Genomic DNA, 56591 nt, shown 5'->3' on the forward strand with positions numbered 1-56591 from the left:
GGCGACAATCGCCGCCCTGTAACTGTGGCCAAGCCGAGGCCGAAGAACAAAGTTACACCATTCTCAGGGACACTATCGCTTTCAGTGAAACGACGACGCGGTCGCAAGCGGGCCCAAGGCACGGCTACGCAGGCTACAATCGCCTGACGCGTGAAGAACGGGCTGGAGGCTCCTTGGCGCTCGCCTACTGATGGGCGCAACGATATTTCCTAAGGCACATCTGCGATATCAAAGATCGGTCCAACACCTTTCAACCGCTTCGGAATTACAATGGCGCAAATCCAGCACCCCATTATTTACGACTTTCTGGTGACTACTTTCACTATCATCGTATCCATACTTCGCCGAAGCCATTGGTCATTTGCGAAGGGAAAACTGACTACACGTATCTAAAGGAGGCTATACTCTGGCACAAAAGCAACGCACGGGTGGCCGCGAACCTTGTAGATATCTCAAGATCTCCAACAAAAGGGAAAAAGACAAAGAGAGATCACTGGGGCGTTGATTTCGTAAAGCACACAAAATCTGCGGACCGCTTCCTTGACGTAAGCGGGGGGGAGGAAACCTGGTTAAGTTTTGCAAACTTCACATTGAGAGAACAAAAAAATTTCACGCCGTTGCGGGGCACCAGCCTGTGATTGTTATCGTTGACAATGACAAACAAAGCGAAGGAATGTGGACTTTTATAAAACGTGAGACCAACTCTTCAGCCAAGATTGATGGCTCAAAGCCCTACTACAAAGTTTCAAGTAGTCTTTACGTTGTTCCTATCCCGAAGCCCACAGGTTCGGCGGGAGATGTTTACATTGAGATGCTTTTTCCTGACGCATGGTTAAAGTATGAGCTTGATGGAAGGAAACCGAAGCTGAGACAAAAAAAGGCGAAAAGCTGCAGCCAGGTGAGTATGGAAAAGGAGAATTTGTGAGCAAAGTAATCCGAGCCAACAGAGGTAGTGTTGATTGCAGTGCATTCGCTCCGCTGCTTCAGAGATTTTGTGATATTGTCGAAGGCACTGCGACTTAGTTTTATAGTATTACGTCCGTGACCTGCCCCCCCACTGGTCCCTCATTCATAACGAGAGTTTACAGGTTTGTTTTTGATAGTTGGGGGTTCCGGATTGGGCAAGCGCGGTGGGCGCGGAGCCCTCAATTTGCTCAAGCGCCTGCCGCGCTTGCTTTGGCGTTTGGTTTCCGAGCGATGAGTGTGGCCTGATGGTGTTGTAGTCATAGCGCCAGAGGGCCAGCTTCCGTCGTGCATCGTCCAGAGTGTCGAAGATCTCCTCGTTCAGCAGCTCATCGCGCAGGCTGCTGTTGAACGTGAGGAGGGATCAGGAAAGGCCCCAGTGGGGCGTTTCCCCGACGTAAAATGAAGCGTTCTGCTGTGGCCTGCCGGGATCGATGTAATGCCATGGAACGGCGTTCTGGTCGGCCCATCGCAGTATGGCCCGACTGGTGAACTCCGTCCCCCTCTCGGCAGTTTTGCTCCGCAAATCGCCTGTCGGGCAAGGGTTGTCGCTGACAATACAAGCGGGCTTCCCGTAAATCCGCACCAGCGCGTCCAGTTCCCGAGCGACACGCGCGCCGGAGATGCTGGTGACTGCAATCAGGCCCAAGTTTTCGCGGCTGCAGTCGTCGATCACCGCCAGAATACGGAACTTCCGTGAAGCCCCGAAGCTGTCGGAGAGAAAGTCCAGCGACCACCGTCCATTGGCGCGCACCGCCTGCGGCATAGGCGTGCGTGTGCCTTGGGCCCGCTTGCGACCGCGCCGTCGTTTCACTGAAAGCCCTTCCTCCCGGTAGAGCCGATACAGTGCTTCGTCAGGAAAACGATCCCCCAGATCATTTCCTACTCTGGCTTCGCTGTGGGTCATGATCATACCTTTGCGGTCGAGCAGAACGCCGATCCGGCGGTAGCCGAACCGACGCCGCTTGCCGGCATTTCCTTCATCTCCTTATGTATCTCTGCGCAGTCCCCCTCTCATCGAAACTGGGTTTCGACTGCCGTTGCAGGCGGGACGGGCGTTCGCGCCGGACTGTCTTTGGGTCGACACCCCCTCTCATGGTTTGCGGACAAACCACTGCCGGGCAGTGGACAAGCCGGCAGGCCCGACGCTGCGAGATTTCATAGTCCCGCATCGCCTTGAGCGCTGCCTCTCGCCGCTTTCTCAATGTCGTCAGGGTCGGCCTTGCCCTCGAACCGGTGGCGGGCTGACGGCCTCCATTCCCAGAAGATCTTTCAGCACGACATTGTCGAGCATCGTATCGGCCAGCAGCCGCTTGAGCTTGGCGTTGAGCAAACTCTATATTAAAGTGAGGGATCTCGCGGGGGGCAGGTCATCCGCTTTTGGGAAGCTGCGTTGCGGCGATGCTGAACTTCATGGAGGTCAGCTCTGAGCCGGAAGCGGCAGGTTTCAGATGCCAATGAGAGGGATGCACAGGGCTAAATTGATTAAGTATCCATCGGCAGTGGTCCAGTTTGCTACCGTCACATTGGCTGCTCTCGGTCTTGGTTACTGAGGGAAATGTGTGCCTTGCGGATCCGTCAAGATCATGAGGAAATGTGAGCTCTTGTTTTAATCGGTCGAAAGCAATGCTTGCCTGCTCTTGAGCGGCACGGTTGATGTCCCCAGCGGGCAGTTGCGCGAGGAGGGCGAGCGAGCGCTGAAGCCAGATACCGACTTTAACTGACCCAACACCGTCCTTCCCGATCGCACCATAGGCATCTTCAAGGAGATTGCCGGGATCCAACGCTGGCACGAACACTCTCTCGAGCTCGAGCTCGAGCTGTGGTTTCTGAGCATCGTCTGATTCCTGTTTCAGACTCCAATCCCGGATGATCCGAGATATCCGAACTATGATATCGATCGCCGTTCCTGGATCGTTGATGCCCGGCGAGAGGGCGCGCGAACCGATCTCGGACATGACAATCAATCCGAAGCGAGGGTCGCTTGATAAGTTCGGCGTTCAGCCAGCACAAAGGCGTTTAGAGGCTCGCTTAGGTCCAACACTTTTTTTCAGTTCTCGAAGCAATCGTTGCGAGCGAACGTTGTGGATGAATAAACGCTCCTGGCAGGCTTTTGACATAGACCACCACGTCATTTCCCTTTGCCCATTCTTCGAGCCGCCCCGTATCGATGTGCTGGATAAACCCCAGTTCATCTGAGTAAAGATCCACCCCATTCTCTGGGTAGTTGATGACCGGCCGGCCTCCGAGCGGGGCTGTGCGATGAAAATGACGAAAGGCTTCGCGGGTTGCAAAGCGTTCTATCTCGATTGCTTACAACTGCACCGTCCGTCATGGGTCAGGTCATTTTCACCCTGGTTCTATTCTTTTTTCTGACCGCCTCAGGTGACATGTTTCATGAGATGCTGGTTCAGACAGCGTCAACATTCAAAGATAAGAAGCGAGCGATACAGATTTCCCACGATATTGAACGCAAGCTGTCCCGCTACTTCCTTACTATTACAGCGATCAATGCGGGGCTTGGCGTGGCTGTCGGTCTTGCGCGTTGGGGGCTGGGAATGCCGAGCCCTCTACTTTTCGGCGTCTTGGCATTTGCTTTTAACTACATCCCGTTCCTTGGAGCGATTGCAGGTGTCCTGCTCGCTTTCATTATAGCTGTCATCAGCTTCGACACCGTGTCATCAGCTTTGGTTGTGACAGGCGTTTATCTTGGGCTGACAACGATAGAAGGACAGCTCGTCACGCCATATGCCGTCGGGCGTAGTTTGAAGCTGAACCCGGTTCTGGTATTCTTTGCGGTGGCGTTCTGGGGCTGGGCTTGGTCTGTCATCGGCATGTTTATCGCCGTCCCGGCTTTGATTGTTCTGCGTGTCTTCTCTGAAAAGATACCTGCACTTGAAGGACTGGGAATCTTTCTATTTGGCAATGAAGCTGCGCCTGAACAGCGGGCGCCAAAGGAAGAGCGTGCCGCCGAACAAGCAGAAACATAGGCGGGCTGGTCTTCCGTCACCACGCAGCTTCAGAAGGCCGTCATTGCTGCGAAGCCAACAAACGGACTATGTCCGATCTGCCGACCTTCATCCTCCGAAAATGCTGCGCTATGGACGAATGGCCGGTTCGGGGAAGCTGCGGCGCGGCATCAGCGTGCTAAATGGAAGACCGTTTTGGGCCGAGAGCTCCCACGCGCAACATCTATATTGGCGCTACGCGCCAATATACGGGTTAAGGTTTGCCTGAGATAGCTGTCATAGCCGGGGTCAGATGCAACGCTTACAGAACCATAAGACTTTGGATGCTTTAAACAGAAACATCGCGATCGGTATTGGAATAGAAGCTGCCTCCGTGATCTGCTTTGCTTCTGGCGTCATCATGCTTTCTATATTAATGATATAGCAGGCTCGTTGGGCTAGTAGCCGCACGAATCTCGGCCAGGCTCAGTTACACTTCTGATAGCCGGACTTAATGCAATGACGAGCATGACGCTGCGCTTCGGAAATGTCAGCAGCGGGCATCTTACCCTCGATCAAACGCAAGCGTTGCATCTGCCCCCCTGATTGCGCTCTAAGACTGACCGCTTCTCTTCGGTTAATCTGCATCCGCAAGATAATCGGAGGCGACTATGGCAGAACGTGAAGTTTGGGGTTTCAAGATCGGAACATCCCCTTCCGGTAAAAGAATCTGGCAGAACGCACTCAAGCGAGAAGCAACGAGAAGGCTTCGAGAAAACGGCGTGTCGCCAGGGGAGGTGGCGGCCGAATTGGGAGCGCATGAATGCCTCGTGAGGAAATGGTGGGTTGGTGATCGGCGCGAACGCGGAGAGAAGATCTCTGTCGAGGGCTCAGCGTTCACGCAGGTATCAGTCGATCAGAGGGCCGTTCCGGTGACCTGCCACTGAACTTTCATCCAGCCGCGACTAGAGCCCGGTTGGTGTTTACGCCGATCGGCGCGGTTAAGCAATCGCACGACGCGCGAAGCTTTCATCTGGCACAGCGGGGCGGGCGATTACGGCGGTCAGGGCCCGCGCGTAGTCAGCCGGGGTTTAGTATTCCAAAGCTGAATGTGGACGCCTGGTGTTGTAGTCGACTGCCCAAGCAGCGATCACAACGCGCGCATGAGCCAGGTTGCGGAACATGGTCTCGTTGAGCAGCTCATCGCGCATGCGGCCGTTGAAACTCTCCACGAAGCCATTCTGCATCGGCTTGCCCGGCGCGATGTAGTGCCATTCGATGCGGTGCTCGGAACACCACCGCAGGATAGCGTTAGAGGTTAGTTCCGTTCCATTGTCACTGACGATCATTCCGGGCTTCCCGCGGCGCTCGATCAGGGTCGTCAGTTCCCGCGCCACACGGCGCCCCGAGATTTAGGGTGAGCCATTGAGCCGCCATCGGTTCGAGGCCAATGGCGAACGGATCGCAGCGAGGCACTCTCGGATGACGTCGTCGACCACGTTGAGCACCCGGAAACGCAGTCCACTGGCGAACTGGGCGTGGACGAAATCCAGAGATCCCGTTGACCGGCAGTCGTTTGCACAGCAAACGACGAGAGGGGGCGCGCATTGGGCCGGGCCTCGACCAGGATCGGGGCTCGCGTTCCGACAGTCTTACGCCGAGTCTTCCGCTTGCGCACCGTCAGGCCTTCCTCGCGGTAGAGCCTGTAGATCCGGTTGATGCCGGACGGCTCGCCCTCGCGGCGCAGCAACACGAACAGACGGCGGTATCCGAACCGCCGCCGCTCGTTGGCCAGTTCCCGCAACCGCTCCCGCAGTTCCGTATCCGGCGCGCGCTGCGCTTGGTAGCGGATCATCTTGCGATCCGCCCCGGTAACCCGGCACGCCCGCCGTTCCGAGAGCCCGAACCGGGCCTTCAGGTGCGCGACCGCCTCGCGCTTCACGGCAGGCTTCACCACTTTTTTGAAACCAGATCCTTCATCACGGCCAGGTCCAGCATCTGCTCGGTCAGAAGCTTCTTCAGCTTCGCATTCTCATCTTCCAGTGCCTTCAGCCGCTTCGCATCCGACACCGTCATGCCGCCGAATTTGGCCTTCCAGTTGTAGAAAGTGCCTTCCGACATGCCATGGGCACAGGTCCGCGCACTTCGCCCCGGCCTCGTGCTCGGTCAGGATGCCCCCTCTCGGCAGATTGCTTCGCAATCGCCTGCCGGGCAGCGGATGATCTGTTCGTCTGTAAATCCCGTTCGCTTCATTGTCCGTCCTCAGATTGGGCCGGACTCTAATCAACAGTGGAGGAAAAATCCCGTGGCAGGTCAATTGACAGCTGGATAAGGTATTCCCTGATACCTATGACCGTTAAGCGTGGTGTGTATTGTCCCAAGAATGTTCTAATCGACTGTTGACCACCGGGAGGAAACCTCATGAAACTTATTGCTACGTTCGCCACAACCACAGTATTGAGTATAGCGGCTATCGGATCTGTGCAGGCGGATCCGACCAGGTGCGATCCGGGCGAAGAAGTGATCAAATTTAGCCATATTGTGAATACGGACCGCCACCCGAAGGGCATTGCAGCCGAGTTATTGCGCGAGCGAGTCAACGCGGAGATGGATGGGATTGCCTGCATGGAAGTATACGGCAGCTCAACGCTCTACAACGATGATCAGGTTCTTGAGGCTATGCTACAAGGTGATGTCCAGCTAGCCGCGCCTAGCTTGTCTAAGTTTGAGGCTTTCACCAAGCAGTTCCGGATCTTCGATCTGCCGTTTCTATTCGCCAATATGGAGGCGGTTGACGAATTCCAAAGCAGCGACGTAGCTCAAGCTATGAAGAGCGGCATGGAGCATCGCGGCCTGGTTGGGCTTGAATTTTGGCACAACGGTATGAAGCAGATTACGGCAAACGCGCCTGTCCTGGTCCCTGAAGACATGGCGGGCTTGAAGATGCGGGTTCAATCGGCAGATGTTATCATCGCCCAGATGGATGCGCTTGGGGCCTCATCACAGCCAATGGCTTTTCCTGAGGTCTACGGCGCGCTGCAGACCGGCGTGGTTGACGGCCAGCAAAACACTTACTCGAATATCTACGGGCAAAAGTTCTTCGAAGTGCAAGACGGAGTGACTGAAACCAACCACCTTCTACTCGACTACATGGTTGTCACATCCGTGGATTGGTGGGACTCCATGACACCGGAATTTCGCGAGCAGTTCTCGACCATATTGGCAGAGGTGACTGAGGCCCGGAACGGTGAAGCTGAACGGGTCAATCAGGAGGCCAAGCAGGCCATCCTCGATGCCGGCGGCATCGTCCGAGAACTGACCGCAGAGCAACGCCAGATGTGGGTCGACGCGATGCAGCCGGTCTGGAAACAGTTTGAAGCCGAGATTGGCGCCGAGAACATTCAGGCGGCGCAAGAAATCAATACCCGCGTCACATCCGGGAACTAATGATCTGGCGGCCGGAGGCTTTCGCGTCCGGCCAACGCATCAAAAAAGGAGCGCCAATTGTGTCAATGAATTTGCCCGATAATCGAGGGCTGGTGCTTGGTGTCGACCAATTTGAGCGAATTGCGATTGCAGTTCTTCTCGGTCTGATGACGCTAACGACATTCGCGAATGTTGTGCTGCGGTATATCTTCAATTCAACCCTGATTTGGGGGCTCGAAGTCACTTTGATCCTGTTCGCGTGGCTGGTCTTGTTCGGCATGAGTTACTGCGTCAAGGTAACAGCTCATCTGGGGGTTGACGCATTGCTGAATGTCCTCCCAAGTCGCGCGAGATTTACTCTTACTGCTATCGCGGGGTTGGCATGTCTAATTTATGCCGCGTTACTTTTAAAGGGTGCGTGGGATTACTGGGCCCCTTATGCTGCTCTCAACCGTACGAGCGGGCGTTGGCTCCCCACGGGTTTCGCCGAAACCAGAAGCCAAGCTTGGTACTTAACAGACCAAGTGCCAATGCCGGCTGTGCTTTCTTGGCTAGAGCCCCTAATAAATATGGGCGAACGCTATGACCGACTGCCCCGAGTTGTTGGCTATACGATGTTGCCCGTTGGGGTCGCTCTGTTGCTGTTCCGGCTGCTGCAAGCCTTCTACGAGTTGCTGCAGGGCGTTCGCAGCAGCTTTATCGTCAGCCACGAAGTTGAGGCCGAAGTAGCGGAAGCTCAGGCCAGATTAAAGTCGCAGGAGACGTAAAACATGGGTGTCGTGCTTCTCTTCTGCCTCGTGATCGGACTCTTGCTGATCGGCGTTCCCATCGCGATAAGCCTCGGACTATCGTCGATCATATTCCTTCTGGCTTTCTCTGACAGTTCGCTTGGATCGATTGCTCAGACGTTCTTTCAGGCTATGGCAGGCCATTATACGCTATTAGCCATCCCGTTCTTCATCCTTGCGTCCAGCTTTATGTCGACCGGCGGTGTAGCACAGCGCATCATACGCTTCTCGATTGCATTAGTGGGGCATCTTCCAGGGGGGCTTGCTATCGCTGGGGTCTTTTCCTGCATGATGTTTGCAGCCCTCTCGGGCTCTTCGCCGGCCACCGTCGTTGCCATCGGTACGATCGTGATCGCAGGTATGCGCCAAGTTGGATATACCAAGGAGTTTGCCGCCGGCGTCATCTGCAACGCTGGCACACTTGGCATCTTGATCCCGCCCTCGATTGTCATGGTAGTTTACGCCTCGGCCACGGATGTGTCGGTCGGTCGGATGTTCCTAGCTGGTGTCATTCCCGGATTGCTTGCAGGAACATTGTTGATGGTGACCATCTATTTCATTGCGCGCGTCCGCGATATGCCCAAGGGCAGGTGGCAAGGTTGGGGAGAAATCTGGGCCTCGGGTCGTGACGCGGTCTGGGGGTTGTTTCTAATCGTCATCATCCTCGGCGGGATCTACGGCGGCATCTTCACGCCAACCGAGGCCGCAGCCGTTGCCGCAGTCTATGCATTCGTGATTGCCTGTTTTGTCTATCGCGATATGGGGCCTTTGGCTGCCCAGGCAGGAGACGGGCAGGATGCAATGTTGCGCATAGCCGGAGGCCGCTCACTGTCCGCTGCTGCCACCCCCCACGCCAACAAGTCAACGCTCCTTCAGAAGCCTTGGGCTTTGCTTACTGCTTTCGTGCATCGGGATACTGTCAACACCCTTTTCGAGGCCGGAAAGCTCACCGTGACGCTGATGTTCATCATCGCGAACGCGCTGATCCTCAAGCAGGTCTTGACTGACGAACAGGTGCCACAACAAATCGCCACCGCGATGCTGTCAGTCGGATTTGGCCCAATCATGTTCCTCGTGATCGTAAATGTAATGCTGCTGATTGGCGGTCAGTTCATGGAGCCGTCGGGGCTGATCGTCATAGTCGCACCGCTGGTCTTCCCGATTGCGATGGAATTGGGCATCGATCCGATCCATCTGGGCATCATCATGGTGGTCAATATGGAAATTGGGATGATCACACCGCCCGTGGGCCTCAATCTCTTCGTGACTTCGGGGGTGGCAAACATGTCGGTCATGGGGGTCGTGAAAGCCGCATTACCGTTTCTCATGGTGTTATTCTGCTTCCTTATACTAGTCACCTATGTCCCATGGATATCGACGTTCTTGCCGACATATTTCATGGGTCCAGAAATTATTCCCCAATAAATGGGCGGCAATGGCGTGTAGGCAGAGCGTGCACGTAACAGAACAGTCCTATTTGGTATCGGGCGAAACCCTTGCACGCATCGACAGGGACTATGCCAATTTTGCAAACTTATGCCAACGTAGATCCGTATACGGGAGTATTAACCTTGAGCAAGATCGAACTTATCGAGACCATTATTCTCGATATTCCGACAATTCGCGGCCACGTCCTGTCGATGGCTACGATGCGGATACAGACAGCGGTGCTTGTCCAAATCAAGTTCTCTGACGGGTCTGTAGGGATCGGCGAAGGGACGACAATCGGGGGTCTAAGCTACGGACCGGAAAGCCCGGAAGGTATCCGATCCGCAATAGATACCTACATCGCTCCGGTTCTCCACGGACGCTGCGGCAACGATGTGAATGGCGCAATCCAATGCATCGACAAATCCGTCAAGGGGAACCGGATCGCGAAATCCGCGGTAGAGTGTGCCCTGTGGGACGCGCTCGGGAAGCGATTGGCTGTGCCCGTGGCGCAGCTTTTCGGCGGATCGGTCACTAGCGAGATGCCGGTTGCCTGGACGCTTGCCTCCGGGAATTCAGACACCGACATTGCCGAAGCCCAAAAGATGATCGCGATGCGGCGCCATAACATCTTCAAGCTAAAGATCGGCAAGCGGTCTGTGCGCGAGGACGTGGCCCACGTCGGGCGAATTAAGAAAGCCATTGGGGACGAGGGAAGCATTCGGGTCGATATTAACCAAGCCTGGAGCCTCGCGGATGCGCGGTGGGGCTTGAAGGGGTTACAGGATGTCGGATGTGAACTGGTCGAACAACCGGTCCAAGCCCGTGACCGAATGGCGATGGCAGAGCTGACGAGTAGCTACGAAATCGCAGTAATGGCCGACGAGGCGCTTAACGGCCCGGAAGACGCTCTGGCCGTTGCAACTGATAAGGCTGCTGATGTGTTAGCGGTTAAGGTTGCACAATCCGGGGGACTGAAACGAGCGTCTGAGGTCCTTGCGATCGGGCAGGCAGCCGGATTTGGCCTCTACGGTGGCACCATGTTGGAGACAGGTTTGGGGACTGCCGCGGCATTGCAGCTTTTCTCGACCATCGAGACTTTTCGCTGGGGAACCGAGCTCTTTGGACCACTGCTACTGACGGCCGACATCTTGGCCGAACCGATCGTCTATCAGGACTTTTGCGTTAAACTTCCAGTGGGCCCCGGCATCGCAGCAGGCCTAGACCCTGATAAGGTTGCGTTCTACCGCCGCGACCGCGAGCGGACCTCTATCGTTATCTGAAACCCGCGAGTGTTGCGGATAACCGCACGTAAGGACCTAGATGCCTAGATGCTATCTAGCCGACGTTGCGCGCCACTGATTGGGCTACGCGCACAAAGTTGTTGACGTGAACGCCTTGTTCATCAAGGCGATAGCTGATGGACAAGGCGGTTGCGCCGATTGCAGGGTGAATTGACATATAGCGTAGGCCGTTGCGCGTGGCCGATCCGACAGAACTCGGCACAACGCAGATGCCCTCGCCGATTGCGACAAGGCTCAAAGCCGTCTGCAGATCCATCGTCCAGATGCGATTGCCCGTATCAATGTTCAAGTTCTCGCACGACGACAGCACGACATCGGCAAAACTGGGCCGCGGGGTCTCCGGATAGAGGACGAAGTTGGGGTCCTTGAGTGATCGAAGATCAATCAGGCCACCGGTCCCTTCATCGTATGCATCAGGAACCGCAACGATGAGGGGTTCGTCCAACAGGTGACGGGTGACGAACTCACTGTCTTTCAAAGCCGGACGCGCGAACGCGACATCAATCTCTCGAGAAATGAGGGATCGATGGAGCTGTGCATTGTTCATCGGAAAAAGGCTCAGATTGATATCGGCATAAGCTGTGCGAAAGGACTTGATGATGTTCGGAAGAATGCCAAAGGTGGCTGACCCGACGAAGCCGATACGCAAGCGCCCCTCCGCACCCTCTCCCAAGCGCTGCACTTCCAACTTGGTATCCTCCAGTTGCGCAACGATTGACTTGCCGCGTTCTAAGAGGCGTTCACCTGCCTGGGTCAGACTGATCGCGCTCCGCCCCCGATTGAACAGCACGGCCCCCAGAGATTCCTCTAGGCTCCTGATCTGCCGACTCAGGGGAGGCTGGGCCATCTCAAGACGATCCGCCGCCCGCCCGAAATGCAACTCTTCGGCGACGGCGATGAAATAGGTCAACTGCTTAAAGTTCATTCGAGACCCTTCCGGTCGAAAGCATCGGCAGAGATGTCCTGCACAAAAAGGCGAGGCGCGGCAACCTTTCTAGCTGAACCCTGAAATCGCACCGTGGCGCGCGCCGAAGTGCTCGGGCCACGGTATCACGTCATACCGTAGGCAGCATAGCAAGTCAGGGTGCGACCGTGGCAGGAAGGCCCGGAAGCGACGGGGAGACCTCTGAATGATTGAAAAGCTAAGAATTATGCAGGGGGGTCTCGCTGCCGCGCCTCACCTATTGCGCTTGGGGCGCCTGTTTTCCGAAACAGTGCTGCTCGAAGTCGATGGTGAAGAGTTCTATCTGACCTTCGAGAAGGGCCATCTGCGTCACGTAGTTCCCGGACCCAGCCGCAAAACGCCATATCGCTTCGCCTTTAGAACCGACGCAGAGGCCATGATGAAATTCTGGAAACCCTGTCCGGAACCGGGCTTCCACGACATTTTCGGTCTGGTGAAGATCGGGCGTGGCCGGATCGACGGCGATATACTTAGCTTGGTCAAGAACCTTCGGTTCTTTAAGGAAGTTTTGTCGCTTCCGAGACATCAACCGGAGGACGCGGCATGAGCATCGAACAGATCATCGGGCGCTACGTTAGAGTTGAGATCGCCGGGGTGCCGCAGCGAATATATTATGAAGAGGCCGGCGAGGGGAGGCCGGTCCTCTGCCTTCACACTGCGGGAGCAGACAGCCGGCAATGGCGTCATCTGATGAACGACAGCGACATCACTGCCGTCAACCGTATGATCGCTTTTGACATGCCTTGGCACGGCAAATCTCTGCCGCCTGAAGGCTTCGAGACGCAGGAATACCTGCTGACAACTGAAGCCTATATTGAGACAGTTCTTGCCGTAGTCCAAGCGCTGGATCTTGATCGCCCGGTGCTTGCCGGCTGCTCAATGGGCGGTAGGATTGCCTTGCAACTAGCGGCGCTCCACCCAGAGCGATTTTCAGGGTTCATCGCAATCGAAGCCTCCGATTTCCAGCCAGCGTGGTATGATATCGACTGGTTCCACCGCCCCGATGCCCATGGTGGCGAAATGGGGGCTGCCCTGGTATCAGCGAATATTTCACCTTTCGCACCCAATGCTGAACGCTGGAACACACTTTGGATGTTCATGCAGAGCGGCCCTGGCGTGTTTCGCGGAGATTTGAGCTTCTATACGCGCGATGAGAGCCTGATTCCTAGGATGTGTCAGATCGATACCCAAGCGACGCCCGTTCATATTATCGTCGGCGCCTATGACCTGACCTGCACGCCTGAGGACGCTGCGCGCACCGCGGCGGCCATTCCGGGCGCGACGCTCTCGGTTATGGATGAGCTTGGGCATTTCCCAATGAGCGAGCACCCCGTGGGTTTTAGACCATTCTTCCTCGAGGGGCTGGCAAAAATGCCCGCTTGGACAGCGAATTAATTGCTACGAAAGAGGGGACTTAATGCCTGACACGCTACCCACGCCCTGCATGATTTGTGTTGCTATCACAGGTTCTCTGCCGACAAAAGCGAACAACCCGGCGGTGCCGATCACTGTGACGGAACAAATCGAGAGTACGCAAGGGGCCTTTGAGGCTGGAGCCTCAATTGTGCACGCCCATGTGCGCAATGATGACGAAACACCTTCGTCGGATCCGGAGAGATTTGCTCGCCTCAAGGAGGGGTTGGAGAAGCATTGTCCCGGCATGATAATCCAGTTTTCAACCGGAGGACGCTCAGGCGCGGGACGGATGAGGGGCGGAATGCTGCCTCTTGCCCCTGATATGGCATCTCTTTCAGTTGGTTCGAACAATTTTCCGACCCGGGTCTACGAGAACCCGCCCGATCTCGTGGATTGGCTCGCCTCGGAAATGAGATCTTACAACGTCAGGCCGGAAATCGAAGCTTTCGACTTGTCGCACATACTGCAGGCCGCGAAAATGCATGCCGACGGCCGCCTTGCGACCACCCCCTATGTGCAATTTGTGATGGGGGTGAAGAATGCGATGCCCGCCGATCGCGACGTGTTCGACTTCTACATCAAAACGGTCAAACGTCTGTTTGGGGATGAGACCCCTTGGTGTGCGGCAGGCATCGGTGCGCACCAGTTGACGGTAAACGAATGGGCCGTTGCGGTGGGCGGCCACGCCCGCACGGGGCTGGAGGACAATGTTCGACTTGATCGAGATAACTTGGCCCCGTCAAATGCCGCGCTCGTTCGCCGTGTGACAGATTTATGCGACAAGTATGAACGACCTGTGGCGACTTGGAAGCAGGCGAGGCGTATTTTGGGTTTGCAGCACGTTGATCCCTAGGTGTTTGATCACACGGCTTACGGTTTAATGGTGCAATCCTTTCTCAAAGTTGGAAGGAAGCATTTTGAGACAAGTTCGTCACGGGAGCGCCACGACCACGCACGCGGTCAGTGCGGCAATACACCGATCGCGGGCTTCGCTCGCGCAGTTGAGCAAAGAGTTGGGCATCAATCCCAAATAGACCGGCAGCAGCCCTGCCGCACATTCTCGCTTTGTTCTCGCTTTGTCTGCGGTATTCTTGTGCGGCAGAGGAACCTCCGATAGGGCTGATTTCCGCTGCGCGACAATGGTTTGATTGCTTTCTAGGCTTCGGATTTGCAATCCGCTGCGTCACCACTCCGCCAACTCGCGTGCCGTGGTGATATGGGACCGTTTAGCGGCGTTGGCGCGCGGGTTCAATAGGGGTTTTGCTGCTGGGTCCGCGCGGGGCCACACACTGGGCGCGTGACCCGCAATCGACGTTGCTCAACCTTTTGGGCTGTGTCATGTAGAAGGACAAGCTTTTGAACGAGAGAGTTGAGCCTTGGCCGATTACCAAACCCGCAGAACGCTCATGGTCGACACGCAGGTGCGGCCCTCAGATGTGACGAAATTTCCGATCATCGACGCGCTGCTGACCGTCCCGCGTGAGGATTACGTCCCGACCGGTCTGCGCGATGCCGCCTATATCGGCGAAAACCTCGACATCGGCGGTGGACGGGTCCTGCTTGAGCCGCGCACGCTGGCGAAAATGCTGGATGCGGCAGATGTGGAACCGACGGACGTGGTGCTCGATCTGGGCTGCGGGCTGGGCTATTCCACCGCGGTTCTGGCGCATATGGCCGAGTTCGTGGTCGCCGTGGAAGAGGATGCGGAGCTGGCCGAAGAGGCGCAGCAGAACCTTTCCACAAGCGGGATCGACAATGCCGCCGTGTTCGCGGGGGAGCTGGCCGAAGGGGCTGCCAAGAACGGGCCTTATGATCTGATCATGCTGCAGGGCGCGGTCGAAGTCGTGCCCCAGACACTGGTTGATCAGGTCAAAGACGGTGGCCGGATCGTGGCCATTTTCGCCGAAGGGGCGCTGGGCGTCGTGCGCGTCGGTCACAAGATCGACGGCGTGATGAACTGGCGCATGGTTTTCAACGCGGCCGCTCCGGTCCTGAACGGGTTCCGGAAAGAGGTCGCGTTCACATTTTAACAGTGCCTTGGGGCAGGTCGTTTTGGCGGGTTGCGTCAGGGAAGTAAGTCGAGGACGCAGGAACCGAGTATGACATTTCTCCGCACGATCATGGCCGCCTGTTGCGTGGCCGCGCTGGCGGCGGCGACGCCGCTCCGGGCTGAAAACCTTGCCGATGCACTGCGCGATGCCTATCACAACTCCGGTCTTCTCGATCAGAACCGCGCGCTTTTGCGGGCCGCGGATGAGGATGTCGCCCAATCGCTGGCGGCCCTGCGCCCGATCATCTCATGGCAGGCGCAGGCGAGCTATGCCGCCACAAGCGCGCGCCCGGTGGAGAGCTTGACGGACAATGTCAGCGGCACCATCAGCCTAAGCGCGAACCTTCTGCTGGCGGACGGCGGGGCCAGCGCGCTGGCGACCGAAGCGCAAAAGGAACTGGTGCTGCAAACCCGCGAGTCGCTGGTGCAGGTCGAGCAACAGGTGCTGTTCCGCGCGGTCGACGCCTATATGGCCGTGCGTCGGGCGTCGGAGTTTCTGGCGCTGCGGCAAAGCAACGTGCGGGTCATCACGCAAGAGCTGCGCGCCGCCGAGGATCGGTTCGAAGTGGGGGAGGTGACGCGCACCGACGTCTCGCTCGCGCAGGCCCGTCTTGCGGCCGCGCGCAGCCAGCTCGCCGCCGCGCAGGGCAATCTCGCGCAAGCGAATGAAGAATTTCGCGCGGCTGTCGGACGGGCCCCGGGCCAGTTGGCCGTGGTCAGCCCGGCCGAGGTACAACATGATGTCGCCGCCGCGCGCACCTTTGCCGTGCGCCGCAATCCGGAAGTCCTCGCCGCGCAACACGCCGTGGCCGCCGCCGAGTTGAACATCAAGCGGGCGGAAGCCGCGCTCAACCCCTCGCTGCGTCTGAACGGCTCTATCGGGATGAATGACGAAGGGGACACGACGCAGAACTTTGGTATGACCTACGGCGGCACGATCTATCAGGGCGGACAGCTCGCCTCGGTCATCCGACAGGCGCAGGCTCGCCGAGACAGCGCCCGCGCGACCCTTCTGGTGACCTCGCAAGGGGTGAGCCAGAACGTGGGCAACGCCTATGCGATCCTTGCCGTGGCCCGCGCCGGACGTGAGGCCGCCGACCTGCAGATCCGCGCCGCCCGCACCGCGTTTCGCGGCGTCCGCGAAGAGGCGACCTTGGGCGCCCGCACGACGCTGGATGTGCTCAACGCCGAGCAGGAGCTGCTCGACGCGCAGGCCAACATGATCTCGGCTCAGGCGGACGAAGTCGTCGCGACCTACCGGGTTCTCGCCACGCTGGGGCTGTTGACCGCCCAGCACCTGCGTCTTGGCGTGCAAAGCTATGACCCTGCGGCCTACTATAGCTTGGTGAATGAGGCTCCGGCCTATTATTCCCAGCAGGGGCAGGCGCTGGACCGGGTTCTTGAGGCGATTGGCGACTGACCGAGCTTTAGTCCTTCAAATCCCGACTATCTGTTGTTTGGATGGCCGCGTCAGGTTAGACTAGGGGCCTGAGGCGAAAGCAGGATAAACAATGTCCGATCCCGTGACGACCGTAGAAATTGAGGATGTGCTGTCCTCTATCCGCCGTCTTGTCAGCGATGGCGACAAGGCCCGCGTGCGCGACGGCGCCCCGCAAGAGGCTGCGCAGGCGACCCCGTCAGAGGCGGCGCATCCGGCCCGGACCCCGCGCCCCGAGGCGGCCCCATCCGCTGAGCAACCGTCCGAATCGCAGACCCCGCCGCGCCGCGAAAAGCTGGTGTTGACGCCGGCCTATCTGGTCTCGGACAGCGCCGAGGCGACGGCTTCGCCGCTGGCCGAGGATAGGTCCCCTGTTGAAGACGCTGAGGCGACCGCGGCTCCCGCCGAGGAGCTGTCCAGCCCCGACGCGCAGGACGCTCGGGCAGAGGATAGCGCGACCGACGCGGACGACGGAGCGGATGAAGAATGGCAGGAAGAGCCTTGGCAGGAAGCTGCACCCGCGAGCGCGGATATCCCTGCCGACAGCACCGAAGCTCACGCCGCGCCGGACGACGCGCAGACCGACGCACAGACCGACGCGCCGTTGACGCTGACGGGCATGGTCTGGGGCGGTGACAATGAGCCGACGCCCGACCCCGCGCCGCAATCCAGCAGTTTCTCGCAGGACCGCGCCGAGCTCGTCGCCACCATCGCCGAGCTTGAGGCCGCGATCCGGCCGGACGTGAACGATTATGAGCCGGACGGCAATGAGCCCATGTCGGACAGCGTGGCCTGGCCCGGCACATCGGCGCGCCGGTTCTCGCTGGACGCGGACGTCGAGGAGGCGCAACCAAGCGCGGGTGAGGAGCCCGCTGACGCCGCAGATCCGGCCACGACACAGGCTGCCGCAACCGCCGACGCTGAAGCCCAGCCCCACCCAGGGGCGCATGCCGTGCCTGAGGACGACGACACAGCCTACGATGCCAAGCCCGCTGGTGTCGGGGACCATCCGACGAGCGATGCCGACGAATACGGGGATGAGGACCTTGACGGGTTGCTCGAAGCCGACGGTGCCCTGCTGGATGAGGAGACCTTGCGCGCTTTGGTCGCCGAAGTGGTGCGGGAAGAGCTGACCGGCCCATTGGGCGAGCGGATCACCCGCAACGTGCGCAAGCTCGTCCGCCGTGAAATTTATCGTGTGCTGTCCAGTCAGGACTTCGATTAGGGCGACCGCTCAGGCGCGGGCTGGCATCTCACGGGCGAGCGACAACAGCAAGTCCACGTCGAGATGCGCCTCGAGATGCGCCGCAAGCGCATCGAGCGTGGCTTCGACACCGGCGTCATAGGCCATTTCTTGCAGTGGCGCACCGATCGCAGCCATATAGGCCGCGCGGAACCGGTCCGCGGCGAACAGCCCGTGGATGTAGCAGCCCCGGACGCGCCCGTCCGCGCTGGCCGCGCCTTCCGCGCGCCCATCCAGCGTCAACCAGCTGCGCGCGCAATCCGGCCCCGTCGTATCACCCAGATGGATCTCGTAGCCGCTCACCGGATCGCCGGTGCTGTCGAAGCGGGCATTGCTCAGCGCCAGCCGCTTGCGCGGAGTCATCGTGGTGGTCACATCCAGAAGCCCCAACCCTTGTGCCCGCGTGACTGGCCCTTCGATCCCGTCAGGGTCGGCAATCTCGCGCCCCAGCATCTGGAACCCGCCGCAAATCCCCAGCACATGCCCGCCGCGGCGGACATGGGCCTGCAAATCAATGTCCCACCCTTGGGCGCGGAAGTGGGCCAGATCGGCAATCGTCGACTTTGAGCCCGGCAGGATGACCAGATCGGCATCGGCGGGCAGGGGGCGGCCGGCCTCGATGATCTCGACCGTGACGTCAGGCTGGGCGGCCAGCGGGTCAAGGTCGTCGAAATTGGCGATGCGGTTCAAACGGGGCACGACGACCTTGATGGCCCCGCCCTTGCGGGTCGCCACGTCCAGCACATCCTCGGCGGGCAGGCGCCAAGCCTCGTCAAACCACGGCAGAATGCCCAGCGGCGTCCAACCCGTGTGTGCGGCGATCGTGGCCATGCCCTCGGCGAACAGAGACGGATCGCCACGAAACTTGTTGATGGCAAAGCCGGTGATCCGCGCGCGATCCTCGGGCGGGAGGATCACGTCCGTCCCCACAAGCTGGGCAATGACGCCGCCGCGGTCGATGTCACCCAGTAGCACCACGGGACAGTCCGCGGCTTCGGCAAAGCCCATGTTGGCAATGTCCCCCGCGCGCAGGTTCACTTCCGCCGGAGAGCCTGCACCCTCGATCACGATCAGGTCATGCGCGGCGGCCAGCCGGTGGTAGCTGTCGAGCACGCAGGGCATCAGCTCGGTCTTGCGCGACCCGTATTCGCGGGCCTTCATGGTGGCGAACCGCTGGCCCTGCACGATCACCTGCGCGCCGACGTCGGTTTCGGGTTTGAGCAGGACGGGGTTCATGTCCGTATGGGGCGCGAGGTCTGCCGCGCGGGCTTGCAGCGCCTGCGCGCGGCCGATCTCGCCCCCGTCCGCGGTGACGGCTGCGTTGTTGGACATGTTCTGCGGTTTGAACGGTGCCACCGATAGCCCGCGCCGCCGCGCGGCACGGCACAGACCGGCCACCACCATGGATTTGCCCACGTTGGACCCGGCGCCCTGGATCATGATTGCTCTTGTCATCGCTCCCCCTCAGGGCGACTGTCTAACAGGCGCGAGCGGCAAGGGAAGAGCGATGAACACACCGGCGCATCTGATCATCGGGTTGGCGGCATTCGGCAAGCCCGAAGCGCGGGCGGTGACGGGGGCCGCGTTGATCGGCGCCTTGCTGCCGGATCTGTCGCTTTACCTTCTGGCCAGCTTTCATCTGGTGATCCTGCAGACCGATCCGCAGGTGGTTTTCGGAGAGCTCTATTTCTCCGACGCGTGGCAAAGCGTCTTTCGCGTCGACAATTCCCTGATCCTTTGGGGGGTCGGGCTGGCGCTGGCTTTGGCGCTCCGCTCGCGCTGGGGCATTGCGCTGTGCGGGGCGGCGCTGCTGCATCTGGCGTTTGATCTGTTGCTGCATCACGACGACGGGCGCGCGCATTTCTGGCCGCTGACGAACTGGATCTTTCAAAGTCCGGTCAGCTATTGGGACAGCCGCCATTACGGCGATATTTTCGGCCCGCTCGAGATTGGCCTGTCGCTGGCGCTTTGCGTCGTGCTCTGGCGGCGCTTCAGGGGCATGTGGATGCGGGGGCTGATCGTCGTGCTGGGGCTCGCCGAAGCCGCGCCTTCCCTGCTTTTCGCGGTGCTCTTCGCAGGCGGCTAGGCGCACATCGCAAAGAAAAACGCGACCCCGAGCAGAGGGTCGCGTTTTTGCGGCAGACTGTTATGGAAGCGGAGCAAACCCGCCAGACATCAGGCGGCGCGGGATTCCTGTTCGGCCGCTTCGGCAACCGCACGGCGTTCGCTTTCTTCGCGCGACAGGGCGACCGAGGTGCGCACACCCTTGCCGACGAAATCCATCAGACCTTCGACAACGCGTTCGTTGGGGTCGATGCCCGCGCAGGACAGCACTTCACGCCCGTCGCGCGACCGTGCCCAGCGGGCGATTTGCTCAGGTCCGTTGCCATATTTCTTGTCGTCTGCGATGGCGTCATCCAGGGCTGCCAACACCACCGCAGCAAAGAGCTTGCGGGCGCGGTTGCCCTGTTCATTATTAAACGCTGTGCCGTCGACGAAATCTCGCATGTTCGGTCCTATCTTGTTTTTGGTCGGGATCTTGTTTTTAGTCTTGTATCGAGCCTAGTGGGCAATATGCCCGCTTTGCCCCGATTCGGGGAGGTTTATTTGGCATGGCAGCCATGCGTCCGGCGCATGGCATGGGCCCTTGCAAACACGATCTGGTTGGCTTGCACGGTCCTGCATCCCCAGATATAGGGCTGCTTAATTATCCTTCAACCTTTTGACACCTTTTGAACACAATCGGCAGGGGCGCAGACGCATGGCGAAAATCAACGGCAACGAAATCAAGATCGGCAACGTGCTTGAGCACAACGGCGGCTTGTGGGCGGCGGTGAAGGTCGATCATGTGAAACCCGGCAAGGGCGGCGCTTTTGCACAGGTGGAACTGCGCAACCTGCGCAACGGCTCGAAGTTGAATGAGCGGTTCCGGTCCGCCGACAAGGTCGAGAAGGTCCGGCTTGAGCAGAAAGACCAGCAGTTCCTTTATGAAAGCGACGGGATGCTGACCTTCATGGACACGGAAACCTATGAGCAGATCGAGCTGCCCGCCGAGCTTCTGGGCGAGCGTCGCCCGTTCCTGCAGGATGGTATGATCGCGGTGATCGAATATCACGAGGATGAGGCGCTGAACGCGACCCTGCCGCAGAAGGTCACCTGCAAGATTGTCGAGACCGAGCCGGTGGTGAAGGGGCAGACGGCGGCGAATTCGTTCAAGCCGGCGATCCTCGACAACGGCGTGCGGGTGATGGTGCCGCCTTTCGTGGGTCAGGATGAAGAGATCATCGTCAGCACCGAAACCATGGAATACGTCGAACGGGCCTGACCTTAAGGTCTGTGACCGTGAAGAAAGGCCGCCGCGATGGGGCGGCCTTTGTCGTTGTGGCGCGCGGTCTGGGGTTAAGAGCCGCAGGCGGGATCGCGAGTGGCAGAGGTGCGCCTCCGGCGGGGATATTTGCAAAGCAAAGATGAATTAGGGGCGGCGCAGGGTGGCGCTGTCGGCCTGCATTTCGCCCTCGGCCCGGTTGAACCGCAAATGGGCGAGGGCGCGGTTGCCGTTTTGGGTGTAGAGCGTGCCGGCGGGCTTGCCGTTCGCCGTGATCTCGGTGCCCACGGGGGCCGCGCCGTCGATCTCGACCTGCACGAGGCCTTTCTTTAACTCGGTCTTGTGCTTCATCCGCGCGGCGATTTCCTGACCCACGTAGCAGCCCTTGCGGAAATCGATGCCGTTGAGCCGTTCGAACCCGGCTTCGAGGATGTAGGTTTCGGGCGTCAATTCAATGCCGGTTTCCGGGATGACATGTTCCACGCGCAGGGCGTCCCAGTCGGTCCCATCCGCCGGGGCGTCACCGCCGTAAAGCCGCCAGCCCAAGGCCGGGTGGCGCGGATCGGGCAAGGCGCCCTCGGGCGCGGGGCCGGTGCCGCGCGACACGGTCTGGGCGCGTTCGCTGATTTCAAGATCGGCGCGCAACTTATACATGGACAGCCGTTGTGCCAGTGTCGGCGCATGGGACGCGGCCACATCGAGCACGAGCGCATCGCCATCGGCCAGCACGAAGAAATCGGCGATGAACTTGCCCTGCGGCGTCAGCAGGGCGGAATAGACAAGGCCGCCCGCGGTGCGGTCCACGTCGTTGGTGATCAGGTTCTGCAGGAAACTGCGGGCATCGGGGCCGGTGAGCTGGATCAGGGTGCGTTGGGTCATGCCCTTCATCTAGTCCTGCGGGCCGCGATTGAAAAGCCGTGCCAGCCAGCCCAGCGGTTGTGGTGGTTTGCTGCGTATCTTGGCCTTCTTGCGGGGCCGGTTGGAGCCGTCGACGACCTGCATGCCATCGCGGAACTGCAGCCGGTAGAGGTCGGCGTATAGTCCGCCACGGGCGAGCAGCTCGGCATGGGTGCCCTGATCCACCACGCGGCCCTTGTCCATCACCACGATCTTGTGCGCGGTCTGGATCGTTGACAGGCGGTGGGCGATCACAAGGGTCGTGCGCCCCTTGGCCAACCGGTCCAGCGCGCCCTGCACGATGGATTCCGACTTGGTGTCCAAGGCGCTGGTCGCCTCGTCCAGCAGCAGGATCGGCGTGTCGCGCAGCAGCGCGCGGGCGATGGCGACGCGTTGGCGCTGCCCGCCCGAGAGGTTCGATCCGCGCGGCCCTGCGGGGCTGTCGAGCCCGTCGGACAGCTTGTCGAGAAAATCGGTGACATGGGCGTCCGCAAGGGTCGCGTTAAGCACATCGTCGGAGATGTCCGTGCGGCCCAGCAGGATGTTGTCGCGCAGGGTTTCATCGAACAGTGCGGCATCCTGCGACACGGTCGAGACCAGCGCCCGCAGATCGGTGAGCGACAGCGCATTGATCGGCGTGCCGTCCAGTGTGACCGCGCCGCCCTGCGGCTCTACCAGCCGGGTGAGCACGTTGAACAGGGTGCTTTTTCCCGCGCCCGACGCGCCGACGAGTGCGGTGGTCTTCCCAGCCTCGGCCACGAAACTCGCGCCATGCAGGACGGGCAGGTCACCATAGCTGAGCGACACATCGTCGAAGGTGATGCGCGGGGCGGCGGTGGGGGGCGCACTGGGAGAGGCGGGGGATAGCAGCGAGGGTTTCGCCTCGAACAGGTCAAGCAGCCGGTCGATCGAGGCCGCCGCCGCCTGCCACAGGCCCGAGAGGTTGCCCAGTCGTCGCAGCGGATCGAAGGCGATGGCCATGGCGGTGAAGAAGGCCATGAACTCCCCCACTGTTTTCTGGCCGTCGATGATCTGGCCACCGCCATAGATCAACACCGCGAAAAAGCCCAAGCCCGCCATGATATCGACAAGGCCGGGGATCAGTGCCTGCCCGAAGGCGGCCTGGGTCTCCGTCCGGACCCGCTTACCGGTGAGCCGTTCGTAGCGCCGCGCCTGATAGTCTTCGAGGCTGTTGAGCTTGATCGGGTTGATGCCGTGAAACACCTCGTCAAGGCGGGTCGACATGTCGGCCGCGACAATCCGCGCCGCGCGGGCCTTGCGCCGCACATAGCCTTGGATCGCATAGGACGGCAGCACCAGGATCGGGATGCCCACAAGGGCGATGAGGGTCCAGCTCCAGTCGATCCAGAGCGCCACCGAGAACAGCGAGATCACCGCCACCACGTCGCGCCCCAGCCCGGTGATCAACCCGGCCCAGACGCGGTTCAACGCCTGCACATCGCCCTGCACCCGCTCAATCAGTGTGCCAGGCGGGTGGATCTGGTGGAAGGCGGTGTCGAGCTGCATCAGATGGCGCAGCAGGTCGGTGCGCATGTGCGCCGCGCTCTTCTCGGACACACGTTTGAGGATCACCCGTTGCAGAAGGGCGCTGACCGCGCGGGTGAAGAACAGGGCCAGAATGCCAATCCCCACGATCCAGATCATGCTTTCGCGCCCGCCGATGAAAATCGCATCGAACATCGGCTTCATCATGTAACTGAGCACGCCGAAGGTGGAGCCTTCGATAACCATGAGCACGACGGCCACGGACAACAGGCCCATGTGCCGACGCAGGTAATTGCGCCAGAGCCATTGGAACATGGCTTTGCTGCTGCGGTTGGGGGCGGGCTTTGTCTTGCTCATGGGGCATCCGTGCGGTTTGTCCGTCCGGTTTACGCGCAAACGGGCAGGGGGGAAAGCGCAGTCCGGCCCGGCCGGCGTTCGGCGGGCATTGACGGGCAGGTGACGCGCGCTAGGGTGCGCGGACGCGCCGATGCGCGCCCATCAGATGCGCCCCCTGAAAGGACCCGCCCATGTTTGCCAACGGTTTGTCATACCTTGCTATTCCCGGCCCGTCGGTGATGCCGGATCGGGTGTTGCGGGCGATGCACCGTCCTGCGCCCAACATCTACACCGGCACGTTGCACGACGTGACCCGCAGCCTGATCCCCGACCTCAAGGCGCTGGTGCGAACCCGCCACGATGTCGCGATCTACATCGCCAACGGCCACGGCGTCTGGGAAGCCGCGCTCTCCAACGTGCTGAACGACGGCGACACGGTGCTGGTGCTGGCCACGGGGCGGTTCTGCGTCGGCTGGGGCGAAATGGCCGAAGCCCTGGGCGCGCAGGTCGAAACGCTGGACTTCGGCGACACGGAAGCGGTCGATCCGGACCGGGTCGAGGCGGCCTTGCGGGCGGACACGGGCGGACGGATCAAGGCGGTCCTGACCGTGCTGGTCGATACCTCGACCGGGGTGCGCAATGACATCAAGGCGATCCGCGCCGCGATGGATGCGGCGGGGCATGAGGCGCTGTTGATGTGCGACGGGATCGCCTCGATCGGCTGCGATGCCTATGACATGGACGATTGCGGCGCCGATGTCACGGTTTGCGCCAGCCAGAAGGGGCTGATGACGCCTCCGGGGATCGGTTTCGTCTGGATGAACGACAAGGCCGATGCGGTGCGGGGGCGCAAGGCGCGCGTGTCGCGCTATTGGGACTGGCGGCCACGGGTGGCCGGCGACGAGTTCTGGAAGCTATTCGGGGGCACCGCGCCAACGCATCATATCTACGGCCTGCGTGAGGCGCTGGACATGATTTTCGAAGAAGGACTCGAGGCGGTCTGGGCCCGGCACGAGGGGCTGGCGCGGGCGATCTGGGCTGCGGTGGACGTTTGGGCGGACGGCGGCCCGCTGCGGGTCAATGTGAAGGATGAGGATGCGCGGTCGCGGGCGATCACGTCTTTGCAACTGGGCGAGGGGCAGGGCGATGCCCTGCGCAACTGGTGCGAGGAGACGATGGGCCTCACCCTTGGTATCGGTCTCGGGCGCACCCCGGCGAGCGCCTATTTTCGTCTGGGCCACATGGGGCATGTGAACGGCCATATGGTGCTGGGCCTGTTGGGCACGCTCGACGCCGGGCTGAAAGCGCTGGAGATCCCCCACGGACATGGCGCGGTCGAGGCGGCGAGCGCGGTGCTGGCCGATCTGTCGCACGCGCCCGGCGCCGCAGGCTGATACGACGGGTCAAGAGGGTGTTTCGCCCACCTGTTCCCGCGCGGCGGCGAGGGCTTTGGGCAGGGCGCGGGCGAGCAGCTTCATCTCACGCGGCGGGGCGCAGGTGACGCGGATGCAGCGGTCGAGCGGTGCGACCATGGGCATCCGCACAAACACCCCCTCGTCCCGCAGCGCGTCCAGCACCGCTTTGGCAAAGACCCCGTCCGCGCCGCAATCGATGGTGACGAAATTGGTGGCCGAGGGGATCGCCAGCAGCCCGTTGTCCTCGGCGATTTCGTAAAGATCCTCGCGCGCCTGTTCGACCTGCGCACGCACTTTGGCCAGCCAGTCGGTGTCCTCCAGCGCCGCCAAAGCGCCGATCTGGGCGATGCGGCTCATCCCGAAGTGGTTGCGCACGCGGTCAAAGGCCGAGATCAGCGCGGCGTGGCCGATGGCATAGCCAACCCGCGCCCCGGCCATGCCATAGGCCTTGGAAAAGGTCCGCAGGCGGATCACCCGCTTGTCATGGGTGTTGATCGGTGGAGCGAACCCGTCCCCGGCAAGGTCGATATAGGCCTCATCCAGCACCAGAAGGCAGCCCTCGGGCACGGTCTGGATCATGTGCTGGATCGTCGCTGCCGTGTGGCAGGTGCCCATGGGGTTGTCGGGGTTGGCGATGAAGATCAAACGCGCGCCGACCTCACGTGCCTTGGCGATCAGGTGGTCGGGGTCCTCATGATCGGCGGTGTAGTTCACCGTGTGCAGCGTGCCGCCGTAGCCGGTGACGTGATAATTGAACGTCGGATAGGCCCCGGCGCTGGTGACGACCGGCGTGCCTTCGGTGACGGTAAGCCGCACAAGGGTTTCAAGCAGCCCGTCGATGCCCGGACCGACCACGATCTCCTCCATTCCGATGTCGAATTTCGCGGCGAGGGCAGCGCGCAGGTCGTGGCTTTCCGGATCGCCATACATCCAGCAGTCTTTGGCCGCGTTGCGCATGGCCCGGATCGCATCCGGTGAAGGGCCGAAGCCGCTTTCGTTGGCCCCCAGCCGCGCTTTGAACGGCGTGCCGGTTTGTCGTTCCTGTGTCTCGGGTCCGACGAAGGGCACCGTGGCGGGCAAACGGGCGGCAAGGGGGGTCAGGCGGGTGTCGGGGGCGGGCGCGTGGTCTTTGGACATAAGCAGACTGTGCGGGCAACTTCGCGTTTTGCAAAGCAAAAACCCGCGCGACGGCAGTCTGCGGAGCGGTTTTTTCGCAAGATCAGGGTATCAAAGGGGCGTGCTGCACCCGCAAAGGGTGAAAGCGGCGCGGCCCCGCAGGGCCGCGCCACCGCGTCAGATTTCGTTGAGTTGGGCGAGGGCCGCGTTGAGCTGGGCGATTTCCTCTTCCCGCAGGGCGAGATTGGCGCGGGCTTCTTCCACCACCTCGCGGCTCGCATTCTCGGCGAACTTGGGGTTGTTCAGCCGCCCGCGCAGGCCGCCCGCCTCTTTCTCGACCTTGCCCAGCGACTTGGCGATCCGCGCCTTCTCGGCCTCGACGTCGATGATATCCGCCAGCGGCAGCGCAAAGGTCGCGCCCTTGGTGCCGACCATCATCGACCCTTTCGGCGCGGCCCCCTCGGTGAGCGTATCGACACGGGCAAGGCGTTTGATCAGCGCTTCGTTGTTGGCCCAAGCGGTCTTGGCGGCTGCATCGGCCTCGGTCTGGATCAGCGGCACATAGAGCCCCGCCGGCACGTTCATCTGCGCGCGGGTCGAGCGGATGTTCTCGATGATCTGGATCACCCACGACATTTCAGCCGCAGCGGTGGCATCGACAAGGTCACTGCCATACTCGGGCCAGTCCTGATGGGCCAGAAGCGTGGCATGGCCGTCAATCTCCCACAGCTCTTCGGTGATGAAGGGCATGATCGGGTGCAGCAGGATCAGACATTGCGACAGAACCCAGTTCATCACCTGCTGGGTCTCGCGTTTTTCGGCGTCCGAGCCGTCCATCAGCAGGGGTTTGGAGAACTCGACATACCAGTCGCAGACCTTGCCCCAGACGAACTTGTAGAGCGCGTCGGCTGCGTCGTTGAACCGGTAGGTCTCAAGCGCGGCGTTCACCTCGGCCAGCGTCTGCGCCGTCTCGCCGATGATCCAGCGGTTGACGGTCTGCACGGGCTTGAGCGCCGCCGGATCGGTCACGGCCTCGACCGCACGCGCCTGACCGAAGGCGCCGTTCATCTCGGCAAAGCGGCAGGCGTTCCAGATCTTCGTGCCGAAGTTGCGGTAGCCCGCGATGCGGCTGGTGTCGAGCTTCAGCGCCCCGCCAAGGGACGCCATCGCCGCATTGGTGAACCGCAAGGCATCGGCGCCGTATTCCTCGATAATGTCGAGCGGGTCGATCACGTTGCCCGTGGACTTCGACATCTTCTTGCCCTTGGCGTCGCGCACCAGCCCGTGGAGATAGACGGTCTTGAACGGCACCTCATCGACGACGGCCAGTTGCATCATCATCATGCGGGCGACCCAGAAAAACAGGATGTCCTGCCCGGTCACAAGGTCCGAGGTCGGGAAGTATTTCGCAAGCTCGGGCGTTTCTTCGGGCCAGCCGAGTGTGCCGATGGGCCAGAGGCCGGAGGAGAACCACGTGTCCAGCACATCGGGATCGCGGAACATGGGCAGTTGCATCGGGCCGTCGAAGCTGCGGATCGTGCCTTCGTCGCGCACGTCGAGCAGGCCTAGCTGTTCCTGTAGGACTGCGACGGCTTCCTGTTCGTCGGCGACGATGCGGAACTCGGTTCCGTCCACGTTCTGCGCGGTGGCCTTGGCGATGGCCTCTTCCTCGGTCGCGGCGCAAACGGCGAACCAGTCGTTCTGGCCGGGATAATACCAGACGGGGATCTGGTGGCCCCACCAAAGCTGGCGCGAGATGCACCAGGGTTCGATGTTCTCGAGCCAGTGGTAATAGGTCTTCTCACCGCTTTCGGGGAGGATTTTGACATCCCCGTTGCGCACGGCGTCCAGCGCGGGGCCGACGATCTTGTCGGTGTCCACGAACCATTGGTCCGTGAGCATCGGTTCGATCACCACCTTGGAGCGGTCGCCGAAGGGCTGCATGATCTTCTTGGGCTCGACGAAGGGCACCTCCTGCTCTTCGCGGGCCTCGCCGCCCTCTTCCGGTGCCACGGGCTTGGTCGCGGCCTTGCCAAGGCGCGGGTCGTGGCTGGGCACCATCACGGCGAGGCCTTCGGCGGTGATGTCGGCCACCACGGCCTTGCGGGCCTCGAACCGGTCCATGCCGCGATAGGCCTCGGGGACGAGGTTCATGGCCGCGATCATCGTCTCGTCGAAGTCCTGCTCACCGGCGGCGATCTTCTGGGCGGTGGCGGCCTCCTCGGCGTAGGGTTTGCCATCGGCCCGCATGGCCCCGCGGGTGTCCATCAGGTTATACATCGGGATGCCCGCGCGCTTGGCCACCTGATAGTCATTGAAGTCGTGCGCGCCGGTGATCTTCACCGCGCCCGATCCGAAGTCCTTGTCCGGGTACTCATCGGTGATGATCGGGATCAGGCGGCGCTGCTCTTTCGGCCCCACGGGGATTTCGCAAAGTTTTCCAACGATTGAGGCGTAGCGTTCATCCGAGGGATGCACCGCGACCGCGCCGTCGCCCAGCATGGTTTCGGGCCGTGTGGTGGCAATCGAGATATAGTTGCGCGTTTCGCTAAGTGTTACATTGCCGTCTTCATCGCGCTCCACATACTCATAGGTCTCCCCCCCGGCGAGCGGGTATTTGAAGTGCCACATGTGGCCGTCGACTTCGATGTTCTCGACCTCAAGGTCCGAGATCGCGGTCTCGAAATGCGGGTCCCAATTGACCAGCCGCTTGCCGCGGTAGATCAGGCCCTTGTCATACATCTCGACGAAGACCTTGATGACGGCGTCGTGGAAATTGCCATCGCTGCCCGCAGGGGCACCGGGGGCGCCGGACATGGTGAACGCCTCACGCGACCAGTCACAAGACGCGCCGAGACGTTTGAGCTGGTTGATGATCTGCCCGCCGGATTCACCTTTCCATTCCCAGACCTTTTCCAGAAACTTCTCGCGTCCCAGTTCGGCGCGGCCCGGTTGCTGCTCTTCGGCCAGCTTGCGCTCAACCACCATCTGCGTGGCGATGCCCGCGTGGTCCGTGCCCGGCTGCCACAGCGTGTCGAACCCGCGCATGCGGTGCCAGCGCACCAGAATGTCCTGCAGCGTGTTGTTGAAGGCATGGCCCATGTGCAGCACGCCGGTGACGTTGGGGGGCGGGATCATCACCGAATAGGTCTCGGACCGCGTGGCGTTGGCCCCGGCCTTGAAGGCCTCGGCGGAAAGCCAGCGGTCGGTGATGCGGGCCTCGGCCTCGCGCGCGTTGAATGTCTTGTCCATCGGTGTGTTCGGGGCCATGGGTCTCGCGTCCTTATGCTTCGGATCGGGTTTATCCAATCGCGCCCCGCGCCGAAAGGGGCGATTGCGCAGCAGGCGGGGCGATCACTGGCCCGTCAACGGACGATTGCAGCCCTTGTGCCGCGCGGGCGGGCGATTAAGCTGGCACCATGGTGCGGGCTTACGAGATCGAAACAATTTTAAGGGATACTTCAGCCCGGATCATGGGGAAAGGGGATGCCGATGTCGCTGCGTAGCTGGCTGAGCAGGCTGTTCGGGCGCCCCCCGTACGGCACCCACGACCGCGGGCGCAGGCGCGGCCCTGCGATGCATGTGGTGGTGCTTGATGGCACCATGTCCTCGCTCGAGCCGGGGTATGAAACGAACGCCGGTCTGCTTTACAAGTTGCTGCGTGAGGCCGGGCACAGCGCGAACCTGACCCTCTATTACGAACCGGGCATCCAGTGGGCGGAATGGCGCACCACGCTGGACGTGTTGCAGGGGCGCGGCATCACCAAACAGATCCAGCGGGCCTACGGTGTGCTGGCGTCGCGCTACCGGCCCGGGGACAGCATCGTGCTCGCGGGGTATTCGCGCGGGGCCTATGCAGTGCGGTCGCTGGCGGGGGTGATCGACCTTGTTGGATTGCTGCGCCCCGAGCATGCGACCGAACGGATGGTAAAACAGGCGTTCCGGCATTACCGCCTTGGCGGGCGCGGTCCGGCGGCCGAAGCGTTTCGCGGCTATTGCCATGACGAAGTGCGGATCGAGGCTGTGGCCGCTTGGGACACGGTAAAGGCGCTGGGCCTGCGCTGGCCGATCCTGTGGCGTTGGTCGGACGAGGAGTACGAGTTCCACAACCACGCGCTGGGTGCGTCCATCCGCAACGGCTTCCATGCCTTGGCCCTTGACGAAACGCGCGAGGCTTATGCCCCCGTCCTGTGGTCCAGCCCGCCCGGTTGGTCCGGCCACGTGGAACAGGTCTGGTTTCCCGGTAATCACGCCGACGTGGGCGGCCAGATCGACGGGCTTGAGGCCGTGCGCCCGCTGTCGAACCTGTCGCTGGTCTGGATGCTCGGCCGGCTGGAAAGCTGCGGCGTGCCCTTGCCCGAGGACTGGCGCAGACGGTTCCCGACAGACCCCGAGGCCCCGTCGGTGGGGCCGTGGCGCAAATGGTCGAAGCTGTTTCTGGGCCGCAAGCGCCGGGCCGTCGGGCTGAACGACACCGAGCGGTTGCATCCGTCGGTGGCGGATCGCGGGCTCAATGTGCCGCCGCTGGCGCTGGAGGAGCCTTCGGCCCCGACGGGCTAGGCCACGTTCTCCAGCTTGCTGCGGGGGGCGAGGCCCACAGCGCGGCAGATGTCGTAGGTCAGCTCTGGCTTGTTGAGCGTGTAGAAATGCAGATGCTCAACCCCTTCGCACAACAGCTCGTCGCACAGCTCGGTGGCCAGCGCCGTGGCAAACAGATCGCTGGTGCCGTCCTTTTCCGAATGGGCAAAGCCGTTCGCCACCAGCGCCGGAATCTGCGTCCCGCAGGAGGCCGCAAATTTCTGCACGCCCTTCCAGTTCTCGACCGGCAGGACCCCGGGCAGGATCGGCGCGGTGATCCCCGCATCGGCGCAGGCATCGCGGAACCGCAGGAAGGTCTCGCCCTCGAAGAAGAATTGCGTGATCGCCCGGGTGGCTCCGGCGTCGATCTTGGCTTTCAGATGGTCGATGCAGGCGCGCGGATCGGTCGCGTCGGGGTGGGTTTCCGGATAGGCGCCCACGGTCACCTCGAACCCGCGATCGGCCAGCGCGCGGGTCAACTCGATCGACCCTGCAAAGCCGTTGGGGTCGGGCTGGAACGCATCGGTGCCCTTTGGCGGATCGCCCCGCAGCGCGACGATGTGCGACACGCCGGCCTTCTTGTAGCTGTCGGCAATGGCGAGCGTTTCTTCGCGCGAGGCATCGACACAGGTCAGGTGCGCCGCAACCGCGAGGTCGGTCTCATTGGTCAGCGCGTCGACCGCCTCATGGGTAAGCTTGCGCGTCGTGCCCCCGGCGCCATAGGTGACCGAGACGAACTCAGGCCCCAGCGGGGCCAGCGTCTGCACGCAGTCCCACAGCCGAAACGAGGCCTGAAGCGATTTTGGCGGGAAGAATTCGAATGAAACGGTCGGGGTCGGCATTGGGGTCTCCTGCGGTTGCCCTCTTATCGCCCGGTGGTGTATGTGAGGCAAATTCATAACGCTCACTAAGATCATGAGTTCCGCATGCATATCGAGTTCCGCCACCTTCGCACGATCAAGGCCATCCACGAAACCGGGGGGCTGGCACGGGCTGCCGATACGCTGGGGATCACCCAGTCGGCGCTGAGCCACCAGATCAAGGGGATCGAGGATCAGGCCGGGGTGGAGCTTTTCGTGCGCCGTTCCAAGCCCTTGAAACTCTCGGCGGCGGGCCAGCGGATGCTGGCGGCGGCTGAGCGGATCCTGCCCGAGGTGGCCGCGCTCGAGGCCGAGTTCACCGGATTGGTGCGCGGCAGCGCCGGACGGATGCATCTGGCAATCGAGTGTCACGCCTGTTTTGAATGGCTGTTTCCGGTGTTGGAGGGGTTCCGCAAGGCCTGGCCGGATGTAGATGTGGACATCCGCCCCGGTCTCGCCTTCGACGCGTTGCCCGCCCTGCGCAAGGAAGAGGTGGATCTCGTGGTCTCGTCCGACCCCGAAGATCTGCCGGGGATCACCTTCCTGCCGCTTTTCGATTACGAGCCGGTGTTTGTCGCGGCGACAAAGCACCCTTTGGCTCAGAAACCCTTCGTCGAGGCTGAGGATTTCCGCAACGAGACCCTGATCACCTACCCGGTAGAGCGGTCGCGACTCGATGTCTTTTCGCAACTTCTCACCCCTGCGAAGGTCACCCCGAAGGAGGTGCGGCAGGTGGAATTGACGGCGGTGATCCTGCTGCTTGTGGCGTCCAACCGCGGCGTGGCAGTGCTGCCCGACTGGGTGGTGCGCCAGACGGCCTATGGGTCGGACTATGTGACACGGCCCCTGACGGAGAGCGGTTTGACCCGCCGGCTTTACGCCGCCGTGCGCGAAGAAGACGCGGACCTGCCCTACGTCGCCCATCTGGTGCGCTCCGCACGGCAACAGGCCGTGCGCCTGCAACGGGCGGTGCCCGCCGCCTAGCCGTGGGTCGTGCGCGGCTGGGGCTGTTGGTCGGCGCCGAGCAGGTCCGCCGCGGTGGCCAGCGGCACCGCTTCGCTGAACAGATAGCCCTGCGCCGTCAGGCAGCCCATGTTGATCAGGTCCCGCCGCTGCGCTTCGGTCTCGACCCCTTCGGCCACAACGCTGACCCCAAGGCCCGAAGCGATGTCGAGGAATCCCTGCACCAGAACCTCGGACGTGGGGTCGCGCCCCAGACCATCGACAAAGCTGGTGTCGATCTTCAGCTCATCAAAATCCAGTTGCCGCAGGTGGTGGAACGAGGCGAATCCGGTCCCGAAATCATCCAGCGAAATGCGCACGCCCAAAGCGCGAAATGCTTTGATGGAGGTCTGGATCGCCTCGGCTGCGCGGGCAATGAAGACGTCTTCGGTGATCTCGAAGGTCAGATGCGGCGCAACCTGCGGATGGGTCTGCACCAGCTGTTGCAGGTCGCCGCGGCCCGAATGGGTCGCCAGCGTCACCTCGGTGATGTTGAGAGAGACCTGTCCGGGGTCGTGGCCCTCGTCCAGCAAGGTGGCGATATCCTCAATCACCTGCGTCGCCATCGAGGTCATGAAGTCCCCCTGTAGGCCCAGCTCCTCGATCTGTTCGATGAAATTCGATGGAATGCAGGTTTTGCCGTCGGGATGTTCCCAGCGGGCCAAAGCCTCAAACCCGACGATCCGGCCGGTGCCCAGATGCACCTTCGGCTGGTAATAGGGTTTCACCCGCCGGTTCGAGATCGCCTCAACCAGAAAACGCTTGTCCTCAGCGGTCATGCGCGCGGCGAACAGGTGGGCGCGGTAAAGGCAGGGGCCGCCCTGTGGGGCGTTCTTGGCGGCGAACATGGCGCGGTCGGCGGCGGTGCACAGGGCGGTCACCGTGGCGGCGGGGTGATCGGCGCCCGGGCCAGTCATGGCCACGCCGATGCTGGCCCCGACCTTGAGCCTGCGCGCGTTCCAGACCACCGCGCCCGACAGCTCCGCCTCAAGCGCGGTGGCGTAGTCGATGACATCGCTGTCCCCGTCAAGGCCGGTGACCGCGCAGACGAATTCGTCCCCGCCCAGACGGCCCACGATCCCGTCGTCCCGCACGTGCCGCCGCAGGCGCTGGGCGGTTTGCAGCAAAACCTCATCCCCCGCCGCGTGGCTGTAGGTGTCGTTGATCGGTTTGAAACTGTTGAGATCGACAAGAAACACCGCGACGTCCCCGCCCACGTCCGCGCGGTCGTCCAGCATGACCTGCAACGCCAGATCGAAGGCATTGCGGTTGAGCAATCCGGTGAGCGGGTCAAGGCGCTGCGCTTCCTCCAGACAGGCAAGACGAGCCGCGGCATCCCCCTGCGCGGCGGCGATCTGCGCATCCGCCGCCCCCTGCAGGCGCAAAAGGTCGAGCGCGGTGACCAGAAACAAAAGCAAAAAGACAGCGGCGACCGCCCATTCATCCCCCCCCGAGGGGGCCGGATCCGATTGCGCCAGAAACACGAAGGCAAGGACGGTCGTCCCCATGGCCGGCAGCATCTTTGCCGCCAGAAAGGCCGGAACCTTGTTCAAGGTGCTGACCAGATAGACCTGCGTGCCCATGACCCACGTCATCCCGGTCATCTTGATTGCAAGCGACGGGTCCGAAGTGAAGGTCAGCGCGGGCAGCAGGTACAGCACCGTGGTCACCGCACAGAGCGCCAGCACGGCGCAAGTGCGCCCTGTGCCGGCCTCGCCGTCTGTCCGGGGCAGGGCGCTGGTACTGCGGCTCAGCAGGTATTCCATGCCAGTCACAGAAACGGCGACGAACAGCGCCAGATAGGGATGCCCGATATAGCCGCAAAACAGACAGATGAGGTAGGCAGACCCCAGTTGCAAAGGAATATCCCGCCCGGGATGCTGCGCAAATGTCCCGAGTTGTCGGCGCGCCTGCGCGATGAAACGGTCAATCACCGATGAAGTCGCCTTCCGTTGAGCCCTCGTCAGCTTCGTTCTAACAGGTTTCCCTGAGCAAAAGGTTAACGGCCCTCTTCCCCTCCGACCAAGTGCGCCCTTGTTCGCAATTCCCGTGTCGCCTATACGCCGCGTTTAACGCATGGGGCGCGACCGCAGGGGTGGCGCGCCGATCTAGGAGACGGACATGGTTCACAGCGCAAACCTCAATGTGATGATGAAGACCGCCCGCCGCGCCGGGCGCGCGCTGCTCAAGGACTTCGGAGAGGTCGAGAATCTGCAGGTGTCCACCAAGGGGCCCGGCGATTTCGTCAGCCGCGCGGACCGCAACGCCGAAACCCTGATCCGCGAGGCGCTGATGGAAGCCCGCCCGACCTATGGGTTTCTGGGTGAGGAAGGCAGCGAGATCGAGGGGCAGGACCCCACCCGCCGCTGGATCGTCGACCCGCTGGACGGCACCACGAACTACCTGCACGGCATGCCGCACTGGGCGATCTCCATCGCGCTTGAGCACAAGGGGGACGTCACCATCGGCGTGATCTACGACCCGGTGAAGGACGAGATGTTCTTCGCCGAGAAGGGCAGCGGCGCCTGGATGAACGAGAAGCGTCTGCGCGTGTCCGGCCGGATTCGCATGATCGAGAGTGTTTTTGCCACCGGTCTGCCCTTTGCCGGTCGCGCCGATCTGCCGGAGTCGTTGCAGGATCTTGCGCGCATCCTGCCCACCTGCGCCGGTGTGCGCCGCTGGGGGGCCGCCGCGCTGGATCTGGCTTACGTGGCCGCGGGCCGGTTCGACGGCTTCTGGGAACGTCGCCTGCACCCGTGGGACATGGCCGCCGGGCTGGTGATCGTGCGCGAAGCGGGCGGCATCGTGGAACCGCTCGACCCGAACGGCGACATCATGGCCGACGGCGCGGTGATCTGCGCGGCCGAGCCGATCTTCGAGAAATTCGCCAAAACCATCCGCAAGTAAACCTACGCGCCGCCGGCCCGAGGGCTAGAGCGGCGCAAACAGGTCGATCTGGTAGCCGTCAGGGTCCACGACGGTGGCATAGCGCTGCCCCCAGAAGGCATCCCACGGCGCCACGGTCAGCGCATAACCCGCCTGCGACATGCGCGCGGCGATGGCATCGACCTCGGCCGGGTCGTCGCAGCGCATGGCAAAGCTGGAATGGTTGGGCGGTGTGGGCCGTGCGCCGGTGAACTTCTCCAGCAGCTCGGCGGTGTCGATCATCAGGCGCACCTCGCCATCTTCCACCACCGGTTCGACGTGCTGATCCTCGGCCCCCCAATCGCCGAACGTGAAGCCCAGCATTTCATAAAAGGCGACCGATTTGGCCATGTTGGTGGTGGTCACGGCCACTGCGTCAAGACGGGGCATGGGTTACTCCTTTCGATCGGACGGATGATTGACGCCGTCGCTCCACGGGATCGGGTCGTGATCGCGGGGGTTGAGACCTTCGATCCCGGCCATGTTGACCCCGTATTCATTCGGGTTCGAGCGGCGACGGTGATGGGTGTAAATGCCGCAGGTTTTGCAAAAATGATGCTGCGCGGTATGGGTGTTAAAGGTGTAGAGCGCAAGGTTGTCTGCGCCTTTCACGATCTCCAGATCACCCACATTGACGGTAACCACAGGCGCGCCGCGTTTGCGGCAGAACGAACAGTCGCAGCGCCGGGCGGTGTTCAGCCCGTCCGCAAGGGTGACGCGCAGCTCGACCGCGCCGCAGTGGCAGGTCACGCGGGTCATCGGCGCCTCCGCACCACGGGGACATTCGAGCGCGGGTAATGGGTTTCGGGATGCGGCGGGCGGCCGTCCGTTTGTGCCCAGAAGCGTTGCCCGCCGCGTTTGATCCAGAGCGGCACCGTCAGCACAAAGCCCGCAACAAAGCCGCCCACGTGCGCCCAATAGGCCGTGCCGCCGCCGCTGGGATCGCTGCCCAGCCCGTTGAAGACCTGCAGCGCCATCCACAGCCCGAGCACGACGTAGGAGGGGATCGGCAGGATGCGGAAGAACACGATGAAGAAGATAAACACATCGACCCGCGCGCGCGGGAACAGCAGAAGATAGCCCCCCATGACCCCGGCAATGGCGCCCGAGGCTCCGACCATGGGCACCACGCTTTCGGGGGCGGGCAGGTACTGCAGATAGGCCGCGGCCAGCCCGCTTGCGATGTAGAAGGCCAAAAACGGAAGATGGCCCAGCTCATCCTCCATATTGTCGCCAAAAACCCACAAAAACAGCATGTTACCGGCCAGATGCAGAAAGCCTGCGTGCAGGAACATATGGGTGAACAGGCCGGTGAAGCCCTCACCGTTGTCCAGCAGGATCGGCCAGAAGGCGTAGTCGATCATGAACTGGTTGCTGGACGGAATGTCGAGCAGCATGCCGTATTGATAGCCGAAGACCACGATGTTGAGCGCGATCAGCAGATAGGTCACGTAGGGCGTGCGCTCGGACGGATTGTGATCTCGGATGGGAAACATGGATCAAACCGTCCGCCATGCGCGGCGGACGGTCAAGGGCGAAACGTGCGGTCTCAGGTGCCGCTGACTTCGGCCAGCAGCGCCGCGTTGCCACCGGCAGCGGTGGTGTCGATGCAGACGTGGTGTTCGTGCAGCACGTGGGCCGCATCAATGGGGCCGGTGATCAGGGGCACGATTGCACCGGTGCGTTTTGCCAAGGCCTGCTCATAGGCGCGCGCCGTGTCTTCGTCGCCGCCCCAGATGACTGCCGCACAGTCCAGCGTTTCCAGCGCTTCCGGCGCCAAACGGCCATCGGGCGCGAGCGGCACGCCGCCCTTCACCGTCGCTGCGTCCTCGTTCGCGGCGTGGTGCGGGATGATCGGCAAGCCGCCGAACGACGCCACCACATCCGCCTGCGTGCGCGCATCGGGACCAAGACAGGCGATCAACCCGCGCGGATAGGTGGACAGGCGATTGGATTCGCCGGTCGGCCCGGGCAGGTCGATGGGCAGGGGTGCGGGCACTGGCTGCACCACCATGTCGGCAAAGCGCGGCATATACATCGGCCCGCCTGCCTTGGGACCGGTCCCCGACAGACCCTCGCCGCCGAAGGGCTGGCTGCCCACGACCGCGCCAATCTGGTTGCGGTTGACGTAGATGTTGCCCGCGTGGACCTGTTCCAGAACCTGTTCGACCCGGTCGTCGATCCGCGTGTGCAATCCGAAGGTCAGGCCGTAGCCCGTGGCGTTGATGGCCTCGATCACGCGGTCAAGGTCGCGCGCTTTGTAGGTCGCCACGTGCAGCACCGGCCCGAAAATCTCGCGTTCGAGGTCTTCGATCCCGTTGACGCGGATCACCGTCGGTGCGGCGTAGGTGCCGGTTGCGGGGGTTGCGCGTTCGTGCAGCACGCGGCCTTCGTCACGGGCCGTGGCGATGTGGTCCTGAATGGTTTTCAGCGCTGCAGCGTCGATCACCGGGCCCACATCCGTGGTCAGATCCCAGGGATCGCCCAGCCGCAGCTCATCCATGCCGCCCTTGAGCATGTGGATCACCTTTTCGGCCACGTCCTCTTGCACATATAGACAGCGCAGGGCGGAACACCGCTGGCCGGCCGATTGGAAGGCCGATTGCAAGATGTCGCGCACGGCGTGCTCGGGCAGGGCGGTCGAATCGACGATCATCGCGTTGAGCCCGCCGGTCTCTGCGATCAGAGGCGTGCCCGGGGCGCAAGTCTCGGCCATGGACTGGCGGATCTTCAGGGCGGTGGCGGTGGAGCCGGTGAATGCCACGCCGCCAAGCCGCGCGTCCGAGGTCAGCGCCGCACCGATGTCGCCGCTGCCGGGCAGCAGGTGCAACACATCTTCCGGCACGCCGGCCTCATGCATCAGTTGTGCGGCGCGATGGGCGATCAGTCCGGTCTGTTCAGCCGGTTTCGCCAGCACGCCGTTGCCCGCCGCAAGGGCTGCGGCAATCTGGCCGGTGAAGATCGCCAGCGGGAAGTTCCACGGGCTGATGCAGGTCCAAAGCCCACGCGGGGTCGGATTGCGGATTTCAGCTTCGGCGGCGTAGAAATACAGGAAATCAACGGCTTCGCGCACTTCGCCCACGCAGTCGAGCATGGTCTTGCCAGCCTCGCGGTTGAGCAGTGCGAAGAATTCTTCGGCGTTGTCCTCATAGGCCTTGGCGATCTTGCGCAGCACCGCTGCACGGTCTGCCACTGACGCATCCCACGGCTTGGCTGCATCCAGCGCGGCCTTGGCGTCTTCGGGCGTGGCCCAAGTGATCTGGCCTACGATATCGTCATGATTTGCAGGGTTAAGCACGGGACGGGCGGTTTTCGTGTCGTCGGTCTGCCACGCGGACGACAGGGGCGTGCCGGTCCATTCATGGGTCTTGAACGGCTCGCGGCCGGCGTCGATCTCGGCCAGTGTCGCGCGGTGGGTGATGTCCCACCCCTTGGAGTTCGGACGGTGCGGCAGGAACAGCTCCGGCCCCGTGGGCAGGTTCGGCGTGATGCCGATCTGCTCGAACGGATCAGCGGCGACAACCTCTGGAGGCACGTCCTCATCCACGATCTGGTTCACGAAGGACGAGTTGGCCCCGTTCTCAAGCAAGCGACGCACCAGATAGGCCAGCAGGTCTTCGTGGGCGCCGACGGGGGCGTAGATCCGGCAGCGCGTTCCGTTGTCGTTCAGCACGATCTTGTGCAGGGTCTCGCCCATGCCGTGCAGGCGCTGGAATTCATAAGAATCCTTGGGGGTGTCCTGCGCCATATGCAGAATGGCCGCGACGGTATGGGCGTTGTGGGTGGCGAACTGCGGATAAATGCGGTCGGTCATGCCCAGCAGCTTGCGGGCGTTGGCGATGTAGCTCACATCGGTGTGCGGCTTGCCGGTGAAGACGGGGAACCCCTCAAGCCCCATCACCTGCGCGCGCTTGATCTCGGCATCCCAATAGGCCCCCTTGACGAGGCGGACCATCAGCTTGCGGTCGGTGCGCTCGGCCAGATCGTAAAGATAGTCAAGAACGTAGGGCGCGCGCTGGCCGAAGGCCTGCACCACGATGCCGAACCCGTCCCAGCCCGCCAGCGCCGGATCGCTGACCACGGCTTCGATCACGTCCAGCGACAGGGTCAGGCGGTCGGCCTCTTCCGCGTCGATGTTGAAGCCCTGACCCGCGGACTTGGCGAGAATCGCAAGGCTGCGCAGGCGCGGCACGAGTTCCGCCATCACCCGGTCGCGCTGGGCCTCTTCGTAGCGCGGGTGGAGCGCGCTGAGCTTGACCGAGATGCCGGGGTTTTCCGCGACCGAGGCATGGGTGCAGGACTTGGCAATGGCGGAGATCGCGCGGGAATAGGCGAGGTGGTATTGCCGCGCATCCTCATCCGTGCGGGCCGCTTCCCCGAGCATGTCATAGGAATAGGTGAAGCCCTGCTTCTCCATGGTCTGGGCGCGCTTCATGGCCGACTGGATGTCGGTGCCAAGGACGAATTGCTGGCCCATGATCCGCATGGCGCGGCCCACGGCAGAGCGGATCACCGGTTCGCCCAGACGCTTGATCGCACGGCGCAGCGGCTGCGCCATCCCCCGGTCGTCGTCCAGCACGCGCCCGGTGAGCATCAAGGCCCAGGTCGAGGCGTTGACCAGCGAGGAGGCCGAGTGCCCCAAGTGCTTGCCCCAATCCGACGGCGCGATCTTGTCGTCGATCAGCGCGTCGATGGTGTCCGCATCGGGGACGCGCAACAGCGCCTCGGCCAGACACATAAGCGCGATGCCTTCATCGGTCGACAGGCCGTATTCGGCCAGAAATACTTCCATCAGGCCGGGATTGGACGAGGCGCGGATGCGCCGCACCAGCTCGGCCCCGTCCGAGGCGATTTCGGCGCGCGCGGTGGCGTCCAGATCGGCGGTTTCGACCAGATCGGCCACCGCGGCCTCTTCATTCTTGAGGTAGGCGGCGTCGATCTTTGCAAGTTGGGTCTGGGCAGGTTTTATGTGCATGGCACGCTCCGAGAATACGGTGGAATACCGATGTTGTTTTGCCCTATATATCCCCAAACTGCGCGTCGGTCCGACTGTGATTGCACGAACGACGATCCGTTTTCACCGAAAATTGAGGGGTCTTATGGCCGAACACACTTTTGACCTTGATCGCTATGACCGCAAGATTCTCGACGTGATCGCCGTTGAGGGGCGAATCAGCGTCACCGAATTGTCCAAACGGATCGGCCTGTCGAAGTCGCCCACGCAGGCGCGACTGCGGCGTTTGGAGGTGAGCGGCGTCATCCGGGGCTACCGGGCGCTGTTCGATCCGATCCAGCTTGGATTGGATCACGTGGCCTTTGTCGAGGTCAAGCTGAGCGACACCCGCGAATCGGCCCTTGCCGAGTTCAACCGCGCGGTGTTGCAGGTGCCGGAGATCGAGCAATGCCATCTGATCGCCGGCGCCTTCGATTACCTTCTCAAAGTGCGGACCAGTGGCATGTCCCGGTATCGCACCGTGCTGGCCGAACGGCTGTCGACGCTGCCCTTCGTGGCCAGCACATCGACCTACGTCGCCATGCAGGCGGTCAAGGAAGAGGCGGTGGCCCCGGACGGGGTCTAGCGCCGCTGGTCGGGTGTCAGAGTGAGCGCGGCCCGATGAAAAGCCGGTCAAAACGACTGGACGCGCCGCCGCTTTCGCCTATGGTCGCACCCGTCGCCCGACCCGTGCCCGCGTGGTGGAATGGTAGACACTGGAGACTTAAAATCTCTTGGCCGTATGGCCGTGCCGGTTCGAGTCCGGCCGCGGGCACCACAGCGTTTTCGCGAAGCGAGAACGCCATAAGGCAGGGCGACCGCATCCGGCAGTCGTCTCGCAAAAGCGACGAGAAGATGCGGGGCCTAGCGGAGCCATACTAGAAACCGTTTCAGATTTGGATAATGGGCTGATCGGGTGCGCGTGGTAACGTCGCCATGCCCCAAGAGCCTCCCCGCCGGGCGGCCGCTGTCAGAGCCTCCGGCGGGGATATTTTTGAAGCAAAGATGAGGTTACTGGAGTTTTGCAGCGCTCAGGGCGATGGCCTGTTGATAGACCGTCGCGGCGTTCCATTCGTTCAGCACGCGGAAGTTGGCGCTGCCCTCCTGAAAGCCCTGACCGGGCTGCCAGCCTTTCTGGCGCAGGAAGTTAGCCGTCGAGGCCAGACTGTCGGCCACGGTGTAGAGATCGACGCGGCCGTTGCCGTCAGCATCGACCCCGTAGCGCAGGGCATTGCCGGGGAGGAATTGGGTGTGACCCATCTCACCATGGGCCGCGCCGCGCTGGCCCGGGGCCAGGCCGCCGCGATCCACAAGTTTCAGCGCCGCGATGGCGTGGGGTGTGAAGAAGGCCGAACGGCGGCAATCATAGGCGACCGTGGTGATGCTGTCGACGACCGGCGTGTTGCCCATGGTCCGGCCGAACCCCGTCTCCATGCCGTGAATCGCCAGAAGGATGCCCGCCGGCACGCCGTAGTTGCGTTCAAGCGAGGCGTAGAAATTCGGGTTGCGGTTCAACTCACGGCGCATCTGGCTGGCGAAGCTGTCAAGGCTGCCCAAACGGATGCGAATGAACTCATCCAGCGCATAACGCACGCCGGTCTGGTTGCGGTCGGCGCGGATGGTCGAGGTGGAATATTGCGCGTTTGCGAGCGCATTAAGCCCGGCCTGTCCGACCCCGGCGGCGGCGGCCTCTTGCGCGAAGGCCTGTTTCCAGGCGGCGAAACCGCTGCTGTCGTTGCCGCATTGTGCAGCGAGGCCGGGCGAGGCGAGGGCGGTGAGGGCGAAGGCGACTGCGAGGCGCATGGGGATGAACTCCTACAATTGAACGTTATCGGGAAGTTAGCACGAATGCCCGCAACGTGAAGGCCGTCGCCCTGTGCGGGGTGTTCCGGCCGATCACGCAGGCGTGCGGCGCGGAACTTCCCGGCCGGATCGGGGGTTAGTCCAGCAAACGCGGAAAGGAGCCTGTCATGACTGCACCGAAGACAAACGTCGAGAAACAGAAGAGAAATCACTGGGGTCCGCTGATCGGGATCGCCGTGGTGATCGTTTTTGCCAGCATCATGGCGCTGATCTGGGCCGGTGGTGATCCGATCACGGAAGAAGACGCGCAAGACGGCGCGGGCCAGATTCAGGAGTCCACGGATGTGAACTCCGACCCGGAGAACGACTGATCATATTGGGCCTTGACGGCGCCGGTCAGTCCCGTGTGCCGGCGAACCTCTCGGCCCATGTGTCGCGCTGCTCGTCCGTGATCTTGTCGAAAAGGTTGTCCGGCACCGTGAAGACATGGCCTTCGGGCAGGGCGGTGACAGCGTCGCGAATGTCCGACGGCCAGCCGGTGTCCAACGTGTTCATTGCGGACAGCAACTTTGCCGACGCGTTGGGAATGAAGGGCGCTGACAGCACGGCATAGATGCGGATGAGGTTCAGGGCGAGGCGGATCTGCGCGGCCGCCTGCTCGGGGTCTTCCTTGAAGACCTTCCACGGCGCGGCCGCCTGCAGATATTCGTTGCCCGCCGCCCACATGGCGCGCAACTCGGTGGCCGATTTGCGCACCTCGATGGCGTCCATGGCTTTCTCGTAGGCGGCAAGACGGGTCTGAAGCTCTTCGATCAGCGCCTCTTCCGCGGGGCCAAAGGTCCCGCCCGCAGGCACCGCTTCGGAGAATTTCGAGCGACAGAACTTGGTCACGCGGCTGACGAAGTTGCCCAGAACATCGGCGAGGTCCTTGTTCACGTCCGTCTGGAACTGCTGCCACGTGAATTCGGAATCCGACGTCTCGGGCGCGCGGCTGAGCAGCCACCAGCGCCAGTAATCGGCGGGCAGGATTTCGAGCGCCTGATCCATGAAGACGCCGCGCCCGCGTGAGGTGCTGAACTGGCCGCCGTCGTAGTTTAGATAATTGAAAGATTTGAGGTAATCGACCCGTTTCCAAGGCTCGCCCGAACCGATCAGCGTGGCCGGGAAACTGAGCGTGTGGAACGGCACGTTGTCCTTGCCCATGAACTGGGTGTAGCGCACATCGTCCGCCCCTTCGTCCGTGCGCCACCAGCGGGCCCAATCGTCGCCCTTGCCCGCATCGACCCATTCCTGCGCGCAGGCGATGTATTCGATGGGCGCGTCGAACCAGACGTAGAAGACCTTGCTTTCCATGCCGGGCCAATCCTCGTCCCCGCGTTTGACGGGCACCCCCCAGGACAGATCACGCGTGATGCCGCGATCCTGCAGACCGTCGCCGTCGTGCAGCCACTTCTTGGCGATCGAGGTCGTCAGCACGGGCCACCCCTCTTGCTGGTCGATCCAGGCTTCAATCTCATCCTTCAGCTTCGACTGCAGCAGGTAGAGGTGTTTCGTCTCGCGCATTTCCAGATCGGTCGAGCCGGAGATCGTCGAGTGGGGGTTGATCAGGTCCACCGGGTCAAGCTGCTTGGTGCAATTGTCGCACTGGTCGCCGCGGGCGGACTCGAACCCGCAGTTCGGGCAGGTGCCTTCAATATAGCGGTCGGGCAGGAAGCGGCCATCCTCATGGGAATACATCTGCGTCTCGGCACGTTCCTCGATCAACCCGTTGTCCGCCAGCACGCCCGCGAAATGCTGGGTGAGCTTGTGGTTCTGGGGCGAGCTCGAGCGGCCGTAGTGATCGAAGGACAGCCCGAAGCCGTGTGCCAGATCAGCCTGCACCTGCCACATCTCGGCGCAATATTCGTCCACCGGCTTGCCGGCTTTGGCCGCTGCGAGTTCGGCCGGGGTGCCGTGTTCGTCGGTGGCGCAAAGGAACAGCACCTCATGCCCGCGGCCGCGCAGGTAGCGGGCATAAAGGTCGGCGGGCAACTGGCTGCCGACCAGGTTTCCAAGGTGTTTGATCCCGTTGATGTAGGGGATGGCGGAGGTGATGAGGTGGCGTGCCATGATCGTCCTGCTTTGCGTGGGTCAGGGGCGGTCTAGCGCAAGGGCGCGGTGGATGCCAGCGTGCGCGTTGGGCCACCCGGGTATTGCGGGTTGTCGGGGGCGCGCTGCGGGCTATGGTCCGCACAAATCAAGAAAGGCAGCAGATGAAACAGATTGAATTGGGGCGCACTGGGATCAGGGTTAGTGACTGGTGTCTGGGCACGATGACATTCACCACGCAGACGCCGGAAGCGGATGCGCACCGGCAAATCGACATGGCGTTGGAAGCAGGGATCAACTTTCTCGATACCGCCGAGATGTATCCGGTCAACCCCCTGCGCAAGGCGACCGTGGGCGATTGCGAAAAATGTATCGGCAACTGGCTTGCCGCGTCCGGACGGCGCGCCGAGGTGGTGATCGCCACCAAGGCGGGGGCCGATACGCCGATGATCCGCGGTGGCGAAGGCTTCGGGCCGGACAATATCCTTGATCTGCTGGACGACAACCTGCGGCGGCTGGGCACGGATTATGTCGATCTTTATCAACTGCACTGGCCGATGCGCGGGTCTTATGCGTTCCGCCAGAACTGGACCTTCGATCCCTCGGGGCAGGACCGCGAGCGCACGATGGATCACATGCGCGGGATGCTCGAGAAGCTGGAACAGGCGCAACAGGCGGGAAAGATCCGGGCCTTCGGCCTGTCGAACGAAAGCGCCTGGGGGACGACGAAATGGATCGACGTGGCCGAGGAGATCGGCGCGCCGCGGGTGGCTTCGGTGCAGAACGAATATTCTCTGCTGCACCGGCTCTATGACACCGACATGGCCGAGGTGTCGGTGAACGAGGATGTCTTGTGTTTTTCGTTCTCGCCGCTGGCGGCGGGGTTGCTCACGGGGAAATATCAAGGCGGGGCGATCCCCGAAGGGTCGCGGCGGACCTTTGTGAACAACCTTGGCGGCCGCGTGACCGAGCGGGTGTTTCCAGCGATCGACGCCTATCAGGCGGTGGCCGAGAAACACGGCTTGACGTTGCCGCATATGGCGCTGGCGTGGCAACGGTCGCGCCCGTTTCCGGTGTGCGCCATCATCGGGGCGAGCACGTCGGCACAATTGGCCGACCTGCTCGAGGCGCGGGATCTGACCCTCTCGTTCGAGGTGCTGGAGGATATCGACCGCGTTCACCGCGCCCATCCGATGCCCTATTGAGCGGGATTGCGGGGGGCGATGTGCGCCTCCGGCGGGGATATTTCATAAAGCAAAGATGCACGGGGCCGGTTGGTGAGGTGCGGGCGGATGGTGAACGGGGCTTGCCAGTGTGAGTGGCGCAGATAAGGTCGCCGCAAATGAAGGAGGACAAGCCATGCCATTGGAGATGAACCGCGAGGTTTTTATCACCTGCGCCGTGACCGGATCGGGCAGCACACAGGACCGCAGCCCCCATGTGCCGCGCTCGCCGCAGCAGATCGCCGACAGCGCCATCGAGGCTGCGAAAGCGGGCGCGGCAGTGGTGCATTGCCACGTGCGCGACCCAGAGACCGGGGTGCCGAGCCGGGACCTTGCGCTCTACCGCGAGGTGACGGACCGAATCCGCGCGTCGGACACGGATGTGGTGTTGAACCTGACCGCCGGCATGGGGGGCGATATGACCTTCGGCGGCGTCGAGCAGCCATTGCCGGTGGTCGAGGGCACGGACATGGTGGGCGCGAGCGAACGGGTGGCCCATGTGGCCGAGTGCCTGCCGGAGATTTGCACGCTTGATTGCGGCACGATGAATTTCGCCGAAGCGGATTACGTGATGACCAACACGCCGGGCATGTTGCGGGCCATGGGACAGATGATGACCGATCTGGGGGTGAAGCCCGAGATCGAGGCCTTTGACACCGGCCATCTGTGGTTTGCCAAACAACTCGTCGCCGAAGGGATATTGAAGCCCGACGCGTTGGTGCAGCTGTGCATGGGCGTGCCTTGGGGGGCGCCGGACGACCTCAACACCTTTCTGGCGATGGTCAACAACGTCCCCTCGGACTGGACCTTTTCCGCCTTCGGGCTGGGTCGCAGCCAGATGCCTTACGTCGCGGCCTCGGTCCTTGCTGGCGGCAACGTGCGGGTGGGGTTGGAAGACAACCTGATGCTCGACAAGGGCGTGCTGGCGACCAATGCGCAGCTTGTGGAGCGCGCCCACGGGATCATCGAGAACCTGGGCGCCCGCGTCATCGGCCCCGATGAGGTGCGCCAGAAGCTCGGGCTGGTGAAACAGGCGCCGAAAGGGTGAAGGCGCTGGCCCTGCCGATCTTGCTGATGGGCTGCGCGGCGGGGCCGCCGCCGGTGGGGATGACTATGGTCGAGGAGACCACCTGCATCGGCGCGGGCGGGCAGGTGGTGATCGATGCCGGGCGCGCCCGGTGTCGGTCCGGACGGGTATGAAGTTGCGGTTGATCTTATTGGCGCCATTGATGGTGCTGAATTGCACGGCCACGCCTCCGTCCGCGCCCATCAGCTATCGGGATCCGGCCGCGCAGATCGCCTCGCAAACCGATGTCACAACCGAGCGGCTGGCGGGGAATTGGGTGGTCCGGCAGGGCTATTCGCAAGGTGGGCCGGTCGATTCGCTTTCGTTCGAGGCGGGACCGGACGGGGCTCTGCGGATGCGGTCCTGCGCTGGTGACACGTGCTCCGGTCCAGCTGCAAGGCTTGCAATGACCGGCCCCGGACGGTGGAGCCCGCAAGCGGGGCAGGCGGCGCCGGTTCCCGCTCCGCTTTGGGTTCTTTGGATGGATTTCGACAGTCGCACGGCGGCCATCGGCACGCCGGACGGGCAGTTCGGTTGGATCATGGACCGTGCCCCCACGGGGGGTGCGGACCGGATCGCGGCCGCGCGCGAGATCATGGACTGGTTCGGCTACGACATGGCCCGGCTGGCGGATCTGCCCTAGCGACATCGCAGGTCGCAAACGGTGCTTGACGCCGCCGGCGATTCCCCATGGCATGGCGGCAAATTTCAAGGAGCGGGGACCACATGACACAGATTGCAACGATCATCGGCGGGGGTGTGATCGGCGGCGGTTGGGCTGCGCGTTTCCTGCTGGCAGGATGGGACGTGCGGGTGTTCGACCCCGACCCAGAGGCGCAGCGCAAGATCGGCGAAGTGCTCGACAATGCGCGCGCGGCGCTGCCGGGGCTTTATGACATGCCGATGCCTGCGGAAGGGGCGCTTAGCTTTCACGACAGGCTGGAAGACGCGGTGCAGGGCGCGTCGTGGATTCAGGAAAGCGTGCCGGAGCGGCTGGACCTGAAGCACCGCGTCTATCGCGACATTCAGGCGGTCTGTGACCCGGCGGCGGTGATCGGCTCGTCCACCTCGGGGTTCAAGCCCTCGCAACTGCAAGAGGGCGCGACCCGGGCCGAACAGATCGTTGTCTGCCATCCGTTCAATCCGGTCTACCTCTTGCCGCTGATCGAGGTCGTGGGCACCCCGGCGAACGCGCAGATGGTCGACGGCGTCGCCGACACCCTGCGCGGAATCGGCATGTTTCCCCTGCTGGTGCGGAAAGAAATCGACGCGCATATCGCGGATCGGTTCCTTGAAGCGGTCTGGCGTGAGGCTTTGTGGCTGGTCAAGGACGACATCGCCACGACGGAAGAGATCGACGAAGCGATCCGCATGGGCTTCGGATTGCGCTGGGCGCAGATGGGCCTGTTCGAGACCTTCCGCATCGCCGGGGGAGAGGCCGGCATGCGGCATTTCATCGACCAGTTCGGCCCCTGCCTGAGTTGGCCGTGGACGCGACTGATGGATGTGCCCGAGATGACCGACGCGCTGGCCCAGAAGATCGCCGACCAGTCCGACGCGCAATCGGGACAGCATTCCATCCGCGAGCTGGAACGCCACCGGGATGCCAATCTGGTCGGGATGTTACGCACGCTCAAGGCGCGGGACTGGGGCGCGGGCGCGGTGCTTAAGGGCCATGACAAGACGCTGCAAGCGGCGGGGCGCATCGCCGACACCCTGTCCGACATCGCCGATCCCGCGCGGCCGGTTTTGACCGTGGACCGCGCCGTGCCGCTGGACTGGACCGACTACAACGGCCACATGAACGAGGCGCGGTATTTGCAGGCCTTTGGCGATGCGACGGACCGTCTGATGCAGATCGTCGGGTGCACGCCCGAATATATCGCAAACGGCGGCAGCTATTTCACCGCCGAGACGCATATCCGCCATCTGGATGAGGTGCGGGCCGGCGCGCGGATCCGGATCGAGACGCAGGTACTGTCCGGTGCGGGCAAGACGATGCATCTGTTCCACACCATGTATGAGGGCGACCGTGCGCTGGCCACGGGCGAGCATATGTTGATCCACGTGAGCCTTGAGACCCGCCGCGCGAGTGTGCCCGCGCCGCAGGTCGCCGAACCCTTGGCGCGCTTGGCCAAGGCCCACGACAGCCTGCCCCGCCCCGAAGGGGCTGGCGCGGCCATCGGCAAGCGGTAGGCCGGTCAGTCCAGCGGGCTGCGCCCGGCAAGGCGCGAGACCAGATGCGCCTCGTCATCGTTGCGAAAGAAGGGCACCGTGGCCGCAGGGCCCCGGGTGAGATAGGCCTCGACCTCGGCCAGCACCACCTTGGTGATGAAGGGCAGGTCGAGTGCCCGAACCCGCGACAGGCTGACCCAGTGCAGGTGCTTCAATTCGTCCTCTGCATGAGTGAAGTTATCGGGGTCGCTGGCCAGCCGATCGGCCTCGGCCAGAAAGAACCGCGCATCGAAACGGCGACTGTGGCCGCGCGGGGTGATCGCGCGGAAGATGAACTCAAGCGCCGTGCCGTCGGGGCGGTGGCCGGTGGCTGCGAAGCCGCGCCAGCCACGGGGCGCGTCGGGCCAGGGGGCAGGGCGGCCAAGGATTTGCCCGGTTTCTTCCCATAGTTCGCGTATCGCGGCGGCGGCCAGCGCATGGGGCGGCTCGGCGCTGGCGTCTGCAAGCTGGGTCAGCGTTGGGTCTGCCAGTGACAGATCAATCGCAGCGTCGCCGGGGTCCACCGCGCCGCCGGGAAAGACGTATTTGTTGGGCATGAAGGAAGCGCGCGCGCCGCGCTGGCCCATCAGGACAGCGGGATCGGTCGCGCGATTGCGCAGCAGGATGACCGTCGCGGCGGGGCGCACCGCTGTTTTGTCCGGTGCCTGTTCCATCGCGTTGCCGACCTCCGTTGCGGTCAGGCCTTGTGCCCGAACCCGTGCATGCGTCGGGCCCACTGGATGCCGACGATCACCCCTTTCAATCGCGGCAGAAGGTAGAGGGAAAGCGCCACGCAGACAATCGTCAAGACCGTGGCAAAGACCATCGGGTTGGGGCGGAACTGGGTGAAGCCCACGTGCATGAGAATCGCCAGCACATGGCCGACCACCAGAATCGTCAGATAGGCCGGTCCGTCGTCCGCACGGTGGTGGTGCAGATCCTGATCACAGACCGCGCAGGTGTCGACAACTTTCAGGTAGCCGGTGAAAAGCTGACCCTCACCACAGTTGGGGCATTTTTGCCGATAACCGTTGAGCATCGCGGGCTTGGTCGGGCGGTCAACGGCGGGGACGGTTGCCTTTGGCAATTGCGTGTCAGGCTGGGTCATCGGATCCTCTCTCGGTCGGTCCGATCCTTTTGCCGTGACCGATGGGCGATGCAAAGGGGTGAAAGTGTCGCGGCGGCGCAGGATCCGGCCTTGGTGCGTCGGTGTGCATGGGGCGGATCGGCACCGCGTCGGGGATCGGTGGCGCGTCGGGGTCAAGCGGCGCCGAGGCTGACCATGTTGCGGCCGCCGGATTTCGCAGCGTAGAGCGCGCCGTCGGCAGCGCTCATCACCTCATCGACCGAGCCGAAAACCTGCGACGCATCGTCAACGCTGTTCAGGCTGACGCCGACCGACATGGTAATGCGCAACTCTTGCCGGTCGGGGCCGACGAAGAACGGAGCCTCTCCGATCAGGGCGCACAGGCGTTCCGCGGTGCGGCGGGCATGGGCGGCGTCGCTGTGGGGAATCGCGACGAGAAACTCTTCCCCCCCGATGCGGGCCAGCAGGTCGACCGCGCGCAGATTGTCCTTCAGGCGGCCCGCCACCTGCTGCAGAACCTCATCCCCCGCCGCGTGGCCATATTGGTCGTTCACCGCTTTGAAGTGGTCGAGGTCCAGAACCATGACCGCGAATTGCCGGCCCGATGCCTCACTTTCTTGCGACAGGCGCGAGAGATGGGGCAGGGCGTAGCGGCGGTTGTAGACGCCGGTCAGCGGGTCGATGATTGCAGCCTCAAGCCCGGTTTTGACCGTTCGGCGCAGGGCGTCAGCCTCACGCTTCGATTTTAGCAGAACGGCGCAGCGGTGGGCAATCTCGTCCCGGTGGACCTGTGCTGTGACGACGTTGTTCGCCCCCAGATCAAGCGCCATCGCTGCAGCCTGCTGCGCATCCGGCGGCAACAGCGCGAGGATGGCGGCGTGGCGGGTGCCGGACTGGCTGCGCAGATCGGACAGCAAGCGGTAGAACGCCGTGTCGTCGAATGGGCCTTGCCGCAGATCCAGCACGACGACATCGGCCTGCGCCGCTGCTCGCAGGTCCGATGCGAGTTGGTCGCAAGACAGATGCGTCACGCGGGTATTCGCCAGCCTGGGGCGCAGCGCTTCGGTGCCGTCCGCGACGCTCGCGTGGGTACTTGCCACCACCAGCCTCGCCGGAGCCACGTAGGAGCCTGCAGCCTCGGCAAAGCCAAGGGCGCTGCGGGTGCCGTCGCGCAACTGCAGCTCAAGCCGGGCGTCGCGGGCGCGCAGCAGGCTGCGCAAGCGAGCCTGCAAAATATGATCGTCGAAGGGGCGTGTCAGAACGTCGTCGGCACCCGCCTCAAGCGCGAGGACGCGGTCGCGCGGGGTGGTGAAGCCGCCGGTGGCGATCACCGGGATGAGCGCGGTTTCTGGTGTGGCCTTGAGGGTGCGAAACGCGTCAAGCACCGCCTCGGTCTCGGAGCAGGTGTCCAGAATCACAAGGTCGGGCTTCGACACCTCAATCTCCTCCAGCGCCTCACCCAAGGTGGCGCAGGGACGCACGCGGTATTGCGCGGCCAAGAGCTTGACCTTGAGCACGATCCGGTTGGTGGCGACGCAATCCATGATAAGGATGTCACTGGCCATTCTTGCAATCCTCTGATTTGAACGGGTCACGCGGTGGACGCGTCAAGTCTGTCAACGAATGGTTAAGAAACCCTTTCCGATTTGGTAATGATCCTGAATGAGCCCTGAACACGCCGAACATATCGCCATCCTTGCGCTGGGGTGGTTGGCCGAAGACGATGATCTGCTGTCGGTCTTCCTTGGAGCCTCGGGGGCGCAGGCCGATGGACTGCGCGCGCAGGCTAAAGATCCTGCGTTCCTCGCCTCGGTTCTGGAGTTCCTGACGATGGACGATGCCTGGGTGATCGCGTTCTGCGATGCGAACCAGTTGAAATATGAGGATCCCTTGGCCGCACGCTATGCGCTGCCGGGGGCGGAGGCAGTGCATTGGACATAGACAGCTCGGCGATCCGGGGGATCGTCTTCGACAAGGACGGCACGCTGTTCGATTTCAACGCCACCTGGCGGGCCTGGGCACGGGATCTGCTGCATGCGGAGACCGAAGGCGCGCCAGAGCGTCTGCAACCGCTGGCCGATGCGCTGGGCTATGATCTGGCGCAGGACCGGTTCCGCAAGGACAGTCTGGTGATCGCGGCGACGGTGTCCGAGGTCGTCGATGCGGCCTTGCCCCATCTGGCCGACACCGACCCGGCCCCCGCGATCGCGCGGTTCAACGCCGCCGCCGCCCGCGCGCCGCAGGTCGAGGCCACGCCGCTTATCGCTTTCCTGACCCGGCTGCGCCAGGCGGGGCTGAAGCTGGGGGTCGCCACCAACGACGCGGAAACGCCTGCCCGCGCCCATCTGGACGCGGCACGGGTCAGCGCCTTGTTCGATTTCATCGCAGGGTCTGACAGCGGCTTCGGCGGTAAGCCCGAGGTGGGCCAGCTGCGTGAGTTCTGCCGCGTGACCGGATTGCGCCCCGAGCACTGCGCCATGGTGGGCGACAGCACCCACGATCTGCACGCCGGACGCGCGGCGGGGATGGTCACGGTGGCGGTTCTGACCGGCGTGGCAGAGCGGGCCGATCTGGCCCCCCATGCGGATGTTGTGCTGGACAGCATCGCCGATTTGCCGGGCTGGCTGGGCCTCTAGCCGCCCCCGCGCGCAGGATGCGACACGCAATGTCGCAAATCGCGCCGCATCTGCCGCCGCTGCGCTGTCAGTCTCAAGGTATCCCGCACAGGAGCCTGCAGCCATGACTGACGCACCCCGCGAACCTGCCCCGAAACGCCGCCGCGCCGGAGGCCGCGCCGCCACTGCCGCCAAACGCCGGACCGGCGGTCTGAACCAGATACCGTGGCGGGTGCCGCGCAATCTGGACCGGCCGATTGAACCTCTGGATGCAGAGGGCGTGCAGGCGATCCATGACGGGGCCATGCGGATCCTTGAGGACATCGGCATCGAATTCCTCAACCCCGAAGCGCTGGCGCTGTTCAAAGAGGCAGGCTGCACCGTAGCGGGCACCAACGTCCGGATGGGGCGGGATTGGGTGCAGGAGATGGTCGCCCGCGCGCCGGCGCAGTTCGACATCACGCCGCGCAATCCGGAGCGCAGGATCACGCTGGGCGGCGGGCATATGGTCTTTGGCAACGTGTCCTCACCGCCCAATTACTTCGACCTCGAGATTGGCAAGAAGGTCAGCGGCAGCCGCGCGCAATGCGCCAATTTCTACCGGCTGACCCAGTATTTCAACTGCATCCATTTCTCGGGCGGCTATCCGGTAGAGCCGGTGGACGTGCACCCCAGTGTGCGGCATCTGGACGTGATCTTCGACAAGTTGACCCTGACGGACAAGGTCGCCCACGCCTATTCGCTTGGGCCGGAACGGATCGAGGACGTGATGGAGATGGTGCGCATTTCCGGAGGCTGGACCGAAGAGGAGTTCGCAGCCAGCCCGAAGATGTTCACCAATATCAACTCGACCTCACCGCTCAAGCACGACATTCCCATGATCGACGGCTGCTTGCGCAGCATCCGGCGGGGGCAGGCGGTGGTGGTGACCCCGTTTACACTGGCGGGCGCCATGGCGCCGGTGACCCTGTCCGGCGCGGTGTCTCTGTCAATCGCCGAGGCTCTGTCGGCGATTGCGCTGTTCCAGCATGTCCGGCCCGGCGCGGCCTGCGTCCTTGGCACCTTCACCAGCAATGTCGACATGAAATCCGGCGCGCCCGCCTTCGGGACACCGGAATACATGCGCGCGACGCAGATGACGGGCCAGATGGCGCGGTTCTACGGCCTGCCGATGCGGGCTTCAGGCGTCTGTGCGGCCAATGTCCCGGACGGGCAGGCCATGTGGGAGACGTCCAATTCCCTGTGGTCCGCCGTCCAGTCGGGCACGAACATGGTCTATCACGCGGCAGGCTGGCTTGAGGGCGGGCTCATCGCCTCGCCCGAGAAGTTCGTCATGGATTGCGAGGTGGTGCAGATGATCCAGCGCTACATGGAGCCCGCCGTGGTGGCGACCGGGCCAGGGGAGATCGCCTTCGACGCGGTCCGCGAAGTGGGGTCGAGCGGGCATTACTTCGGCATTCAGCACACGCAGGACCGGTATGAAGACGCGTTCTATGAGCCCTTCCTTTCGGACTGGCGCAATTTCGAGGCTTGGGAGGAGGCGGGCGCGATCTGGACCGCGGAACGGGCGCACCGGATCTTCAAAGAGGTTCTGGCCGACTACGAAGCGCCGCCGATGGAGGCCGCGATCCGGTCCGAGCTGGAGGATTTCGTGGCACGCCGAAAAGCCGAAGGCGGCGCGCCGACGGATTTCTGACGGGGCGGAAGGTTTGTCCGTTGGGGGAAACCCGCAGCGGGGCGATGGGGGGATCCTCCCCCCGGGCGCGGGGCGCCCGCCCCCCTGAGGTATTTGCGAACCAGAGAAGGGCTTAGTCGCCGATGCAGCTTGAATAGGCGTCGGCCAGCGCGGTGAGCGTGTTTTCATAGTGGTCCGGTCCGGGGTCGAGCGTGCGGCCGAGGGGATCGACGGTCGCCGTGCGCACATCCGTGCCTTCGGTGAGCAGCGCGGTCCAGCGGTCGGAGGCGGCGATGTCGGTGAGCACGCAGGCGATGGAGCCGGAGCGGACGCGATTCTGCAGTGCTGCTAGGCGGTCGGGCGTCGGCGGCTGGTCATCTACGAGCGTGACAACTCCTGCAGCAGGCCGGTCATAGCGGGCGCCGAAATACTGGAAGGCGTCGTGGGGCACGACGAAGGCCCGGTCGGGGAGGACTGCGAGTTGCGCGGCGATGCGGGTGTCCAGCGCCTCGAGCTTGGCGCGGGTCGTCTCGGCGTTCTGGGCGTAGCGTTCCGCGTTGTCCGGGTCGGCTGTGACCAATGCGTCCTGCACATGCTGCACCCAGTGGGCGGCAATCTGCGGATCGAGCCAAGCATGGGGGTCGATCTGACCCGCTTCATGGTTGTGCGCGTGGTCGTGCGAATGGTCGTGGTCGTCCGCATGGTCCGCCTCTGCTGTGCGGTCCTGCACTGTAAGCGGCGTCCAGCCGGGCGCTTCCAACAGGGTGAGCTGCGCAGCCTCAGGCGCCAGCGAGGTCAGCGCATCGTCCAGCCAAGGTGTCAGGGCAGGGCCCATCCAGATGATAAGGTCCGCCGTCTGCAAAGCCTCGGCCTGACGGAAGGTGAACTGGAAATGATGGGCCGAGCTCGCGCCGTCCACCAACAGTTCGACCTCGGCGGCGTCCCCCGCGATCTGGCTGATAAGGGAGTGCACCGGGGCGATGTCGGTGACGATCCGCAGGGGCTCGGCCCGGGTGAGTGAGGGGAGAACGGCGAGAAGTAGGGGAAGCAGGGGGCGCATGGAAACCTCTTGTCATGGATCGGTGGGGCGGCTATAAATGATACGTTATAACATCACAAGAGGCGACGGTGACAAAAGCACACGGAACCGAATTTCGAGATCATGACCACAGAGCCTGCGTGCGTGACGCTCTGACTGAAGCCGTGGCCACCTGTGCCGCGGACGGTTTGCGTCTGACGCCGGTGCGGCGTCGCACGTTGGAGATCCTGCTCGAGGCGCACGAAGCGATGGGCGCTTATGAGGTGCTGGCGCGACTGGATGCCGAGGGCTTCGGCTCGAAGCCGCCCGTCGCCTATCGCGCTTTGGGGTTTCTGGTCGATGCGGGGTTGGCGCACCGGGTCGAGCGGTTGAACGCCTTCGTCGCCTGTTCCCGCCCCGGCGCGGCCCATGATCCGGCCTTCATGATCTGCAACGGCTGCGGCACGGTGGCCGAGGGTGAGGCCGATGCGGCGCTGCACCGCTCGGCTGCGGCGGCAGGCTTTCGCATCGAGCGCACGGTGCTCGAGGTCGAGGGCCTGTGCCCCGCCTGTCAGGCGGTCTGATGTCCTTGATCACGGCCGAGAATATCGAGGTGCGCAACGGCGGCACACGCGCCCTGTTCGGGGTGTCACTGGCGCTGGAAGCGCGTGAGATCGTCACCGTCGTCGGGCCGAACGGATCGGGCAAATCCACGCTGATGCGGGCGCTGATCGGGGCGGTGCCTTTGCAAGCGGGGCGGATCACCCGCAGGCCGGGGCTTCGGATCGGCTATGTGCCGCAGACGTTGCATATCGACCGTGCGTTGCCGATGACCGTGCGGCGGTTCCTCAACCTGCCCAATCGGGTCGGGCGGGCGGCGG

50 protein-coding genes, 1 tRNA gene and 3 pseudogenes (1 of these 54 running past the window's edge) are annotated in these 56591 nt (G+C 62.7%); 31 read left to right on the forward strand and 23 right to left on the reverse strand.

Translation table 11 applies throughout. The features are described 5' to 3' along the window. The first annotated feature begins 634 nt into the window (after positions 1 to 634). Entirely contained in the window at positions 635 to 925 is a 291-nt protein-coding gene (locus DC363_RS16665; RefSeq protein ID WP_146180756.1) for a hypothetical protein, read from the forward strand. A gap of 144 nt (positions 926 to 1069) precedes the next feature. Here the strand turns inward: DC363_RS16665 and DC363_RS06465 are convergent. The 3 genes and pseudogenes from DC363_RS06465 to DC363_RS17330 form a co-directional block, all read right to left on the reverse strand. Beyond that, a pseudogene (locus DC363_RS06465) lies at positions 1070 to 2290 on the reverse strand (integrase core domain-containing protein); the annotation flags it as partial. A gap of 43 nt (positions 2291 to 2333) precedes the next feature. Further along, positions 2334 to 2921, reverse strand: a complete 588-nt coding sequence (locus tag DC363_RS06470; protein ID WP_108640333.1) for a DUF2254 family protein — start codon at positions 2919 to 2921, stop codon at positions 2334 to 2336. 73 nt (positions 2922 to 2994) lie between these two features. After that, positions 2995 to 3273 (reverse strand): DUF2254 family protein, encoded by a 279-nt coding sequence (locus tag DC363_RS17330; RefSeq protein ID WP_108640334.1) that lies wholly within the window; start codon positions 3271 to 3273, stop codon positions 2995 to 2997. 23 nt (positions 3274 to 3296) lie between these two features. Between DC363_RS17330 and DC363_RS06480 the strand changes: the two genes are divergently transcribed. Further along, positions 3297 to 3953, forward strand: coding sequence for an AI-2E family transporter (locus DC363_RS06480; protein WP_108640335.1), 657 nt, complete (start codon positions 3297 to 3299; stop codon positions 3951 to 3953). 909 nt (positions 3954 to 4862) lie between these two features. Here DC363_RS06480 and DC363_RS06485 read toward each other — a convergent pair. Further along, positions 4863 to 6164 (reverse strand): annotated as a pseudogene (locus DC363_RS06485) (IS3 family transposase). A gap of 168 nt (positions 6165 to 6332) precedes the next feature. On the opposite strand from DC363_RS06485, the gene DC363_RS06490 reads away from it, so the two are divergent. The 4 genes from DC363_RS06490 (at position 6333) to DC363_RS06505 (ending at position 10836) form a co-directional block, all read left to right on the forward strand. Next, entirely contained in the window at positions 6333 to 7358 is a 1026-nt protein-coding gene (locus DC363_RS06490) for a DctP family TRAP transporter solute-binding subunit (RefSeq protein WP_108640336.1), read from the forward strand. 65 nt (positions 7359 to 7423) lie between these two features. After that, the gene (locus tag DC363_RS06495; protein WP_108640631.1) at positions 7424 to 8104 is read left to right on the forward strand and encodes a TRAP transporter small permease; all 681 of its coding nucleotides are present in this window, start codon (positions 7424 to 7426) and stop codon (positions 8102 to 8104) included. 3 nt (positions 8105 to 8107) lie between these two features. After that, positions 8108 to 9550, forward strand: coding sequence for a TRAP transporter large permease (locus DC363_RS06500; protein ID WP_108640337.1), 1443 nt, complete (start codon positions 8108 to 8110; stop codon positions 9548 to 9550). Between the two features lie 146 nt (positions 9551 to 9696). Further along, positions 9697 to 10836 carry a muconate/chloromuconate family cycloisomerase gene (locus tag DC363_RS06505; protein ID WP_277871171.1) on the forward strand — a complete coding sequence of 380 codons (1140 nt, stop codon included), beginning with the start codon at positions 9697 to 9699 and terminating at the stop codon, positions 10834 to 10836. A gap of 55 nt (positions 10837 to 10891) precedes the next feature. On the opposite strand, the gene DC363_RS06510 is transcribed toward DC363_RS06505, so the two are convergent. Beyond that, positions 10892 to 11782 carry a LysR family transcriptional regulator gene (locus tag DC363_RS06510; RefSeq protein WP_108640339.1) on the reverse strand — a complete coding sequence of 297 codons (891 nt, stop codon included), beginning with the start codon at positions 11780 to 11782 and terminating at the stop codon, positions 10892 to 10894. Positions 11783 to 11987: 205 nt separating this feature from the next. On the opposite strand from DC363_RS06510, the gene DC363_RS06515 reads away from it, so the two are divergent. The 7 genes and pseudogenes from DC363_RS06515 to DC363_RS06545 all read left to right on the forward strand — a co-directional run bounded on the left by DC363_RS06515 (position 11988) and on the right by DC363_RS06545 (position 17950). Next, positions 11988 to 12368, forward strand: coding sequence for a hypothetical protein (locus tag DC363_RS06515; RefSeq protein ID WP_108640340.1), 381 nt, complete (start codon positions 11988 to 11990; stop codon positions 12366 to 12368). Further along, a complete protein-coding gene (locus DC363_RS06520) occupies positions 12365 to 13216 on the forward strand; it encodes an alpha/beta fold hydrolase (protein ID WP_108640341.1) in 852 nt (283 codons plus the stop codon). The genes DC363_RS06515 and DC363_RS06520 overlap by 4 nt, the downstream gene beginning before the upstream one ends. A 22-nt stretch (positions 13217 to 13238) precedes the next feature. Next, positions 13239 to 14090 carry a 3-oxoadipate:acetyl-CoA acetyltransferase gene (locus DC363_RS06525; RefSeq protein ID WP_108640342.1) on the forward strand — a complete coding sequence of 284 codons (852 nt, stop codon included), beginning with the start codon at positions 13239 to 13241 and terminating at the stop codon, positions 14088 to 14090. A gap of 64 nt (positions 14091 to 14154) precedes the next feature. Continuing rightward, positions 14155 to 14268 (forward strand): annotated as a pseudogene (locus DC363_RS17125) (IS481 family transposase); the annotation flags it as partial. A gap of 345 nt (positions 14269 to 14613) precedes the next feature. Next, positions 14614 to 15267: a protein-L-isoaspartate O-methyltransferase family protein gene (locus DC363_RS06535; RefSeq protein WP_241962943.1), complete on the forward strand. Its 654-nt coding sequence runs from the start codon at positions 14614 to 14616 to the stop codon at positions 15265 to 15267. 69 nt (positions 15268 to 15336) lie between these two features. Then, positions 15337 to 16707 carry a TolC family outer membrane protein gene (locus DC363_RS06540; protein WP_108640343.1) on the forward strand — a complete coding sequence of 457 codons (1371 nt, stop codon included), beginning with the start codon at positions 15337 to 15339 and terminating at the stop codon, positions 16705 to 16707. A gap of 91 nt (positions 16708 to 16798) precedes the next feature. Continuing rightward, positions 16799 to 17950 (forward strand): hypothetical protein, encoded by a 1152-nt coding sequence (locus tag DC363_RS06545; RefSeq protein ID WP_108640344.1) that lies wholly within the window; start codon positions 16799 to 16801, stop codon positions 17948 to 17950. Positions 17951 to 17959: 9 nt separating this feature from the next. Here the strand turns inward: DC363_RS06545 and DC363_RS06550 are convergent, their stop codons facing one another. After that, complete coding sequence (locus DC363_RS06550; protein WP_108640345.1) at positions 17960 to 19423, reverse strand: cobyric acid synthase; 1464 nt, start codon at positions 19421 to 19423, stop codon at positions 17960 to 17962. Positions 19424 to 19475: 52 nt separating this feature from the next. Between DC363_RS06550 and DC363_RS06555 the strand changes: the two genes are divergently transcribed. Then, a complete protein-coding gene (locus DC363_RS06555) occupies positions 19476 to 20054 on the forward strand; it encodes a cobalamin biosynthesis protein CobQ (RefSeq protein ID WP_108640346.1) in 579 nt (192 codons plus the stop codon). An 89-nt stretch (positions 20055 to 20143) separates the two neighbouring features. On the opposite strand, the gene DC363_RS06560 is transcribed toward DC363_RS06555, so the two are convergent. Next, entirely contained in the window at positions 20144 to 20476 is a 333-nt protein-coding gene (locus DC363_RS06560) for a DUF6280 family protein (protein ID WP_108640347.1), read from the reverse strand. Between the two features lie 253 nt (positions 20477 to 20729). Between DC363_RS06560 and efp the strand changes: the two genes are divergently transcribed. Beyond that, positions 20730 to 21293 carry an elongation factor P gene (gene efp / locus DC363_RS06565; RefSeq protein ID WP_108640348.1) on the forward strand — a complete coding sequence of 188 codons (564 nt, stop codon included), beginning with the start codon at positions 20730 to 20732 and terminating at the stop codon, positions 21291 to 21293. Between the two features lie 147 nt (positions 21294 to 21440). Here efp and ygfZ read toward each other — a convergent pair whose 3' ends face one another. Together ygfZ and DC363_RS06575 are read right to left on the reverse strand one after the other, a co-directional pair. Further along, a complete protein-coding gene (gene ygfZ, locus DC363_RS06570; protein WP_108640633.1) occupies positions 21441 to 22172 on the reverse strand; it encodes a CAF17-like 4Fe-4S cluster assembly/insertion protein YgfZ in 732 nt (243 codons plus the stop codon). Positions 22173 to 22181: 9 nt separating this feature from the next. After that, a complete protein-coding gene (locus tag DC363_RS06575) occupies positions 22182 to 24053 on the reverse strand; it encodes an ABC transporter ATP-binding protein (protein WP_108640349.1) in 1872 nt (623 codons plus the stop codon). Positions 24054 to 24223: 170 nt separating this feature from the next. Here DC363_RS06575 and DC363_RS06580 point away from each other — a divergent pair, with 170 nt between their 5' ends. Beyond that, positions 24224 to 25426 (forward strand): pyridoxal-phosphate-dependent aminotransferase family protein, encoded by a 1203-nt coding sequence (locus DC363_RS06580; RefSeq protein WP_108640350.1) that lies wholly within the window; start codon positions 24224 to 24226, stop codon positions 25424 to 25426. Positions 25427 to 25435: 9 nt separating this feature from the next. Here the strand turns inward: DC363_RS06580 and DC363_RS06585 are convergent, their stop codons facing one another. Both DC363_RS06585 and DC363_RS06590 read right to left on the reverse strand, forming a co-directional pair. Beyond that, positions 25436 to 26584 (reverse strand): pyridoxal phosphate-dependent aminotransferase, encoded by a 1149-nt coding sequence (locus tag DC363_RS06585; protein ID WP_108640351.1) that lies wholly within the window; start codon positions 26582 to 26584, stop codon positions 25436 to 25438. Between the two features lie 156 nt (positions 26585 to 26740). Next, positions 26741 to 29833: a valine--tRNA ligase gene (locus tag DC363_RS06590; RefSeq protein ID WP_241962944.1), complete on the reverse strand. Its 3093-nt coding sequence runs from the start codon at positions 29831 to 29833 to the stop codon at positions 26741 to 26743. A 222-nt stretch (positions 29834 to 30055) separates the two neighbouring features. Here DC363_RS06590 and DC363_RS06595 point away from each other — a divergent pair, with 222 nt between their 5' ends. After that, positions 30056 to 31123 (forward strand): DUF2235 domain-containing protein, encoded by a 1068-nt coding sequence (locus DC363_RS06595; protein ID WP_108640352.1) that lies wholly within the window; start codon positions 30056 to 30058, stop codon positions 31121 to 31123. Here the strand turns inward: DC363_RS06595 and DC363_RS06600 are convergent. Beyond that, positions 31120 to 31983, reverse strand: coding sequence for a methylenetetrahydrofolate reductase (locus tag DC363_RS06600; protein WP_108640353.1), 864 nt, complete (start codon positions 31981 to 31983; stop codon positions 31120 to 31122). The genes DC363_RS06595 and DC363_RS06600 overlap by 4 nt on opposite strands. Before the next feature lie 84 nt (positions 31984 to 32067). On the opposite strand from DC363_RS06600, the gene DC363_RS06605 reads away from it, so the two are divergent. Continuing rightward, positions 32068 to 32985, forward strand: a complete 918-nt coding sequence (locus DC363_RS06605) for a LysR family transcriptional regulator (RefSeq protein ID WP_108640354.1) — start codon at positions 32068 to 32070, stop codon at positions 32983 to 32985. Here the strand turns inward: DC363_RS06605 and DC363_RS06610 are convergent. Next, positions 32982 to 34937 (reverse strand): putative bifunctional diguanylate cyclase/phosphodiesterase, encoded by a 1956-nt coding sequence (locus DC363_RS06610; protein ID WP_108640355.1) that lies wholly within the window; start codon positions 34935 to 34937, stop codon positions 32982 to 32984. The genes DC363_RS06605 and DC363_RS06610 overlap by 4 nt on opposite strands. A gap of 187 nt (positions 34938 to 35124) precedes the next feature. Between DC363_RS06610 and DC363_RS06615 the strand changes: the two genes are divergently transcribed. Beyond that, positions 35125 to 35910: an inositol monophosphatase family protein gene (locus DC363_RS06615; RefSeq protein ID WP_108640356.1), complete on the forward strand. Its 786-nt coding sequence runs from the start codon at positions 35125 to 35127 to the stop codon at positions 35908 to 35910. Between the two features lie 24 nt (positions 35911 to 35934). On the opposite strand, the gene DC363_RS06620 is transcribed toward DC363_RS06615, so the two are convergent. The 4 genes from DC363_RS06620 to putA are packed head-to-tail and all read right to left on the reverse strand — an operon-like array spanning position 35935 to position 40903. Beyond that, entirely contained in the window at positions 35935 to 36318 is a 384-nt protein-coding gene (locus tag DC363_RS06620) for a VOC family protein (protein ID WP_108640357.1), read from the reverse strand. Between the two features lie 3 nt (positions 36319 to 36321). Further along, positions 36322 to 36687, reverse strand: a complete 366-nt coding sequence (locus DC363_RS06625) for a GFA family protein (protein ID WP_108640358.1) — start codon at positions 36685 to 36687, stop codon at positions 36322 to 36324. Further along, the gene (locus DC363_RS06630) at positions 36684 to 37424 is read right to left on the reverse strand and encodes a rhomboid family intramembrane serine protease (protein ID WP_108640359.1); all 741 of its coding nucleotides are present in this window, start codon (positions 37422 to 37424) and stop codon (positions 36684 to 36686) included. The genes DC363_RS06625 and DC363_RS06630 overlap by 4 nt, the downstream gene beginning before the upstream one ends. Before the next feature lie 53 nt (positions 37425 to 37477). Further along, complete coding sequence (gene putA, locus DC363_RS06635; RefSeq protein ID WP_108640360.1) at positions 37478 to 40903, reverse strand: bifunctional proline dehydrogenase/L-glutamate gamma-semialdehyde dehydrogenase PutA; 3426 nt, start codon at positions 40901 to 40903, stop codon at positions 37478 to 37480. A gap of 124 nt (positions 40904 to 41027) precedes the next feature. On the opposite strand from putA, the gene DC363_RS06640 reads away from it, so the two are divergent. Together DC363_RS06640 and DC363_RS06645 are read left to right on the forward strand one after the other, a co-directional pair. After that, positions 41028 to 41507 (forward strand): Lrp/AsnC ligand binding domain-containing protein, encoded by a 480-nt coding sequence (locus tag DC363_RS06640; protein WP_108640361.1) that lies wholly within the window; start codon positions 41028 to 41030, stop codon positions 41505 to 41507. Between the two features lie 106 nt (positions 41508 to 41613). Continuing rightward, positions 41614 to 41699 (forward strand) — tRNA-Leu (locus DC363_RS06645). 233 nt (positions 41700 to 41932) lie between these two features. On the opposite strand, the gene DC363_RS06650 is transcribed toward DC363_RS06645, so the two are convergent. Beyond that, positions 41933 to 42724 (reverse strand): lytic murein transglycosylase, encoded by a 792-nt coding sequence (locus DC363_RS06650; RefSeq protein WP_108640362.1) that lies wholly within the window; start codon positions 42722 to 42724, stop codon positions 41933 to 41935. A 167-nt stretch (positions 42725 to 42891) separates the two neighbouring features. On the opposite strand from DC363_RS06650, the gene DC363_RS06655 reads away from it, so the two are divergent. Continuing rightward, on the forward strand, positions 42892 to 43095 hold the full coding sequence (locus DC363_RS06655) for a hypothetical protein (protein WP_108640363.1): 204 nt from the start codon (positions 42892 to 42894) through the stop codon (positions 43093 to 43095). Between the two features lie 25 nt (positions 43096 to 43120). On the opposite strand, the gene metG is transcribed toward DC363_RS06655, so the two are convergent. Beyond that, positions 43121 to 44833 carry a methionine--tRNA ligase gene (gene metG, locus DC363_RS06660; protein ID WP_108640364.1) on the reverse strand — a complete coding sequence of 571 codons (1713 nt, stop codon included), beginning with the start codon at positions 44831 to 44833 and terminating at the stop codon, positions 43121 to 43123. Positions 44834 to 44976: 143 nt separating this feature from the next. Here metG and DC363_RS06665 point away from each other — a divergent pair, with 143 nt between their 5' ends. The 4 genes from DC363_RS06665 (at position 44977) to DC363_RS06680 (ending at position 49297) form a co-directional block, all read left to right on the forward strand. Next, entirely contained in the window at positions 44977 to 46017 is a 1041-nt protein-coding gene (locus DC363_RS06665) for an aldo/keto reductase (RefSeq protein ID WP_108640365.1), read from the forward strand. A gap of 154 nt (positions 46018 to 46171) precedes the next feature. Next, the gene (gene bcoG / locus DC363_RS06670; protein WP_108640366.1) at positions 46172 to 47083 is read left to right on the forward strand and encodes a 3-dehydrocarnitine:acetyl-CoA trimethylamine transferase BcoG; all 912 of its coding nucleotides are present in this window, start codon (positions 46172 to 46174) and stop codon (positions 47081 to 47083) included. A gap of 181 nt (positions 47084 to 47264) precedes the next feature. Continuing rightward, on the forward strand, positions 47265 to 47744 hold the full coding sequence (locus tag DC363_RS06675) for a lipocalin family protein (protein WP_108640635.1): 480 nt from the start codon (positions 47265 to 47267) through the stop codon (positions 47742 to 47744). Between the two features lie 83 nt (positions 47745 to 47827). Then, complete coding sequence (locus DC363_RS06680) at positions 47828 to 49297, forward strand: carnitine 3-dehydrogenase (RefSeq protein WP_108640367.1); 1470 nt, start codon at positions 47828 to 47830, stop codon at positions 49295 to 49297. 5 nt (positions 49298 to 49302) lie between these two features. Here the strand turns inward: DC363_RS06680 and DC363_RS06685 are convergent, their stop codons facing one another. The 3 genes from DC363_RS06685 to DC363_RS17265 form a co-directional block, all read right to left on the reverse strand. Continuing rightward, on the reverse strand, positions 49303 to 49989 hold the full coding sequence (locus DC363_RS06685) for an NUDIX hydrolase (protein ID WP_108640368.1): 687 nt from the start codon (positions 49987 to 49989) through the stop codon (positions 49303 to 49305). 23 nt (positions 49990 to 50012) lie between these two features. Next, the gene (locus DC363_RS06690; RefSeq protein ID WP_108640369.1) at positions 50013 to 50423 is read right to left on the reverse strand and encodes a DUF983 domain-containing protein; all 411 of its coding nucleotides are present in this window, start codon (positions 50421 to 50423) and stop codon (positions 50013 to 50015) included. 152 nt (positions 50424 to 50575) lie between these two features. Continuing rightward, complete coding sequence (locus DC363_RS17265) at positions 50576 to 51967, reverse strand: diguanylate cyclase (RefSeq protein WP_108640370.1); 1392 nt, start codon at positions 51965 to 51967, stop codon at positions 50576 to 50578. A gap of 97 nt (positions 51968 to 52064) precedes the next feature. Between DC363_RS17265 and DC363_RS06700 the strand changes: the two genes are divergently transcribed. The 3 genes from DC363_RS06700 (at position 52065) to DC363_RS06710 (ending at position 54713) form a co-directional block, all read left to right on the forward strand. Beyond that, positions 52065 to 52343: a DUF3572 domain-containing protein gene (locus DC363_RS06700; protein WP_108640371.1), complete on the forward strand. Its 279-nt coding sequence runs from the start codon at positions 52065 to 52067 to the stop codon at positions 52341 to 52343. Then, positions 52340 to 53038, forward strand: coding sequence for an HAD family hydrolase (locus DC363_RS06705; protein WP_108640636.1), 699 nt, complete (start codon positions 52340 to 52342; stop codon positions 53036 to 53038). Before DC363_RS06700 ends, DC363_RS06705 begins: the two co-directional genes overlap by 4 nt. A 103-nt stretch (positions 53039 to 53141) precedes the next feature. Next, positions 53142 to 54713 carry a trimethylamine methyltransferase family protein gene (locus tag DC363_RS06710; protein WP_108640372.1) on the forward strand — a complete coding sequence of 524 codons (1572 nt, stop codon included), beginning with the start codon at positions 53142 to 53144 and terminating at the stop codon, positions 54711 to 54713. A gap of 112 nt (positions 54714 to 54825) precedes the next feature. Here the strand turns inward: DC363_RS06710 and DC363_RS06715 are convergent, their stop codons facing one another. Then, positions 54826 to 55752, reverse strand: coding sequence for a zinc ABC transporter substrate-binding protein (locus tag DC363_RS06715; protein WP_108640373.1), 927 nt, complete (start codon positions 55750 to 55752; stop codon positions 54826 to 54828). 119 nt (positions 55753 to 55871) lie between these two features. Between DC363_RS06715 and DC363_RS06720 the strand changes: the two genes are divergently transcribed. Next, entirely contained in the window at positions 55872 to 56294 is a 423-nt protein-coding gene (locus DC363_RS06720) for a Fur family transcriptional regulator (protein WP_241962945.1), read from the forward strand. Next, positions 56294 to 56591, forward strand: the start of a protein-coding gene (locus DC363_RS06725) for an ATP-binding cassette domain-containing protein (protein ID WP_108640375.1). The gene runs 467 nt beyond the window's last position; the window shows 298 of its 765 coding nt (coding positions 1–298); its start codon is at positions 56294 to 56296; the stop codon falls past the right edge of the window. Before DC363_RS06720 ends, DC363_RS06725 begins: the two co-directional genes overlap by 1 nt.

This window comes from Thalassorhabdomicrobium marinisediminis, from assembly GCF_003072065.1.
GTDB lineage: Bacteria > Pseudomonadota > Alphaproteobacteria > Rhodobacterales > Rhodobacteraceae > Octadecabacter > Octadecabacter marinisediminis.

Bases quoted from the DNA above. Each gene is read 5' to 3' on its own strand.
- bcoG (WP_108640366.1), top strand. From the start codon at position 46,172: ATGCCATTGGAGATGAACCGCGAGGTTTTTATCACCTGCGCCGTGACC.
- DC363_RS06525 (WP_108640342.1), top strand. From the start codon at position 13,239: ATGCCTGACACGCTACCCACGCCCTGCATGATTTGTGTTGCTATCACA.
- DC363_RS06715 (WP_108640373.1), bottom strand. From the start codon at position 55,752: ATGCGCCCCCTGCTTCCCCTACTTCTCGCCGTTCTCCCCTCACTCACC.
- DC363_RS06490 (WP_108640336.1), top strand. From the start codon at position 6,333: ATGAAACTTATTGCTACGTTCGCCACAACCACAGTATTGAGTATAGCG.
- DC363_RS06470 (WP_108640333.1), bottom strand. From the start codon at position 2,921: ATGTCCGAGATCGGTTCGCGCGCCCTCTCGCCGGGCATCAACGATCCA.
- metG (WP_108640364.1), bottom strand. From the start codon at position 44,833: ATGGCACGCCACCTCATCACCTCCGCCATCCCCTACATCAACGGGATC.
- DC363_RS06590 (WP_241962944.1), bottom strand. From the start codon at position 29,833: ATGGCCCCGAACACACCGATGGACAAGACATTCAACGCGCGCGAGGCC.
- DC363_RS06630 (WP_108640359.1), bottom strand. From the start codon at position 37,424: ATGTTTCCCATCCGAGATCACAATCCGTCCGAGCGCACGCCCTACGTG.
- DC363_RS06625 (WP_108640358.1), bottom strand. From the start codon at position 36,687: ATGACCCGCGTGACCTGCCACTGCGGCGCGGTCGAGCTGCGCGTCACC.
- DC363_RS06495 (WP_108640631.1), top strand. From the start codon at position 7,424: ATGAATTTGCCCGATAATCGAGGGCTGGTGCTTGGTGTCGACCAATTT.
- DC363_RS06690 (WP_108640369.1), bottom strand. From the start codon at position 50,423: ATGACCCAGCCTGACACGCAATTGCCAAAGGCAACCGTCCCCGCCGTT.
- DC363_RS06650 (WP_108640362.1), bottom strand. From the start codon at position 42,724: ATGCGCCTCGCAGTCGCCTTCGCCCTCACCGCCCTCGCCTCGCCCGGC.
- DC363_RS06500 (WP_108640337.1), top strand. From the start codon at position 8,108: ATGGGTGTCGTGCTTCTCTTCTGCCTCGTGATCGGACTCTTGCTGATC.
- DC363_RS06600 (WP_108640353.1), bottom strand. From the start codon at position 31,983: ATGCCGACCCCGACCGTTTCATTCGAATTCTTCCCGCCAAAATCGCTT.
- DC363_RS06520 (WP_108640341.1), top strand. From the start codon at position 12,365: ATGAGCATCGAACAGATCATCGGGCGCTACGTTAGAGTTGAGATCGCC.
- DC363_RS06580 (WP_108640350.1), top strand. From the start codon at position 24,224: ATGTTTGCCAACGGTTTGTCATACCTTGCTATTCCCGGCCCGTCGGTG.
- DC363_RS17265 (WP_108640370.1), bottom strand. From the start codon at position 51,967: ATGGCCAGTGACATCCTTATCATGGATTGCGTCGCCACCAACCGGATC.
- DC363_RS06665 (WP_108640365.1), top strand. From the start codon at position 44,977: ATGAAACAGATTGAATTGGGGCGCACTGGGATCAGGGTTAGTGACTGG.
- DC363_RS06655 (WP_108640363.1), top strand. From the start codon at position 42,892: ATGACTGCACCGAAGACAAACGTCGAGAAACAGAAGAGAAATCACTGG.
- DC363_RS06595 (WP_108640352.1), top strand. From the start codon at position 30,056: ATGTCGCTGCGTAGCTGGCTGAGCAGGCTGTTCGGGCGCCCCCCGTAC.
- DC363_RS06550 (WP_108640345.1), bottom strand. From the start codon at position 19,423: ATGACAAGAGCAATCATGATCCAGGGCGCCGGGTCCAACGTGGGCAAA.
- DC363_RS06710 (WP_108640372.1), top strand. From the start codon at position 53,142: ATGACTGACGCACCCCGCGAACCTGCCCCGAAACGCCGCCGCGCCGGA.
- DC363_RS06620 (WP_108640357.1), bottom strand. From the start codon at position 36,318: ATGCCCCGTCTTGACGCAGTGGCCGTGACCACCACCAACATGGCCAAA.
- DC363_RS06605 (WP_108640354.1), top strand. From the start codon at position 32,068: ATGCATATCGAGTTCCGCCACCTTCGCACGATCAAGGCCATCCACGAA.
- DC363_RS06480 (WP_108640335.1), top strand. From the start codon at position 3,297: ATGGGTCAGGTCATTTTCACCCTGGTTCTATTCTTTTTTCTGACCGCC.
- DC363_RS06680 (WP_108640367.1), top strand. From the start codon at position 47,828: ATGACACAGATTGCAACGATCATCGGCGGGGGTGTGATCGGCGGCGGT.
- DC363_RS06575 (WP_108640349.1), bottom strand. From the start codon at position 24,053: ATGAGCAAGACAAAGCCCGCCCCCAACCGCAGCAGCAAAGCCATGTTC.
- DC363_RS06540 (WP_108640343.1), top strand. From the start codon at position 15,337: ATGACATTTCTCCGCACGATCATGGCCGCCTGTTGCGTGGCCGCGCTG.
- efp (WP_108640348.1), top strand. From the start codon at position 20,730: ATGGCGAAAATCAACGGCAACGAAATCAAGATCGGCAACGTGCTTGAG.
- DC363_RS06585 (WP_108640351.1), bottom strand. From the start codon at position 26,584: ATGTCCAAAGACCACGCGCCCGCCCCCGACACCCGCCTGACCCCCCTT.
- DC363_RS06515 (WP_108640340.1), top strand. From the start codon at position 11,988: ATGATTGAAAAGCTAAGAATTATGCAGGGGGGTCTCGCTGCCGCGCCT.
- DC363_RS06675 (WP_108640635.1), top strand. From the start codon at position 47,265: ATGGTGCTGAATTGCACGGCCACGCCTCCGTCCGCGCCCATCAGCTAT.
- DC363_RS06560 (WP_108640347.1), bottom strand. From the start codon at position 20,476: ATGCGAGATTTCGTCGACGGCACAGCGTTTAATAATGAACAGGGCAAC.
- ygfZ (WP_108640633.1), bottom strand. From the start codon at position 22,172: ATGACCCAACGCACCCTGATCCAGCTCACCGGCCCCGATGCCCGCAGT.
- DC363_RS06700 (WP_108640371.1), top strand. From the start codon at position 52,065: ATGAGCCCTGAACACGCCGAACATATCGCCATCCTTGCGCTGGGGTGG.
- putA (WP_108640360.1), bottom strand. From the start codon at position 40,903: ATGCACATAAAACCTGCCCAGACCCAACTTGCAAAGATCGACGCCGCC.
- DC363_RS06555 (WP_108640346.1), top strand. From the start codon at position 19,476: ATGAACACACCGGCGCATCTGATCATCGGGTTGGCGGCATTCGGCAAG.
- DC363_RS06685 (WP_108640368.1), bottom strand. From the start codon at position 49,989: ATGGAACAGGCACCGGACAAAACAGCGGTGCGCCCCGCCGCGACGGTC.
- DC363_RS06545 (WP_108640344.1), top strand. From the start codon at position 16,799: ATGTCCGATCCCGTGACGACCGTAGAAATTGAGGATGTGCTGTCCTCT.
- DC363_RS06615 (WP_108640356.1), top strand. From the start codon at position 35,125: ATGGTTCACAGCGCAAACCTCAATGTGATGATGAAGACCGCCCGCCGC.
- DC363_RS06510 (WP_108640339.1), bottom strand. From the start codon at position 11,782: ATGAACTTTAAGCAGTTGACCTATTTCATCGCCGTCGCCGAAGAGTTG.
- DC363_RS06640 (WP_108640361.1), top strand. From the start codon at position 41,028: ATGGCCGAACACACTTTTGACCTTGATCGCTATGACCGCAAGATTCTC.